The organism is Pseudomonas sp. PDM04 (assembly GCF_014851765.1).
In the GTDB taxonomy this organism is placed as follows: Bacteria; Pseudomonadota; Gammaproteobacteria; order Pseudomonadales; family Pseudomonadaceae; genus Aquipseudomonas.
Genome location: NZ_JACVAI010000002.1, coordinates 683,463 through 739,119 on the forward strand (window position 1 = coordinate 683,463; position 55,657 = coordinate 739,119).

56 protein-coding genes (1 of these 56 running past the window's edge) are annotated in these 55,657 nt (G+C 62.1%); 34 read left to right on the forward strand and 22 right to left on the reverse strand.

The genetic code is table 11. From position 1 onward, the window contains the following. Positions 1-20: 20 nt before the first annotated feature. Together IB249_RS10020 and IB249_RS10025 are read right to left on the reverse strand one after the other, a co-directional pair. Positions 21-2,921, reverse strand: coding sequence for an EAL domain-containing protein (locus IB249_RS10020; RefSeq protein WP_192304088.1), 2,901 nt, complete (start codon positions 2,919-2,921; stop codon positions 21-23). Positions 2,922-3,112: 191 nt separating this feature from the next. Continuing rightward, on the reverse strand, positions 3,113-3,592 hold the full coding sequence (locus IB249_RS10025; protein WP_192304090.1) for a VOC family protein: 480 nt from the start codon (positions 3,590-3,592) through the stop codon (positions 3,113-3,115). A 216-nt stretch (positions 3,593-3,808) separates the two neighbouring features. Between IB249_RS10025 and IB249_RS10030 the strand changes: the two genes are divergently transcribed. After that, positions 3,809-4,984 carry a GGDEF domain-containing protein gene (locus IB249_RS10030; protein WP_192304092.1) on the forward strand — a complete coding sequence of 392 codons (1,176 nt, stop codon included), beginning with the start codon at positions 3,809-3,811 and terminating at the stop codon, positions 4,982-4,984. 9 nt (positions 4,985-4,993) lie between these two features. Here the strand turns inward: IB249_RS10030 and IB249_RS10035 are convergent, their stop codons facing one another. After that, positions 4,994-5,383 carry a GFA family protein gene (locus IB249_RS10035; RefSeq protein WP_192304094.1) on the reverse strand — a complete coding sequence of 130 codons (390 nt, stop codon included), beginning with the start codon at positions 5,381-5,383 and terminating at the stop codon, positions 4,994-4,996. Positions 5,384-5,506: 123 nt separating this feature from the next. Between IB249_RS10035 and IB249_RS10040 the strand changes: the two genes are divergently transcribed. The 3 genes from IB249_RS10040 (at position 5,507) to IB249_RS10050 (ending at position 7,142) form a co-directional block, all read left to right on the forward strand. Further along, the gene (locus IB249_RS10040) at positions 5,507-5,911 is read left to right on the forward strand and encodes an antitoxin Xre-like helix-turn-helix domain-containing protein (RefSeq protein WP_192304096.1); all 405 of its coding nucleotides are present in this window, start codon (positions 5,507-5,509) and stop codon (positions 5,909-5,911) included. Beyond that, entirely contained in the window at positions 5,905-6,597 is a 693-nt protein-coding gene (locus tag IB249_RS10045; RefSeq protein WP_192304097.1) for an RES family NAD+ phosphorylase, read from the forward strand. The genes IB249_RS10040 and IB249_RS10045 overlap by 7 nt, the downstream gene beginning before the upstream one ends. A 143-nt stretch (positions 6,598-6,740) precedes the next feature. After that, positions 6,741-7,142: a phage infection protein gene (locus IB249_RS10050; RefSeq protein ID WP_192304099.1), complete on the forward strand. Its 402-nt coding sequence runs from the start codon at positions 6,741-6,743 to the stop codon at positions 7,140-7,142. A gap of 138 nt (positions 7,143-7,280) precedes the next feature. On the opposite strand, the gene IB249_RS10055 is transcribed toward IB249_RS10050, so the two are convergent. Next, on the reverse strand, positions 7,281-8,951 hold the full coding sequence (locus IB249_RS10055) for an MFS transporter (RefSeq protein ID WP_192304101.1): 1,671 nt from the start codon (positions 8,949-8,951) through the stop codon (positions 7,281-7,283). 401 nt (positions 8,952-9,352) lie between these two features. Here IB249_RS10055 and IB249_RS10060 point away from each other — a divergent pair, with 401 nt between their 5' ends. Then, positions 9,353-9,922: a chorismate mutase gene (locus IB249_RS10060; RefSeq protein WP_192304103.1), complete on the forward strand. Its 570-nt coding sequence runs from the start codon at positions 9,353-9,355 to the stop codon at positions 9,920-9,922. Positions 9,923-9,937: 15 nt separating this feature from the next. On the opposite strand, the gene IB249_RS10065 is transcribed toward IB249_RS10060, so the two are convergent. Further along, positions 9,938-10,327: a c-type cytochrome gene (locus IB249_RS10065; RefSeq protein WP_192304865.1), complete on the reverse strand. Its 390-nt coding sequence runs from the start codon at positions 10,325-10,327 to the stop codon at positions 9,938-9,940. 265 nt (positions 10,328-10,592) lie between these two features. Between IB249_RS10065 and IB249_RS10070 the strand changes: the two genes are divergently transcribed. From IB249_RS10070 to IB249_RS10085, 4 genes are all read left to right on the forward strand, one after another. Continuing rightward, positions 10,593-11,966, forward strand: coding sequence for a glutamine synthetase family protein (locus tag IB249_RS10070; RefSeq protein ID WP_192304105.1), 1,374 nt, complete (start codon positions 10,593-10,595; stop codon positions 11,964-11,966). A 7-nt stretch (positions 11,967-11,973) separates the two neighbouring features. Then, positions 11,974-13,365 (forward strand): aldehyde dehydrogenase family protein, encoded by a 1,392-nt coding sequence (locus IB249_RS10075; protein WP_192304107.1) that lies wholly within the window; start codon positions 11,974-11,976, stop codon positions 13,363-13,365. Positions 13,366-13,368: 3 nt separating this feature from the next. Next, complete coding sequence (locus tag IB249_RS10080) at positions 13,369-14,529, forward strand: iron-containing alcohol dehydrogenase (RefSeq protein ID WP_192304109.1); 1,161 nt, start codon at positions 13,369-13,371, stop codon at positions 14,527-14,529. 105 nt (positions 14,530-14,634) lie between these two features. Continuing rightward, on the forward strand, positions 14,635-16,191 hold the full coding sequence (locus IB249_RS10085; RefSeq protein ID WP_192304111.1) for an amino acid permease: 1,557 nt from the start codon (positions 14,635-14,637) through the stop codon (positions 16,189-16,191). 157 nt (positions 16,192-16,348) lie between these two features. On the opposite strand, the gene IB249_RS10090 is transcribed toward IB249_RS10085, so the two are convergent. Next, positions 16,349-16,684 carry a hypothetical protein gene (locus IB249_RS10090; protein WP_192304113.1) on the reverse strand — a complete coding sequence of 112 codons (336 nt, stop codon included), beginning with the start codon at positions 16,682-16,684 and terminating at the stop codon, positions 16,349-16,351. 173 nt (positions 16,685-16,857) lie between these two features. On the opposite strand from IB249_RS10090, the gene IB249_RS10095 reads away from it, so the two are divergent. The 4 genes from IB249_RS10095 to IB249_RS10110 all read left to right on the forward strand — a co-directional run bounded on the left by IB249_RS10095 (position 16,858) and on the right by IB249_RS10110 (position 20,747). Next, positions 16,858-18,558, forward strand: coding sequence for an amidase (locus tag IB249_RS10095; protein WP_192304115.1), 1,701 nt, complete (start codon positions 16,858-16,860; stop codon positions 18,556-18,558). 70 nt (positions 18,559-18,628) lie between these two features. After that, the gene (locus tag IB249_RS10100; RefSeq protein ID WP_192304117.1) at positions 18,629-18,862 is read left to right on the forward strand and encodes a hypothetical protein; all 234 of its coding nucleotides are present in this window, start codon (positions 18,629-18,631) and stop codon (positions 18,860-18,862) included. Positions 18,863-18,942: 80 nt separating this feature from the next. Next, entirely contained in the window at positions 18,943-19,266 is a 324-nt protein-coding gene (locus IB249_RS10105) for an NIPSNAP family protein (protein ID WP_192304119.1), read from the forward strand. 41 nt (positions 19,267-19,307) lie between these two features. Then, positions 19,308-20,747 carry a M15 family metallopeptidase gene (locus IB249_RS10110; RefSeq protein ID WP_192304121.1) on the forward strand — a complete coding sequence of 480 codons (1,440 nt, stop codon included), beginning with the start codon at positions 19,308-19,310 and terminating at the stop codon, positions 20,745-20,747. A gap of 4 nt (positions 20,748-20,751) precedes the next feature. On the opposite strand, the gene IB249_RS10115 is transcribed toward IB249_RS10110, so the two are convergent. The 4 genes from IB249_RS10115 to ggt all read right to left on the reverse strand — a co-directional run bounded on the left by IB249_RS10115 (position 20,752) and on the right by ggt (position 24,706). After that, a complete protein-coding gene (locus tag IB249_RS10115; RefSeq protein ID WP_192304123.1) occupies positions 20,752-21,210 on the reverse strand; it encodes a GNAT family N-acetyltransferase in 459 nt (152 codons plus the stop codon). Then, positions 21,111-22,217: a sterol desaturase family protein gene (locus IB249_RS10120; RefSeq protein ID WP_192304125.1), complete on the reverse strand. Its 1,107-nt coding sequence runs from the start codon at positions 22,215-22,217 to the stop codon at positions 21,111-21,113. Before IB249_RS10120 ends, IB249_RS10115 begins: the two co-directional genes overlap by 100 nt. Before the next feature lie 158 nt (positions 22,218-22,375). Further along, positions 22,376-22,909: a cysteine hydrolase family protein gene (locus IB249_RS10125; RefSeq protein WP_192304127.1), complete on the reverse strand. Its 534-nt coding sequence runs from the start codon at positions 22,907-22,909 to the stop codon at positions 22,376-22,378. 69 nt (positions 22,910-22,978) lie between these two features. Next, positions 22,979-24,706, reverse strand: coding sequence for a gamma-glutamyltransferase (gene ggt / locus IB249_RS10130; RefSeq protein ID WP_192304129.1), 1,728 nt, complete (start codon positions 24,704-24,706; stop codon positions 22,979-22,981). Positions 24,707-24,856: 150 nt separating this feature from the next. On the opposite strand from ggt, the gene IB249_RS10135 reads away from it, so the two are divergent. Beyond that, complete coding sequence (locus IB249_RS10135; RefSeq protein WP_192304131.1) at positions 24,857-25,369, forward strand: methylated-DNA--[protein]-cysteine S-methyltransferase; 513 nt, start codon at positions 24,857-24,859, stop codon at positions 25,367-25,369. A gap of 24 nt (positions 25,370-25,393) precedes the next feature. Here the strand turns inward: IB249_RS10135 and IB249_RS10140 are convergent, their stop codons facing one another. Further along, on the reverse strand, positions 25,394-25,981 hold the full coding sequence (locus tag IB249_RS10140; protein ID WP_192304133.1) for an NUDIX domain-containing protein: 588 nt from the start codon (positions 25,979-25,981) through the stop codon (positions 25,394-25,396). A gap of 56 nt (positions 25,982-26,037) precedes the next feature. Next, positions 26,038-26,475, reverse strand: a complete 438-nt coding sequence (locus IB249_RS10145; RefSeq protein WP_192304135.1) for a hemerythrin domain-containing protein — start codon at positions 26,473-26,475, stop codon at positions 26,038-26,040. 139 nt (positions 26,476-26,614) lie between these two features. Between IB249_RS10145 and IB249_RS10150 the strand changes: the two genes are divergently transcribed. Beyond that, positions 26,615-27,040 carry a GNAT family N-acetyltransferase gene (locus IB249_RS10150; RefSeq protein ID WP_192304137.1) on the forward strand — a complete coding sequence of 142 codons (426 nt, stop codon included), beginning with the start codon at positions 26,615-26,617 and terminating at the stop codon, positions 27,038-27,040. Positions 27,041-27,096: 56 nt separating this feature from the next. Here IB249_RS10150 and IB249_RS10155 read toward each other — a convergent pair whose 3' ends face one another. Next, positions 27,097-27,447 (reverse strand): hypothetical protein, encoded by a 351-nt coding sequence (locus IB249_RS10155; protein ID WP_192304139.1) that lies wholly within the window; start codon positions 27,445-27,447, stop codon positions 27,097-27,099. A gap of 104 nt (positions 27,448-27,551) precedes the next feature. On the opposite strand from IB249_RS10155, the gene IB249_RS10160 reads away from it, so the two are divergent. The 8 genes from IB249_RS10160 to IB249_RS10195 all read left to right on the forward strand — a co-directional run bounded on the left by IB249_RS10160 (position 27,552) and on the right by IB249_RS10195 (position 32,280). Continuing rightward, entirely contained in the window at positions 27,552-27,881 is a 330-nt protein-coding gene (locus tag IB249_RS10160) for a DUF6388 family protein (protein ID WP_192304141.1), read from the forward strand. A 28-nt stretch (positions 27,882-27,909) separates the two neighbouring features. Next, positions 27,910-28,614, forward strand: coding sequence for a YoaK family protein (locus IB249_RS10165; RefSeq protein ID WP_192304143.1), 705 nt, complete (start codon positions 27,910-27,912; stop codon positions 28,612-28,614). A gap of 195 nt (positions 28,615-28,809) precedes the next feature. Further along, the gene (gene tusD / locus IB249_RS10170; RefSeq protein ID WP_192304867.1) at positions 28,810-29,202 is read left to right on the forward strand and encodes a sulfurtransferase complex subunit TusD; all 393 of its coding nucleotides are present in this window, start codon (positions 28,810-28,812) and stop codon (positions 29,200-29,202) included. Between the two features lies 1 nt (position 29,203). Beyond that, the gene (gene tusC, locus IB249_RS10175) at positions 29,204-29,566 is read left to right on the forward strand and encodes a sulfurtransferase complex subunit TusC (protein WP_192304145.1); all 363 of its coding nucleotides are present in this window, start codon (positions 29,204-29,206) and stop codon (positions 29,564-29,566) included. Continuing rightward, the gene (gene tusB, locus IB249_RS10180) at positions 29,566-29,859 is read left to right on the forward strand and encodes a sulfurtransferase complex subunit TusB (RefSeq protein ID WP_192304147.1); all 294 of its coding nucleotides are present in this window, start codon (positions 29,566-29,568) and stop codon (positions 29,857-29,859) included. Before tusC ends, tusB begins: the two co-directional genes overlap by 1 nt. After that, positions 29,856-30,191 (forward strand): TusE/DsrC/DsvC family sulfur relay protein, encoded by a 336-nt coding sequence (locus IB249_RS10185; protein WP_192304149.1) that lies wholly within the window; start codon positions 29,856-29,858, stop codon positions 30,189-30,191. The genes tusB and IB249_RS10185 overlap by 4 nt, the downstream gene beginning before the upstream one ends. Beyond that, positions 30,188-31,189: a glycosyl transferase family protein gene (locus tag IB249_RS10190; protein WP_192304151.1), complete on the forward strand. Its 1,002-nt coding sequence runs from the start codon at positions 30,188-30,190 to the stop codon at positions 31,187-31,189. Before IB249_RS10185 ends, IB249_RS10190 begins: the two co-directional genes overlap by 4 nt. An 89-nt stretch (positions 31,190-31,278) precedes the next feature. Beyond that, positions 31,279-32,280, forward strand: coding sequence for a glutathione S-transferase family protein (locus IB249_RS10195; RefSeq protein ID WP_192304153.1), 1,002 nt, complete (start codon positions 31,279-31,281; stop codon positions 32,278-32,280). Between the two features lie 101 nt (positions 32,281-32,381). Here the strand turns inward: IB249_RS10195 and cysG are convergent, their stop codons facing one another. The 6 genes from cysG to IB249_RS10225 all read right to left on the reverse strand — a co-directional run bounded on the left by cysG (position 32,382) and on the right by IB249_RS10225 (position 40,035). Next, complete coding sequence (gene cysG / locus IB249_RS10200) at positions 32,382-33,776, reverse strand: siroheme synthase CysG (protein WP_192304156.1); 1,395 nt, start codon at positions 33,774-33,776, stop codon at positions 32,382-32,384. After that, positions 33,777-35,057, reverse strand: a complete 1,281-nt coding sequence (gene serS / locus IB249_RS10205) for a serine--tRNA ligase (RefSeq protein WP_192304158.1) — start codon at positions 35,055-35,057, stop codon at positions 33,777-33,779. It abuts the gene before it with no gap. 15 nt (positions 35,058-35,072) lie between these two features. After that, positions 35,073-35,447 (reverse strand): fluoride efflux transporter CrcB, encoded by a 375-nt coding sequence (crcB, locus tag IB249_RS10210; RefSeq protein ID WP_192304160.1) that lies wholly within the window; start codon positions 35,445-35,447, stop codon positions 35,073-35,075. Next, the gene (locus tag IB249_RS10215; protein WP_192304162.1) at positions 35,447-36,769 is read right to left on the reverse strand and encodes a replication-associated recombination protein A; all 1,323 of its coding nucleotides are present in this window, start codon (positions 36,767-36,769) and stop codon (positions 35,447-35,449) included. Before IB249_RS10215 ends, crcB begins: the two co-directional genes overlap by 1 nt. Positions 36,770-36,931: 162 nt before the next feature. Beyond that, positions 36,932-37,555: an outer membrane lipoprotein chaperone LolA gene (gene lolA / locus IB249_RS10220; protein WP_192304164.1), complete on the reverse strand. Its 624-nt coding sequence runs from the start codon at positions 37,553-37,555 to the stop codon at positions 36,932-36,934. A 68-nt stretch (positions 37,556-37,623) separates the two neighbouring features. Beyond that, positions 37,624-40,035: a DNA translocase FtsK gene (locus IB249_RS10225; RefSeq protein WP_192304166.1), complete on the reverse strand. Its 2,412-nt coding sequence runs from the start codon at positions 40,033-40,035 to the stop codon at positions 37,624-37,626. A 319-nt stretch (positions 40,036-40,354) separates the two neighbouring features. Between IB249_RS10225 and trxB the strand changes: the two genes are divergently transcribed. The 4 genes from trxB to infA all read left to right on the forward strand — a co-directional run bounded on the left by trxB (position 40,355) and on the right by infA (position 43,140). Next, entirely contained in the window at positions 40,355-41,314 is a 960-nt protein-coding gene (trxB, locus tag IB249_RS10230; protein ID WP_192304168.1) for a thioredoxin-disulfide reductase, read from the forward strand. A gap of 62 nt (positions 41,315-41,376) precedes the next feature. Continuing rightward, positions 41,377-42,057, forward strand: a complete 681-nt coding sequence (gene aat / locus IB249_RS10235; RefSeq protein WP_192304170.1) for a leucyl/phenylalanyl-tRNA--protein transferase — start codon at positions 41,377-41,379, stop codon at positions 42,055-42,057. 56 nt (positions 42,058-42,113) lie between these two features. Beyond that, positions 42,114-42,821 (forward strand): arginyltransferase, encoded by a 708-nt coding sequence (locus IB249_RS10240; RefSeq protein WP_192304173.1) that lies wholly within the window; start codon positions 42,114-42,116, stop codon positions 42,819-42,821. Positions 42,822-42,921: 100 nt separating this feature from the next. Further along, positions 42,922-43,140, forward strand: coding sequence for a translation initiation factor IF-1 (infA, locus tag IB249_RS10245; RefSeq protein WP_002553999.1), 219 nt, complete (start codon positions 42,922-42,924; stop codon positions 43,138-43,140). Positions 43,141-43,288: 148 nt separating this feature from the next. Here the strand turns inward: infA and clpA are convergent, their stop codons facing one another. Next, the gene (gene clpA, locus IB249_RS10250; RefSeq protein WP_192304175.1) at positions 43,289-45,559 is read right to left on the reverse strand and encodes an ATP-dependent Clp protease ATP-binding subunit ClpA; all 2,271 of its coding nucleotides are present in this window, start codon (positions 45,557-45,559) and stop codon (positions 43,289-43,291) included. A 30-nt stretch (positions 45,560-45,589) separates the two neighbouring features. Further along, entirely contained in the window at positions 45,590-45,973 is a 384-nt protein-coding gene (gene clpS, locus IB249_RS10255) for an ATP-dependent Clp protease adapter ClpS (RefSeq protein WP_192304177.1), read from the reverse strand. A 225-nt stretch (positions 45,974-46,198) separates the two neighbouring features. Here clpS and IB249_RS10260 point away from each other — a divergent pair, with 225 nt between their 5' ends. Continuing rightward, a complete protein-coding gene (locus IB249_RS10260) occupies positions 46,199-46,480 on the forward strand; it encodes a cold shock domain-containing protein (protein WP_192304179.1) in 282 nt (93 codons plus the stop codon). Between the two features lie 63 nt (positions 46,481-46,543). Here the strand turns inward: IB249_RS10260 and icd are convergent, their stop codons facing one another. Continuing rightward, positions 46,544-47,800 carry an NADP-dependent isocitrate dehydrogenase gene (icd, locus tag IB249_RS10265; protein ID WP_192304181.1) on the reverse strand — a complete coding sequence of 419 codons (1,257 nt, stop codon included), beginning with the start codon at positions 47,798-47,800 and terminating at the stop codon, positions 46,544-46,546. 507 nt (positions 47,801-48,307) lie between these two features. Here icd and IB249_RS10270 point away from each other — a divergent pair. The 6 genes from IB249_RS10270 to IB249_RS10295 form a co-directional block, all read left to right on the forward strand. Then, positions 48,308-50,533, forward strand: a complete 2,226-nt coding sequence (locus IB249_RS10270) for an NADP-dependent isocitrate dehydrogenase (protein ID WP_192304183.1) — start codon at positions 48,308-48,310, stop codon at positions 50,531-50,533. A 147-nt stretch (positions 50,534-50,680) separates the two neighbouring features. Beyond that, positions 50,681-51,127 carry an NUDIX hydrolase gene (locus IB249_RS10275; protein WP_192304185.1) on the forward strand — a complete coding sequence of 149 codons (447 nt, stop codon included), beginning with the start codon at positions 50,681-50,683 and terminating at the stop codon, positions 51,125-51,127. Positions 51,128-51,186: 59 nt separating this feature from the next. Beyond that, positions 51,187-52,320, forward strand: a complete 1,134-nt coding sequence (gene mnmA / locus IB249_RS10280) for a tRNA 2-thiouridine(34) synthase MnmA (RefSeq protein WP_192304187.1) — start codon at positions 51,187-51,189, stop codon at positions 52,318-52,320. Continuing rightward, on the forward strand, positions 52,317-52,940 hold the full coding sequence (gene hflD / locus IB249_RS10285) for a high frequency lysogenization protein HflD (protein WP_192304869.1): 624 nt from the start codon (positions 52,317-52,319) through the stop codon (positions 52,938-52,940). The genes mnmA and hflD overlap by 4 nt, the downstream gene beginning before the upstream one ends. A gap of 126 nt (positions 52,941-53,066) precedes the next feature. Beyond that, positions 53,067-54,437, forward strand: coding sequence for an adenylosuccinate lyase (gene purB, locus IB249_RS10290; protein WP_192304189.1), 1,371 nt, complete (start codon positions 53,067-53,069; stop codon positions 54,435-54,437). Between the two features lie 86 nt (positions 54,438-54,523). Continuing rightward, positions 54,524-55,657: the 5' portion of a cupin domain-containing protein gene (locus IB249_RS10295; RefSeq protein ID WP_192304191.1), read on the forward strand. It continues 36 nt past the right edge of the window; only the first 1,134 of its 1,170 coding nucleotides appear in the window; its start codon is at positions 54,524-54,526; its stop codon lies beyond the right edge, outside the window.

Here is a 55,657-nt window from a genome sequence, read left to right on the forward strand (position 1 = left end):
GCCCCCACGGCGAACACTGATCAACAGCGCCCCTTCAACAGCGAGGTCGCCATCAGCGCCTCCAGCCCCATCGGCTTGGAGAAGTAATAACCCTGGGCCTGTCCGGCGCCCATTTCGCGCAGCAGGACCAGGGTTTCTTCATCTTCGACACCTTCGGCTACCACGCTCAGGTCCAGGGATTCGGCCATGCGCACAATCGCCCGGACGATGGCGCGGCTGCGGGCGCTGGTGGTCAGTTCGAAGATGAACGACTTGTCGATCTTCAAGCCGCTGAAGCGGTATTGATGCACGTAGCTCAGAGACGAGAACCCGGCGCCGAAATCATCGAGCACCACCGACATGCCGTTATCGGCCAACTGCTGCATGGTCAGTCGGGCAATGGCCGGCTCGGCCACCAGCGCACCTTCGGTCAATTCCAGGCAGATCCGCGATGGCTCGACCCCGTGCTGGGCCAGCAGGGCCAGCACATCCCGGGCGAAATCCGGGCGCGTCATGCTGTAGCTGGAGCAGTTGACGTGCACCGGCGGCCAATGGGCATGCTCGGGCTGGGCAAGGATCAGCGCAATGCTGGTGAGCATGTACAGGTCCAGGCGCCCGATCAGGCGCAGCCCCTCGACATCCGGCAGGAACTCGCCAGGCGCGATCACCCGGCCGCCCGGCTGATGCCAGCGGATCAGCGCCTCGAGCGCCAGCAGTTCACCCGTGTCGACGCTGACGATCGGCTGGAAATACGGCAGCAGTTCATCGGTACGCTTGAGCGCGTTGCGCAGGGCCCCTTCCCGCTCCACCAGGTCGGAGACCTCACGGCGCACTTCCTGGTTGAACACCGCGTAGCTGTCGCGCCCGGCACTCTTGACCCGGTACATCGCCGCGTCGGCATCGCGCAACAGGTCGGCGGGTTCGAGATGGAACTGACTGTCGGCACTGACAATGCCGATACTGCAGGACGAAAACACCTCATGACCGTTGATGAAGAACGGCAGGTCGAACGCCAACAGGATCCGCTCGGCGATTTCGATCACCACCTCCAGCGGCGCCTCGGGCGCGAGCACCGAGAACTCGTCGCCGCCCAGGCGGGCGAGCATGTCAGCCTCGCGCAGGCAGCTGCGCAGCCGGTGGGCGGCCTGCATCAGCAGCAGGTCGCCGAAATGGTGCCCCAGGCTGTCGTTGACCATCTTGAAGCGGTCGAGGTCAATGAACATCACGGCCAGGTGCCCGCCGTCCCGATCGAACCGTGACCAGGCCTGGTTCAGGCGCTGTTGCAAGTAAGTGCGATTGGGCAGCCCGGTCAACGCATCGTGGGAGTTTTCGTGTTGCAGTTTGGCGTTGGCGTGATCGAGTTCGCGGGTGCGGTTCTGCACCCGGGCTTCCAATTTGAGGTTGGCGGCGTGGATGGCTTCGGCGGCGGTACGACGCGACAACGCCGTGTCGATGTGCCGCGAGACGAACGTCAGCAATTCCTGGTCGCGCTGGGTGTACCGCACCTTTGGCGTGTAGCTCTGCACCGCCAGCACGCCACGCACCACATCGCCATCGAACAGCGGAATGCCCAGCCACGAGCAAGACCGGACCGACTCGTCGATTTCGATTTCACCCTCTGCGGACAATCGGTCGGCATCGTCGGAGTCGATCAGGCACGGACGGCGCTGGCGGATCACATATTCCGTCAAGCCCCGGCGCCCGCGCCGTGGCAGCGGGCAGGTCTTCTGCCGCTCATCGACGTAGTACGGAAAGGTCACTTCCGTGGTCGCGTCATCGAACAGTGCGATGTAGAAGTTCTGGGCAAACAGCAGATCCCCGACGATGCCATGCAGGGTCTGGAAAAACTCGGCCATGTCGCCGGGCTGACTCGACAGCTCGGCAATCTGGAACAGCGCGCTCTGCAGATGTTCGGCGCGCTCGCGGTCCGCTACCTCCTGGCGCAAGGCATCGTTGACCGCCGAAAGCTCCAGGGTCCGGCGCATCACCGTCTGCTCCAGGTCCTCGCGGTGCAGGAGCCGGTCCAGCGCCATCGCCACATGCCGCGCGACCACCAGGAACAGGGCGCGGTCCTCGGCGCTGTAGGTCCGGGAAACGTCGTAGACCTGCATGGCGAGCATGCCGAACACGTCGTCGGAGGCATTTTTCAAGGGGGCGCCCATCCAGAATTCGGGACGGTCACCCACGCAGAAGAAACGCCCTTCGGCCTGGGCCGCAAGAATCCCCGCGGCATCGATCAGCAGTGGCTGGCCGGACGTCAACACCTGGCCGGTCAACGACAGGTGCGAAGGGTCGAGGTACTCGTAGTTCTCGGACTCCAGGGCGTCGACGTCGATGATGTCGACGTAGTACGGGTAGTCGATTTTATGGGTGTGCGGGTCGTACAGCGCGAGGTAGAAGTTCTCGGCGTCGATCAGGCTGGCGAGCAGTTGGTGAACCCCGACCAGAAACACCGAGCGGTCGCGGGTCGAACTGGCCAGGTAGGTGATTTCGTACAGCACCCGCTGAGTATTCTGCGCACGGGCCAGGGTGTCGGTCTGCAACTGCATGCCCAGGCGCTGGGCAAACTCGGCGAGCACCGGCGCTGCGACGTCATCGCGGGGCGCGAGCAGCCAACCCAGCTCGCTTTCGCCCCTGCCGGTCGGCCAGCGTTGCAGGCGCCAGTCCTGGCAAAAGGCTTCGAAGTCTTCATTGGCCACGCTGGACGGCCATTGCACCCGAGGGTCGCCCTGACCGACCAGGTGCATTTGTTCACCGGCACGGTAAACCACCCACGCGGTGGTGTGGCCCCAATGGCGCGCAGTCTCCAGCAAATGCCCGATCGTGTCCTGGTTGCCAGCGCCGGCCTTGCCGGCGCTACCCGAATTCCCTTCCAACGCCGAGGCTGCCACGCCGTCGTCATCGGATTGCAGAGGGGAGCCGGTCAATGGACGAAAACTCATCTGCCCTCCCTGAGCCAAAAACTGGCGATACTCACTTACCGGATGCTAGCAAAGTGCCGGTGAGCTTCTCGTTTAAAGGTTCTCGACGGTTTTTTCAATGGTTTTATTCGCTTTGCCCTCCACCAAGGGACGGACGTTAATCAATTTGTGAAATATCGCGCGAATCAGCAACTTCCAGGCCATTGCAAACGTCAACCCTTCACCGCCGCTTCAATTTTCGCGATGTCGATCCTGACCATGGTCATCATGGCCTCGAAGGCTCGTCTGGCCGCTGCAGGATCGGGGTTGATGATCGCCGCCGAGAGCACGCGCGGGGTGATCTGCCACGACAAACCCCATTTGTCCCGGCACCATCCGCAGGCGATGGCCTCACCCCCGTTGTCGACGATGGCATCCCACAGACGGTCGGTCTCCTGCTGATCGTCGGTCGCCACCTGGAACGAAAACGCACCGTTGTGCGGGGTGCCGGGCCCGCCGTTCAACCCCAGACACGGCAGCCCCATCACCGTGAACTCGACCGTCAGGACATCGCCCTGCTTGCCCGCCGGGTAGTCGCCGGGGGCGTGGTGGACGGCCTCCACCGAGCTGTCCGCAAAGGTCTTTGCGTAAAAGGTCGCGGCGTCCAGTGCGTCGCCGTCGTACCACAGGCAAATCGTGTTTTTGCTGAGCATGTCGATTCTCCAGCAATGATCTGAACCGTTCAGTCTAGCCAATCCGTGATCCAGGCAAGCGCCGGGGGACCCGACTGGCTATCGTTACCTCATACCTGGTCGAACGGGACGCGGCTCGATCGACAGGGCAACACCCGATGACCAGCGCTGCGAAAAAGGCTGCCGAACGCTTACAATCCCCCCTTTTTCAGGCAACCCAGGTAAACCAGTCAGTCTATGGCGCTCGACCCTATTACGATGTTGACCATCAGCGTCGCTCTTGCAGCGGCTGCCGCCCTGTACCTGGCGGTGGAATGGCGCAGCATCCGCGAACCCTCTCTGCTGTTCTGGAGCGCAGGGTTTGCAACGATTTGCGTGGGCTCGACCCTCGCTTTGCTGCGGGTCAGCGGGATGCTGCTGATCGGTATCTGGTTCGCCAACGGCTTGCTGGTGACGGCTCACTTCCTGTTCCTGCTGGGCGTCGCACGGTTCACCGAAGTGCGCCTGTCCCGTGGCTGGTACCTGATTTTCGCCGCCTGGCTGGCCCTGCTGTTGCTGCCGGAAGAACCGTCGTGGTCGAAGATCATGCTGGTGGCCAATTCGCTGCTGGTGGCCTTGCCGACCCTCAGGGCCAGCTTTCTCCTGCGGCCCCATGGCCGGTCATTGAGCGTGGGTGCGGTGCAGCTGCGGTTTGTGCTGTTGACCCACGGACTGTTCTACACGGCCAAGGCCATCTCGGTGGTCATTCCGGGCACGCTGATCGATCTGGCAGCCCTGCGTGGCGAGATCATCCAGATCTCGCTGGTCGAGGGCGCAATGGCGATCATGCTGATCGCCCTGTCGATGACCGGAACCGAGCGCTACCGGCGGGAAAAACGCATCGCACGACTGGCCGCGCGCGATCCGCTGACCGCCCTGTACAACCGACGCGCGCTCGAGGTGCGGGCACCGCGCCTGCTGGAGGAAGTTTCCAGCGTGCGACCCGGGGCGCTGCTGCTGATCGATATCGACAACTTCAAACTGGTCAACGACCTGTACGGCCACACGGCCGGCGACCGCTTGCTGATTTCGCTGAGCGAGATGATCCGTTCGGTGCTGCCTGAAGGCGCGCTGGCGGCCCGCTTGGGCGGTGACGAGTTCGTCATCCTGCTCAATGACGCCTCGAGCGAACGCATCGTCGGGCTGGGCAACACGCTGCGTCATCGTTTTCACCAGACGGCCACGCAGACATTCGTCACGCCGCAACCGGTCACCCTGAGCATCGGTGCCAACCTGTTCAACCAACCGCCGACCAGCCTGGCGGCCCTGATCGAACAGGGCGACGCGGCACTCTATGAATCCAAGCGTGGCGGCCGCGACAGCCTGCGCCTGGTGGACCGGACCCTGGCCAGCGGCGAACTGCAGCGCCATTGATCGTCCACCCTACTCCTCGCGTCCCTTGCCCTCCCGGTCATGCTCGTAGCGACGGCTGAGCGCAAACGGCGGCAGCCAGGCTTCGCGGCGGCTGATCCAGCTTTCGTACGTCGGGATCAGTTGATCGGGGGCGTCCAGCGAACCCAGGTTCACTTCGATTTCGTCATCGCTGCGGGAAAACACCGAAGAGCCGCAACGTGGGCAAAAAAAACGCCCGGCGTAGTCACGGGTTTCACCCTCGATCGTCACCGCCCGCTCCGGGAAAATCGCCGACGCATGAAACAGCGCCCCGTGATGTTTGCGGCAATCGAGGCAGTGGCACACACCGACCCGATAGGGGCGCCCTGCCGCCTCGATGCGGACGCTGCCGCACAGGCAACCCCCGGTGAATCGTTCCATGGCGCACCTCCTGTTGAAGTTGTGTGGTTTATCCATAGTAGCCGCCATTGGTCGTGGCAGACTTGATCTATAGACGCATCATGCCTTAATTTGAATCTATGGAATCAATTTGAGGTGTCGAACATGGCCGTTGCCCTCCAGCCATCAGCGTTTACCAAGAACCAATGCGTCACGGGCCTGCGTGCAGCGGTCGGCATCCTTGAAAAATGGCGGGCGTCCAGTGAGCAGGCCTGCCGCATCCTGCGCATTTCCCGCAGCACCTACACCCGCGCCCGTCAGCAGGACCCCGATTGGGCCGTGGCGCTGGACGCGGACCAGATGCAGCGCATCAGTTTCGTGCTCAACATCCACGCCGCCCTGCGCCTGGTGTTCGACAACCCCGAGAACGTCTACGGCTTTGTGTCGATGAACAACGACAACGAATTCTTCAATGGTCGCTCGCCACTCGAGATCATGGCGCAGGGCGACATGATCTCCCTGTATGAAACCTTCCGCCGCATCGACGTCCTGCGGGGTGCGCAATGGTGAGGCTGGACGAGCTGCCGGCCCTCCCCGACCAGCCATTGCAGGCTTACCGGCTGGTCAATTCGAAATTCCCGCCGGTGGCGTTGTTCGACGACGTGGCGGATGCCGATGCGTTCGACGTGCTGTATCAGATCCAGGAACTCACCAACCCCAGGCTGAAAAACGAGGTGGGTCGACTGGAACTGATCCGGCGCAGTGAAATTCCCTTCGGCATTCCCGGCTGCTCCTACGCGACTGCGCCCTTCACCCACGTCAACCCGGCGGGTTCGCGCTTCAGCGATGGCAGTTTTGGCGTGCTGTACCTGGCGGACACCCTGGAAACCGCACTGGCTGAAGTGAAGCATCACCAGAGCCTGTACTGGTCGAAGGTCCCACTTCTGAACTATGAGCGGTTCGTCTTTCGTGGCCTGTCCTGCTCGTTCATCCAGGCCGGGATGAAAGACGCGACCGGCATTGCCCTGACCGATCCGGTTTACGATCCCGACGACTACACCGCTGCCCGGCGTCTGGGGAAAAAGGTCAGGGAAGCCAAGTGTCCCGGGCTCCGTTACCACTCGGTGCGCAACGTCGGCAGTCATTGCTGGGCGCTGATGACACCGCGGCCGGTGGTGTCAGTGATTCAGGCGGCGCATTACGAGATGATCTGGAATGGGCAGATGACCAGCGTCAGCCAGATCAGTGAGGCTTGATGCCCCTCCCACCTCGACCGATGGGAGTCCAACCACTCATTAGCGCCATCGATAGTCACCATCAGTTCAATGAAGTTCTCTTAAAAATTCCGGGGCGTAACATCACACCCATACCAACCCATAACACCCCGGAGCACACCACCATGAAACGCCAAATCATCCTCAGCATCGTTCTCTCGGTACTCGCCGCTAACGCCTTCGCCGCCAAACCACCGCGCACCATGATCGCCGAAGGCGGCTCTGATCGCCTGATCGAACGCCGTGTAGCCGAAGGTGGTTCGGATCGTCTGATCGAACGCCGCGTCGCCGAAGGTGGTTCGGATCGTCTGATCGAACGCCGCGTCGCCGAAGGTGGTTCGGATCGTCTGATCGAACGTCGTGTTGCCGAAGGTGGTTCGGACCGTCTGATCGAACGTCGCGTTGCCGAAGGTGGTTCGGATCGTCTGATCGAACGCCGTGTAGCCGAAGGTGGTTCGGATCGTCTGATCGAACGTCGCGTGGCCGAAGGTGGTTCCGACCGTCTGATCGAAAGCCGCGCCGTATGAAGCCTCGTTCCAGCGCAATACTCAACAAAAAGCCCGGCCTGATCAGCCGGGCTTTTTCGTGTGCAAGGGGTTACCTGTGGGAGCGAGCAGGCTACGGGCGTCCATCGACGGCAAGCCGGTCACGCTTCCACGGGCCTATCAGTGATGAATATCCCGATCCTTGGTTTCCGGCATGAAGAAAATGCCGAGAACGGCCGTCATCACTGCGATGACAATCGGATACCACAGCCCGTAATAGATATCCCCCGTGGCCGCAACCATGGCGAATGCCACGGTCGGCAGGAAGCCGCCGAACCAGCCATTGCCGATGTGATACGGCAGCGACATCGAGGTGTAACGGATGCGCGCCGGGAACAGTTCCACCAGCCACGCGGCGATCGGACCGTAGACCATGGTCACGTAGATCACCAGGATGGTCAGCAGCAACAACACCATCGGGTAGTTGGTCTTGGCCGGGTCGGCCTTCTCCGGATAACCGGCATCCTTCAGGGCCGTGCCGAGGGTGGCGGTAAAGGCGTCGTTGCGGGTCTTGAACTCGGCGGCCGGCATGCCGGTGCCTTCGAAGCTCTCGACCACCTGGTTGCCGATCCGGATCTGCGTCACGGTGCCCGGCGCGGCCTTCTCATTGGTGTAGGGAATGGCCCGCTTGGCCAGCACGGTCTTGGCCAGGTCGCAAGACGTGGTGAATTTGGCCTTGCCCACCGGGTCGAACTGGAACGCGCACTGGTCAGGATCGGCGACCACCGTCACCGGGTTCTTCGCCTGAGCGGTGAACACATCGGGGTTACCGTACTGGGTCAACGCGTGGAAGATCGGAAAGTAGGTCACGGCGGCCAGAATGCACCCGGCCATGATGATGCCCTTGCGCCCGATACGGTCGGAGAGGCTGCCGAAGATCACGAAAAACGGCGTACCGATCAACAGCGAGCCGGCAATCAGCAGGTTGGCCGTCTGCGGATCGATCTTGAGCGTTTGCAGCAGGAAGAACAGTGCATAGAACTGCCCGGTGTACCAGACGACCGCTTGGCCGGCCGTGCCGCCGAGCAGCGCCATGATCACGATCTTCAGGTTTTCCCAGCGCGCGAAGGACTCCGTCAATGGCGCCTTGGACGCCTTGCCCTCGGCCTTCATTTTCAGGAACACCGGCGACTCGCTGAGTTGCAGGCGGATGTACACCGAGATGATCAGCAGCAGAATCGACAGCAGGAACGGAATCCGCCAGCCCCAGGCTTCGAAGGCTTCGGTGCCCAGGATCGTCCGGCAGGCGAGGATCACCAGCAGCGACAGGAACAGGCCGAGGGTCGCGGTGGTTTGAATCCATGAAGTGAAAAAGCCGCGGCGATTTTTCGGCGCATGTTCGGCCACGTAGGTCGCCGCCCCGCCGTATTCACCGCCCAGTGCCAGGCCCTGCAACAGGCGCAGGGTAATCAGGATGATCGGCGCTGCGACACCGATGGTCGCGTAGCCGGGCAGAAACCCGACGATGGCGGTGGAAATGCCCATGATGACGATAGTGATGAGGAAGGTGTGCTTGCGCCCGATCATGTCACCCAGGCGACCGAACACAATGGCGCCGAAAGGCCGCACGGCAAACCCCGCCGCGAACGCGAGCAAGGCGAAGATGAAGGCCGTGGTTTCGTTGACGCCGGCGAAGAAGTGCTTGGCGATGATCGCGGCGAGGGAACCGTAAAGGTAGAAGTCGTACCATTCGAACACAGTGCCCAGGGACGAGGCGAAAATCACCTTGCGCTCTTCCCTGGTGATCCCGTGGTTGGGCGAGTTGCCCGTGGTGGTGTCGATTGCGGCCATGAGTCTTCTCCGTGTTTTTCTTGTGTCAGGCCGGAGCACCTTCATTACCGCTGTCGCACCCGGGCCCTGGGGCTGAAGTCATTGGATTACGGAACACGCAAAGCAGGGGTACAGCCTCGCCTCACATCACGGCGAGGTTTCCTGAAGCATAATCAGCTTCGCGCAGATATCCACTCGCCATCATGGATATTGATACATCGCCCTGCTCATTGCCGGAGCGAGTTTGCTCCGGGCGGCGTTCCGACGAAGAACGAACCGGCACCGCAGTGCGTCAGGCAACCAGCGTCACCGTTGACAACCCTCGCGAACAAGCCCGCTCCTGCAGTTGAATCATCCAGCCCTTAATCCCGGCACTGAACATGTGATACATAGCAGCTTGTCCTGCACCCCGAGGCTTGCTCATGTACACAACCCTTCGCCTGCCGCACCTGCTGCTCTGCGCCCTTTCGTGCCTCATCGCCAGCGGCGCCCAGGCCGATGCCTCCGCGCCGCCGCCCGCCAGTTTGCAGCCGCTGCTGGCGACCATGAACGAACGCCTGTACATGGGCGACCAGGTGGCGCTGAGCAAATGGGACAGCCGCAGACCGATCCAGGACAGTGCCCGGGAAGCGCAGGTCATCGCCAACGCGAGAAAGCAGGCGCTGAGCCGTCAACTCAATCCGGACGAAGTCGCCGAGTTGATCGCCGCGCAGATCGAGGCCAGCAAACTGGTGCAGTATGGGTTGCTTGCGCAGTGGCAGGCGGCGGGCAAGGCGCCCGACTTGCCGCGCCCCGACCTCGAAAAGGAAGTGCGGCCGCATCTGGATGAGCTGCAAAAGCGCCTGTTGCAGGCGTTCGCCGAGTTTGCGCCCTATCGCACCGACCCCAATTGCGCCCAGTGGCTGGCCAAGGGGCGGTCCGCCCTGATCAAGGATGGTCTGCATGGCCAGGGGTTGATCCGCGCCACCGGGGACTTGTGCGTCGTCAACTGACCCAGGCAGACCGGTCTATGGCGCCTGGAACGTCTGCAGGTACGCCAGCACATCCTCGATTTTCTGCGGATCGCTGAGCCCCCAGAAAATCATCCGGGTGCCCGGCACGACTTTCTTCGGCGCCTCGAGGTACGCGGTGAGCGTTTCACGGGTCCAGACCAGCCCCGCGGATTTCATCGCGTCGGAATACTGGTAATCCGTGGTGCCTGCCGAAGGGCGGCCGAAAAGGTTGTTGAGCTGCGGACCAAAAGACGCCCGCGCCGACTCCCCGACCTGATGGCAGCCACCGCAAATCCGCGGGAACAGTTTCGCCCCGGCTTCGGCATCGCCGGCCGCGTGGGCCAGTGGCGCGAGCAAACCGGCGTTGAGCGCCAGGATCAAGGTGAGGACGGCGGTTTTCATCAGGCAGGGTTCCAGCGTAGAAAGTTTGAACGTCACGGATCACGAAGGCGCGTCAGTTTGCGCCAGAACGACACCGTCGTCGAATGGGTTGGCGGTCCCGCGACTGGAGCCACTTTCGCTCATCAAAACTTGCGTCATGCAAAATCAGGCTAAGCTGTGAGCAGCTTATTGCTCACGATGCTCGCTTCTGCAGGGTTGTGGTTTTTCTGGAGAGCGTCTGCAACAGCTACCTCAGACAGGCCCAACTTGTTCACGCAGGAATGACGTGATGACCGAGCCCCTCCTCAGTTTTGACGCGCTCAAGCGCGCTGCCGCCGCTGGTGAAATCGATACCGTTCTGGTCTGCATGGTCGACATGCAGGGACGCCTGGTGGGCAAGCGCTTCCAGGTCGAATTTTTCATCGACAGCGGCTACCAGGAAACCCACTGCTGCAACTACTTGCTGGCCGACGACATCGACATGGAGCCGGTGCCCGGATACGCCGCCGCGAGCTGGAGCAAGGGCTATGGCGATTTCGTGCTCAAGCCGGACATGGCCACCCTGCGCCGGGTGCCGTGGCTGGAATGCACGGCGCTGGTGCTGTGCGACGTGCTCGATCACCACCATCGCAAGGACCTGCCACACAGCCCGCGGGCGATCCTCAAACGCCAGGTCGAACGCCTGCGCGAACGGGGTTACACCGGCATGTTCGCCTCGGAACTGGAGTTCTACCTGTTTGACGAGAGTTACGAACAGATCCACCAGCGCAACTATCGGCAACCGAAAACCGCCGGCCATTACATCGAGGATTACAACATCCTGCAGACCACCCGCGAAGAGCCCGTGCTGCGGGCAATCCGCAAGCACCTGCAGGCCTCGGGCATCCCGGTGGAAAATTCCAAGGGCGAATGGGGCCCGGGCCAGGAAGAGATCAACATCCGCTACGCCGATGCGATGACCATGGCCGACCACCACGTCATCATCAAGCACGCGTGCAAGGAGATCGCCGATCTACAGGGCAAGGCGATCACGTTCATGGCCAAGTGGCGTTATGACGCCGCCGGTTCCAGCAGCCATATCCATAATTCGCTATGGGACAAGAACGGCAAGAAGCCGCTGTTCTACGACGCCAAGGCCGAGTTCGGCATGTCGAAACTGATGCGTTCGTGGGTCGCCGGACAGCTCAAGTACGCCAACGACATCACCTGTTTTCTCGCGCCCTACATCAACTCCTACAAGCGCTTTCAGGCAGGCACCTTCGCGCCGACGCGGGCGGTGTGGAGCCGCGACAATCGCACCGCCGGCTTTCGCCTGTGTGCCGAAGAAAGCAAATCCATCCGCATCGAGTGCCGCATCGGCGGCGCCGACCTCAACCCCTACCTGGCTTTCGCCGCGCTGATCGCCGCGGGCCTGGCCGGGGTCGACGAAAAGCTCGAACTCGCGGCGCCGTTCGAAGGGGACGCCTACGCCGATGAGCGTTCGCCGGAAGTCTCGAAAACCTTGCGCGAGGCCTGCTCCGCGCTCAAGGGCTCGAGCATGTTGCGCGAGGCGTTCGGCGATGACGTGGTGGAGCACTACGTGCACACCGCCGAATGGGAGCAGAAAGAGTACGACCGGCGTGTCACCGACTGGGAACTGCAGCGCGGCTTCGAGCGCTATTGAGATCACCATGACTGCGAAGATTGAGCTCATTTCCCCGGTGGATGGCCGGGTCTATGTCGAGCGCGAGTGTGCCGATGCATCACAGGTCGAGCAGGCGCTCGCCGCCGCACAAACCGCCCAGGCGGCCTGGCAGCGCCGCCCCTTGAGCGAACGCGCAACGCTGTGCAGCGCCGCTGTCGACAGGCTGCTGTCGATGCAGGCGCAGATAGTCCCTGAACTGGCCTGGCAGATGGGCCGCCCGGTGCGTTATGGCCCCGGCGAGCTGCGTGGCTTTGCCGAGCGGGCACGGCACATGATCGCGATTGCGCCGCAAGCGCTGGCAGCGGTGGAGCCCGAGCCCGTGGCCGGCTTTCGTCGTTACATCAAACGCGAGCCGCTGGGCACTGTACTGGTAGTCGCCCCGTGGAATTACCCCTACCTGACGGCGGTCAATACCATCATCCCGGCGCTGATGGCCGGCAACAGCGTGATCCTCAAACATGCCTCGCAAACCCTGCTGGTGGGCGAGCGCTTTGCCGAGGCCTTTCGCCAGGCGAACCTGCCTGAAGGGCTGTTCCACAACCTGCTGCTCAGCCATGCGCAAACCGCCGGGATCATCGCCTCGGGCCGTGTGCAGCAGGTGAATTTCACCGGTTCGGTGCAGGCCGGACAAGCCATGGAGGCCGCCGCCACGGGGCGCTTTATCGGCATGGGCCTGGAGCTTGGCGGCAAGGACCCGGCCTACGTGCGTGCCGACGCCAACCTTGAGCACGCGGTGGAGAACCTGGTCGATGGCAGCTTTTTCAATTCCGGACAAAGCTGCTGCGCCATCGAACGCATTTACGTCGACCAGCGCCTTTACCCGGCGTTCGTCGAGCACTTCGTGGCCCTGACCCGCCAATACGTATTGGGCAATCCGCTGGAGGAAGCCACCACGCTGGGCCCGCTGGTGTCGCCCGGCGCCGCCGATTTTGTCCGTGGGCAGATCGCCGCCGCGCTGGCCCAGGGCGCCAGGGCGTTGATCGACGCCAGGGATTTTCCTGCCGATGTGCCGGGCAGCGCCTACCTGGCGCCGCAGGTGCTGGTGGACGTGGATCACCGGATGTCGGTGATGCGCGACGAAAGCTTCGGCCCGGTGATCGGCATCATGCCGGTGGCCGGTGACGACGAAGCCATTGGCTTGATGAACGACAGCGAGTTCGGCCTCAGCGCATCGATCTGGACCCAGGATCTGGCCACCGCCGAACGCCTCGGTGACGAGGTCGCCACCGGCACCCTGTTCATGAACCGCTGCGACTACCTGGACCCGGCGCTGGCCTGGACCGGGGTCAAACACAGCGGGCGCGGCGCCACCCTGTCGCGCCTGGGCTACGAGCACCTGACCCGGGCCAAATCCTTTCATCTGCGTCACGAGGTGTAGGCCATGAACCTGACTGGAAACTGGAACTATCCCACCAGCGTACGCTTCGGTGCTGGGCGTATCGCCGAGCTGGCTGACGCCTGTCGCAGCCAGGGCATCCAGCGCCCGCTGCTGGTGACCGACAAAGGGCTGGCCCAGGCGCCGATCACCACCGCCGCGCTGCAGTCCATGCTCGCCGCCGGCCTGGGTGCGGCGCTGTTTAGCGACCTCAAGCCCAACCCGGTGCAAGCCAACCTGGCCGGCGGGCTCGATGCCTGGAACAGCGGCCAGCACGATGGCGTTGTCGCGTTTGGCGGGGGCAGCGGGCTGGACATGGGCAAGCTCATCGCCTTCATGAGCGGTCAGACCCGACCGGTGTGGGATTTCGAAGACATCGGCGACTACTGGACCCGCGCCGACGCCGACCGCATCGCCCCGGTCATTGCGGTGCCGACCACCGCAGGCACCGGCTCCGAAGTCGGCCGCGCGGCGGTGATCATCGATGAAAGCAGCCACACCAAACGCATCATCTTCCACCCGAAAATGATGCCACGGGTGGTGATCAGCGACCCTGAGCTCACCGTCGGCATGCCGGCGAAAATCACCGCCGGCACCGGTATGGACGCACTCTCCCACTGCCTGGAAGCGTACTGCGCCCCCGGTTTTCATCCGCTGGCCGACGGCATTGCCGTGGAAGGCATGCGCCTGGTCGCCAGTGCCCTGCAACGCGCCGTGCACACGCCCACGGACCTCGAGGCCCGGGCGCAAATGCTCGCCGCCGCCGCGATGGGCGCCACCGCGTTCCAGAAAGGCCTGGGCGGCATGCACGCGTTATCGCACCCGGTGGGGGCGCTGTACGACACCCACCATGGCATGACCAATGCCACGTTCATGCCCTATGTCCTGCAATTCAATCGCGCGGCCATCGAAGAGCGCATCACCCGCCTCGCCGCCTATCTGGGCCTGCCCTCTCCCGGCTTCGACAGTTTCCTGGATTTCGTCCTCAATCTGCGCGAAGACATCGGCGTTCCCCATACGCTGCAGGCGCTGGGCGTGGATGACCGCCAGGTGGACCTGATCGCGGACATGGCGATTGTCGACCCCTCGGCGGGCGGCAATCCGCTGCCGCTGACCAAGGACGGCGCCACGCGCATTTTTGCCGCGGCTTATCACGGCCGCGTGTAGATCCAGAGCAGTAACGGTTGTAAAGGAGCAGTACGACAAGGTGTTGAAGGCCAGCCCATTGCGCAGACGCCAATGGATTGTTCAAAACCTGAAGGGGTACACCGCATGAACCCGACAAGCCAGCCTGGCGCCGAGACGCACGACGAGGACGTCAAGGCGCTGCACAGCATGGGCTACGCCCAGCAACTCTCGCGACGGATGGGGGTTTTCTCCAACTTCGCGATATCCTTTTCCATCATCTGCATTCTCTCCGGTGGCATCAACTCACTGGCCCAGGGCACCTCGGGTGCCGGGGGCGCATCGATTGGCATCGGCTGGCCCATCGGCTGCCTGATCTCCGGCGTGTTCGCCCTGGCGATGGCGCAGATTTCCTCGGCCTACCCCACTGCCGGCGGCCTTTATCACTGGGGTTCGATCCTGGGTAACCGCTTCACCGGCTGGCTGACGGCCTGGTTCAACCTGTTGGGGCTGGTCACCGTGCTCGGCGCCATCAACGTCGGCACCTACTACTTCTTCTTCGGCGCCTTCGGCCCGGCCCTGGGCATGGAGGACACGACCACGGTCAGGGTGATTTTCCTGGCGATCCTCACCGGCATCCAGGCCCTGTGCAACCATCTGGGGATCGGCCTCACCGCAAAGCTCACCGACTTCTCGGGCTACCTGATTTTCGCCACGGCGCTGGCACTGACCATCGTCTGCCTGATCTCGGCGCCCAGCTATGAATTCGTGCGGTTATGGACGTTCGGCAACTACTCTGGCGCAGCGGGCGGCAGCGTCTGGCCAGAGGTCTCCAACAGCTGGGTGTTCATGCTCGGCCTGCTGCTGCCGATCTACACCATCACCGGCTACGACGCCTCGGCCCACACCTCCGAGGAAACCCGCAATGCCGCGATGTCGGTGCCCCGAGGCATGGTCATGTCGGTGATCTGGTCGTTGCTGTTCGGCTGGGTGATGCTCAGCTCGTTCGTGCTGATGCTGCCAAGCATGGACGAAGCGGCCAAACAGGGCTGGAACGTGTTCTTCTGGGCGATGGACACCCAAGTCAATCCCACCGTCAAGTTCGCCCTGTACGTGGCCATTTTCGTTTCGCAATTTCTCTGCGGGCTGGCGACCGTGACGTCGGTGTCGCGCATGATTTTCGCGTTCTCCCGTGACGGCGGCCTGCCTTGCTCGAAAGCGCTGGCCTCAGTCTCCCCGACCTTTCGCAGCCCGGTGGCGGCGATCTGGACCGGCGCCACCCTGGCGGTGCTGTTCGACTGGGGCTCGTCGGTGATCTCCATCGGCGAGACACCGGTCTACACCATCGTGGTCTCGTGCACGGTGATCTTCCTGTTCTTCTCGTTCATCATTCCCATCGTGCTGGGCCTGTTCGCCTACGGCACCGCGAAGTGGCCGACCATGGGGCCGTGGAACATGGGACGCGGGCTGTACACGCTGTTTTCCCTGCTCTCGATCGTGTCGATGGTGGTGATCTTCGTCATCGGCATCCAGCCTCCCAACGACTGGGCGCTGTACATCACCATCGGTTTCCTGGTGCTGACGGCCATCGTCTGGTTCGGCTTCGAGGCACGGCGCTTCCAGGGGCCGCCGACGGGCGACCTGATCGTCAAGCGCCAAGCCGACATTGCAGCGGCCGAGGCGGCGCTGGACAAGCGCGGTTGACCCATCGTGGGAGCGCGCCTGCTCGCTCCCACGATCGACGCCACGAAAAAGGCCCCGACGGTGCGAACCGGCGGGGCCTTTCGGTGGGGCGGGCAAACCGTCGAATCGATCCGCTACGGACCGGACCGACCGGATTGCGTACTCACCCAGCGTTCACTTACTGAACGTTTTTCAGCTTGATCACGTCACCGGACACCTTGGTGGTGTAGCCGTTGAGGACCCAGGCCCAGAACCAGCTTTCCTGGACCTGGGTGTTGATCAGTGCGTCGCCGCCCTTGGCCTTGATCGCCGCGTCCTGTGCACGGACGAAGCGGCTGTTCTGGCGGATCGGGATGAAGCCGAAGAGCATCAGGCCGGTGGCGCTGGCTTCGCTGTGGCCAACGACGGTGTATTGGCTGGCGTCGTATTGCTGAGTCTTCATCGCGGTGCCGGTGCAGCCGGCCAGAACCACGCCGAACAGGGAAACGGCAAGCACTTTGCTGAGGTAATTCACTGTGTCACTCCATAGGTAAACGCCCGGGATCCATCTCTCGAGCGGCGCACACCTTACCCCAACTGCTTGTCGATGAGTATCAGGCGAAACCCTTGCTCACGATCTGGCAGCACTCCTTCATTCGGCTTACCATGCGGCGCATCCCATTCATTATCGATAGACGGCGGTACAGCATGATCGAGGTCACCGAGGTTTCCATTGCCGAACTGCGCGCGGCGCTCGAATCCGGCCAGACCACGGCAGTGGAACTGGTCGAGGCCTATCTCGCCCGCGTGGACGCCTATGACGGCGCCGATACTCCGACGGCCCTCAACGCGGTCGTGGTGCGCAACCCCGAGGCGCTCGAGGAAGCGCGAGCCTCCGATGCCCGCCGGACACAGGGCCGGACACTGGGTCCGCTCGACGGCATTCCCTACACGGCCAAAGACAGTTACCTGGTCAAGGGCCTGACCGCCGCCTCCGGCAGCCCGGCCTTTGCCAACCTGATCGCCTACCGCGATGCCTTTACCATCGAGCGCCTGCGCGCGGCCGGGGCGATCTGCCTGGGCAAGACCAACATGCCACCGATGGCGAACGGCGGGATGCAGCGCGGCGTCTATGGTCGCGCGGAAAGTCCCTACAACGCCGATTACCTCACCGCCCCCTTCGCCTCCGGCTCCTCAAACGGTGCCGGCACCGCCACCGCCGCCAGTTTCGCAGCGTTCGGCCTGGCGGAGGAAACCTGGTCGAGCGGTCGCGGCCCGGCGTCCAACAATGGTCTGTGCGCCTATACGCCTTCCCGTGGTGTGATTTCGGTTCGCGGCAACTGGCCGCTGACACCGACCATGGACGTGGTCGTACCGTTCACCCGGACCATGGCCGACCTGCTGGAAGTGCTCGATGTGGTCGTCGCCGAAGACCCCGACACCCGTGGCGACCTGTGGCGCCTGCAACCCTGGGTGCCGATTCCGAGTGTCGCTTCGGTGCGCCCCGCCACCTACGCCGAACTGGCGGTCAAGGCCGATACCCTGGTCGGCAAACGCCTCGGTGTGCCGCGCATGTTCATCAACGCCGACCCCGAAGCCGGCACCAGCGAGACGCCGGGCATCGGCGGCCCGACCGGTCAACGCATCCACACCCGCCCCTCGGTGATCGCGCTCTGGGAAGCGGCGCGCAATGCCCTGGAGGCCGCCGGCGCCGAAGTGGTCGAAGTGGACTTCCCGCTGGTCTCCAATTGCGAGGGCGACCGTCCGGGTGCCCCGACCGTGTTCACCCGGGGCCTGGTCTCCAAGGAGTTCCTGCATCACGAGTTGTGGGACCTGACGGCCTGGGCGTTCGATGATTTCCTGCGGGCCAACGGTGACCCGAAGCTCAACCGCCTGGTGGACGTCGACGGCCCGCAGATTTTCCCCCACGATCCCGGCACCCTGCCCAACCGCGAAGGCGATCTGGTCGCCGGCATGGACGAATACGTGCGCATGGCCGAGCGTGGCATCACGCCATGGGACCAGATCAGCACCGTTGCCGATGGACTGCGCGGGCTCGAACAGACCCGCCGCATCGACCTCGAGGACTGGATGGACCGGCTGGGGCTTGACGCGGTGCTGTTCCCGACGGTGGCCGACGTGGCCCCGGCCAATGCCGATGTCGACCCGGCCAGCGCCGACATCGCCTGGAGCAACGGTGTCTGGGTCGCCAACGGTAACCTCGCCATCCGCCACCTCGGCGTGCCGACCGTCACGGTGCCGATGGGCGTCATGGCGGACATCGGCATGCCGGTCGGGCTGACGTTTGCCGGCCGTGCCTATGACGATTCGGCGTTGCTGCGCTTCGCCTCGGCCTTCGAAGCGACCGGCAGCAAACGGATGATTCCGCCACGCACCCCGCCGTTGTAAACCGGCAAAAAAACTCGAACTTGCCGTTGGCCGGGCGCATCCAATGGATAGGCCAACGGAGGACTGAGACATGAACGAGAAAGACCACACCCGTAACCCGCAGCCCGCTCCAAACGCGCCACCGACCGACTCGTCGGGCAAGCCGGTGAATGTGGTGGAAAGGGATCTGCGCGATCCGGACAGCGACACCGAAGGCGTGGACAAGGTCATCACGCCGTCCTCGACCCGCACCCAGGAACAGGACGCCGAAGAACTGAAACGCAAGACCGACGAGATCGAGCGCAAGGTGGCTGATGGCAACTGACCGAGCAGCACCGAACCCCCTGTAGGAGCAAGCTCGCTCCTACAGGGGGCAAACCCACTTCCATGGAGGTAAAAAAGAACATGATCACCTGCTACCTGAAATATGTGCTGGACCCTTATCAGATCGAAGCCTTCGAACATTATGGGAAGCTCTGGATTCCCTTGGTCGAAAAATTCGGCGGCCAGCACCACGGCTATTTCCTGCCGTCCGAAGGCGCCAGCAATATCGCCCTGGCCATGTTCAGCTTTCCCAGCCTTGCGGCTTACGAACAATATCGCCAGGACTCCATGAAAGATCCCGAGTGCATCGCCGCCTTCAAGTACGCTGAAGAAACCCGCTGCATCCTCAGCTACGAGCGCAGTTTTTTCAGGCCGGTGTTCGGTGATCAGGCACAGCCAGGCTGATCGTCCCGGTCGTGCACTGCCCTCAGCCAGGAGCGCCACGCATGCGTTTGTCATCCCGAACTGCCCGTCCCTGGCTGCGATCGCTGCTGCTGTGCTTTGCCGCCACGGCCAGTGCCGAGCCACCTCCCGAGCACATGGTCTATCTGCGCACGATTGACCCGACCATCGAGCAGGATATCCGCTATGCCAGCGCTCACAACTTCACTGGCCATCCACTCGACGGATACGCGGCCGCCGAGTGCCTGCTGACGCGGGAAGCGGCCAACGCCCTGGCCCGGGTCCAGGCCTCATTGCGCACGCAAGGCTACGGCCTGAAGGTGTTCGATTGTTATCGACCGGCGCGTGCCGTGGCGGACATGGGGCGCTTTGCCACACAGCCCGGTGATCCGCGCAAGGCCGAGTTCTACCCCCGCGTGGACAAGCAGGACTTCTGGCGCCTGGGCTATGTGGCGCGGGTGTCGAATCATTCCCGAGGCTCGACCGTGGACCTCACCCTGACCGGGCCAAAGGCGCTGCCCGCCGCCACCTGGAGCGCCGACGCCGGGCAAGTCGATTGCACGGCGCCCTACGCTCGACGCTGGCATGACGGCGCACTCGACATGGGCACCGGTTTCGACTGTTTCGACGAACGCACCCATACCGATAGCCCCTTGATCAACAGCACGGCCCGGGACCATCGCCGGCTTCTGAGCCAAGCGATGGAAAAACAGGGATTCACGGGGTATTCGAAGGAATGGTGGCACTTCACCTACAGCGCTGCCACCCAGGGGACTGGCACGCCAAACGACGTCATGGACTTCCCGATCACCTCGCCGGACACCGGCACCGCGCTCGCGGGCAGCCAGCAACTGATCGTGGTGACCAGCAAGGACTGGAACGACAGCCGAGGCACCGCTCAACGCTACACGCGGGAGGGCCAGCGCTTTCGCAAAGACGGCGAGGCCTTTGCCGTGATACTCGGCAAAAACGGCATGGCCTGGGGCAAGGGCCTGAACAGTGTCGAGCCGGGCGACGACCCGGTGAAACGTGAAGGCGATGGAAAAGCCCCGGCCGGCGTGTTCAAACTCGGAACGGCGTTTGGCTACGATGCGACGGCGGCCACCCCGCTGCCCTACCTCGCCCTGACACCGAGCACCGAATGCGTCGACGACAGTCGCTCCGCACGCTACAACGAACTGGTCGACGGCGCGAAGACTGCCAAGGACTGGACCAGCTCCGAACAGATGCGCAACGAGCCCGGCTATCGCCAGGGCATTGTCATCGAACACAACACCCCGGCAACCCCCGCTGCGGGATCGTGCATCTTCTTTCATATCTGGCGCAGTCCGACCTCGCCCACGGCCGGTTGCACGGCCATGGATCAGGCGAACATCGCCCGCTTGCTCGAATGGCTTGACCCACGCCGAGCGCCGCTGCTGGTACAAATGCCCGAGGCGCAATACGCGCAGTGGCGTGAACGCTGGAACCTGCCGCCACGCTAACCGGTCAGCCCTGCTTCAAGTCCAGGCAATAGGTGTAATAACCGCTATCGCGCACGTAGCCCAGGGACTCGTACAAACGTTGTGCGACGTGATTATCGGTGGCGGTTTCCAGTGTCAGGCCCTTGGCCCCGCTCAGTAAGGCAAAGGCTCGCGCGGTGTTCATCAACTGCTTTCCAACCCCGCGACCACGGGCAGCGGGTGCGCTGAAAAGGTCGCCCAGCAACCAGGTGCGGTGCGCCTCGATGGAGGAAAACGTCGGGAACAACTGGACGAAACCCAGCGCCTGGCCCGCCGCGCCCTCGGCAAAAAAGATCACCGACTCATCCCGGGCGATACGCTCGGCGATGAAGTCGCGGGATTGCTTCAGGTTCGAGGGCTGGCCGTAGAAACCTCGATAGGCGTCGAACAGGCTGGCAACACCGTCGAGGTGGGTGGCGTCGGCGCGATGTATCTGGACATCCATGAGCGTGGTCTCCACAAGGCAGTCGGGGTGAGTCGGGCAATGTCGATAAACGGTGTGACGATCAGGCTGCAAATCGTCCGGTACCGCTGCTGGTCCTGCTCGCCGGTCCCGAAGCGCAGGACTTCAGGCCGGGGCGTGGTGACGTAGAGCGTACCGAACAGCCAGTCCCACAGCGAGAGGTTGATGCCGAAGTTGCGGTTGCGGTGTAGCAGCGCGTCGCTGTGGTGAATCTGGTGCTGGGCCGGGCTGTTCAGTACGTGCTCGAGCGTCGGCCCGAACGATAGCCAGACATGGCTGTGACGCAAATTGGCGGCCAGCGCATTGAAGATGAACACCAGGTAGGTCACGCCAAACAGTGAATAACGGCTGATTTCTGCGCCGCAGGCGTACCAGAAGATTCCGGCGTAAGCGCCGATGCCGATCAGCGTCGCCAGTTTCTCGACGATCTTTTCGACGAAATGAACCCGACTGGCGGTCGCCGGCACCAGCACCGACGCCGAATGATGTACCCGGTGAAAAGCCCATAGCCATCGCGTGTGAAAGGCGCGATGAAGCCAGTAGCTCATGAAGTCTTTCAACAGGAACACGCCCAGCCCGTAGAGCAGGGAAAGCAGCAGGTGCTGCTGCACCTGCACCCGCGCGCCCCACAGCTGGGTGAAGAAAGCGATGTAGTCAGCGGAGCGCAGGATGAGCGGGTCCACCAGACCGACCACCGGCAACACCAGCACGACCTTGAGGATCGCCCGTACAAAGTAGTATCGGTAATCGAGCAACGCCGAACGATGAAAGTGCACCTGGCTTGCGCCAATGAACTGCCAGAACGAACGCGCCTGGGTGTGGCCTGCATGTTTCCTGTATCGAAACAGGACGTAGGCCATGGTGTAGGAAGTGAACAGGAAGAGCAGGCCCATGCGCCCGTTCAGATCGAACAACCCGGCGAATTGGCGAGTAACGGGTTGAATCACCCATTCGATCAGGCCGTCATAAAGCAGCGCCAGAATATCCACGACGAGACTCACTCCACCAAAGCAAGGGCAGAACGGGTCATAAGTGTAGTTCCGGGAATGAATGTTTGGGTTCAGGTGTTTGCGAGCACGCCATCGCTGGCAGGCCAATTTCCCACTGGGTGAACTGGCCTGTCAGCGATGGCGCCAGTGCGATCAGCCTAGAAATCGATAGCCGCCGCCGGCTGCACATCGATCCGTGCCACCGAGCCCGTCAGATGGGCCAGGTCCTTGTTGTGTTCGGCGATGATGTCTTCGGCCGTGAGGTTGCCGTTGTCGACGGTGGAGTGAGCGTCCGCCGCCAGCACCACGTCGTACCCCAGCTTCAGTGCCTGGCGCACGGTAGCGTTGACGCAATAGTCGGTTTGCAGGCCGCAGATGACCAGGCGTTCGAAATCCTGGAGCGGCAGCAGCTTTTGCAGGGGGGTCTGGTAGAACGAATCACCCGTGGTCTTGCGTACGCGCCCATCCTGGGGCTGAACATCCAGCCCGGCAGCCAGTTGCCAACCCTCGGCGCCGTGGGCCAGCGGGCTGCCCGGTTCTTCGTGCTGGATCACCACCACCGGCACACCGGCCTTGCGCGCACGGGCGCTCAGGCCATTGATGGTGTCGATGACGCGCGCGATCTCGAAACACTCATACTCGCCCGCGCAGAGCGCCTGCTGGACATCGATGATTAACAATGCGCTGGTCATGGTTCCTTCCTTGTAATGTCGGTGAGCAAGGAGACAGAAAGTAAATCTGTCCCCTTGTTCTGACAAGCCCTAGTAACCGAGCGACAAACCGGTGTTGCGCCGCGGATCGTTAGCCCCGTAGAAACGGTTCTTGCCCACCGGCTTGCCTTCCAGCGAAGGCGCGCCGACCAGGATCGCCGCCACATGGTTGGCATCCTGCGGCCCGGCGAACTTGTGCCCCCAGCTTTCGAGGATCTTGACCGTGTCCGGGCTGGTGGTGAAGGTCTCCAGGTTGGTCTCCTCCGGCAGCCACTGCTGATGGAAACGCGGCGCATCCACCGCTTCCTGGATGTTCATGCCGTAGTCGATCACGTTGAGGATGGTCAGCAAGGTCGCGGTGATGATGCGGCTGCCGCCGGGCGTGCCGACCACCATCACCACTTTGCCGTCCTTGGTGACGATGGTCGGGCTCATCGACGACAGCGGTGCCTTGCCGGGGGCGATGGCGTTGGCCTCTCCCTGCACCAGGCCATACATGTTCGGCACGCCGATTTTCGAGGTGAAGTCATCCATTTCATCGTTGAGAATCACCCCGGTCTTGCTCGCCATGACCCCGGCGCCAAACCAGTCGTTCAGGGTGTAGGTCACCGAGACCGCGTTGCCCCACTTGTCGACGATCGAGTAGTGGGTGGTGTTGCTGCCTTCGTGCGGCGCAACGCCGGGCTTGAGTTCGCTGGACACTGCGGCCTTTTGCGGATTGATGGCCGCACGGATTTTCGCCGCGTAGTTTTTATCCAGCAGGTGGCTGATCGGGTTCTTCACGAAGTCCGGATCGCCGAGGTAGCTGTTGCGGTCCACGTACGCATGACGCATGGCTTCGATCTGATAGTGCATGCCCTGCGCCGAGTGGTAGCCCAGGTCCTTCATCGGGTAGCCGTCGAGGATGTTCATGATCTCGCAGATCACCACGCCGCCGGAGCTGGGCGGTGGCGCCGAGACCACATGGTAGCCACGGTAGTCGCACTCCACCGGGGCCAGTTCGCGGGTCTTGTATTTGTCCAGGTCAGCCTGGGTGATGATGCCCTTGCCGGCCTGGCTGGAGGTGACGATGGCGTCGGCCACCCAGCCCTTGTAGAAACCGTCGGCACCCTTCTCGGAGATTTCCCGCAGGGTCTTGCCCAGGTCCTTTTGCACCAGCTTTTGCCCGACCTGCATCGGCTCGCCGTTGCTGAGGAAGATCGCGCCGGAATCCTTGATGTCCTTCTTGAACACGTCGGTGGCGGTTTCCAGCAAATCGACATCGCCCTGCTCCAGCACAAAGCCGTCTTCGGCCAGCTTGATCGCCGGGGCAATCACTTCCTTGCGGGGCTTGGTGCCGTACTTGCTCAACGCCAGCTCCATGCCGGACACGGTACCCGGTACGCCGACCGCCAGGTGGCCGCGGGTGCTGAGTTCGGGAACGACATTGCCCGCCTTGTCCAGGTACATGTCGGCGGTTGCGGCCAACGGCGCTTTTTCGCGGAAATCGAGGAAAGTCTTGCGCCCGTCCGCCAGTTGAATGGTCATGAAACCGCCACCGCCCAGGTTACCGGCCGCGGGGTACACCACCGCCAGCGCATAGCCGACCGCGACGGCGGCATCGACGGCGTTGCCACCGTTCTTGAGCACGTCCACACCAACGTGACTGGCCAGGTGCTGGGCAGTGACGACCATGCCGTTTTCGGCGGCGACGGGGGCCACGGAGGCTGCGTAGGACGTAAGGCAGGAGAACGCCAGGGAGGTCGCAATGAGCGATTTGGCAAAAGATTCGAACTTCATGGGTCTGTCTCTTTTTGTTTTCAGGCTCTGCACCAAGCAGAGGACAACGCTTCAAGAGCAGAGGCAAGTATGGTCGGGATTGGGTTTTGCGCCTCCCCGATCAGGCAGTATGCTTGCCCTCTGTCCAGCCCTTCTAAGGAATCCGCCGGCATGACTTACACCTGTACCACCATGGCCTCTCCGGTGGGCGAATTGACCCTGGTCGCGAACGGCTCAAGACTGGCGGCCATCCTCTGGGAAAACGACAAACCCAACCGGATCCGGCTCGGTGTGATGAACGAAGCGGCGGACCACCCGATCCTCGTGAACGCCCGACAACAATTGACTGAATATTTTGCCGGCAGCCGCCATCGTTTCGACCTGGAACTGGAGTTCACCGGGACCGATTTTCAGAAAAAGGTGTGGCAGGCGTTGCTGACCATTCCGTTCGGCGAAACCCGCAGCTACAGCCAGATCGCCGAACAGATCGGCCACCCGAGCGCGGTGCGGGCAGTGGGGGCGGCCAATGGCAGGAACCCGATCTCGATCATTGCGCCGTGCCATCGGGTCATCGGCGCGTCGGGGAAACTCACCGGGTTTGCCGGCGGGCTCGAGGCGAAACAGTTGCTGCTGACGCTTGAAGGCGGGCAACGGGGCAGCACGGCCCGCCTCGAAGGTTTTTGATTGCTGTGAGAAGCGGCACAGCGATCAGTCGAAGAGGTTTTTCATCGCCGCATACTGCAGCAGCATGATGGTCTTCGCGTCGCAGATCTCACCGCGATGGAACGCTTGCAGCGCCTCGTCGAACGACCACTCGAGCACCTCCAGCTCCTCGGTCTCTTCCTCCAGGCCGCCGCCCTCGCCGACTTTCGAATCGGCATCGTATTCGGCGATGAAGAAATGCAGTTTTTCGGTCACCGACCCGGGACTCATGTAGGCCTCGAACACCTTTTGCACATGGTGCACGCGATAGCCGGTCTCTTCCTCCGCTTCCTCGCGAATGCGCGTCTCCGGCGTGGCGCCTTCGAGCAAGCCCGCCGCCACTTCGATCAGCAAACCGTCGTGACCGTTGACGAACACCGGCAGGCGGAACTGCCGCGTCAGCACCACGCTGCGCTTCCCGCGATTGAACAGCAGGATCGCCGCCCCATTGCCACGGTCATAGACCTCGCGGGTCTGGCGCTGCCAGTCGCCCTGGTTGCGCTGGTAATCGAAGGTGACTTTCTTCAGCAGATACCAATCGTGGGACAGCACCCGGGACTCGATGATCCTGACCCGCTCAGCGGTGTTCGACATGACTGTGCATCCTTGTCAGCGGCGGAAAAACGCTCATCCTAGACGGCAAGAGCGCTTCAGGAAAGCTGCGCCTTGTACTCCTTCTCGTATTGCCCGGCCAGCGTCTCTTTCTGCTTGTCGTCGAGGAGTTTGCCGGCCATCTGGAAGAATTTCTGCTCTTCTTCCTTCAGGTGGTGATGGACTTTTTCACTGAGCTTCTTCGCAGTGGCCAGCCAGGCCGGGCTGGACATCTCGGTCTCGTCGAGTTCTTCCATCATTTCGTCCATCTCATGATGCTCGGCAATCGCGTGGCGACTGAGGTCGACGCCATTGTCGAACGCCATCAACGGGATGTAGAAATGCCGCTCTTCAGCGGTTTCATGTGCCTGCAGCTCGGACTTCAACTGCTTGTACGCCTCGACCCGTTCCGGGGTGTCGCCACTGGTCTCGACCAGTGCCTTGGCGTAGGTGCGCTGGCGCTCGTGGCTTTCGCGCAGGGCTTCAAAAATATTCATGGGCAATCCTCATTGGCCGCGCTCTGAAATGACGCTCTTGAGGCTAGACAGCTGCGCACTGACAACGGTTCCTCCTGGGGATGGAACAATCGCCGAGACCCGGATACCCTCCTGCCTCACCGCCATAAGGAAGTCGCCGATGACACTGACAATCGAACGGTCGCAAAACCCGACCCCGGAAGACCGCGAAGCAATACTCGCACCGTTGCGGGCCTACAACGTGGCACAAGCGGGTGACGGCAAGGCCGAACTGCTGGCCCTGCTGGTGCGCGACGACCAGGGCGAGATCCTCGGCGGCTTGTACGGGCGTTTTTTCTACCGGTGGTTGTTCATCGAATTGCTCTCGGTGCCGGAACAGGCCCGTGGCGACGGCATGGGGTCGCAACTGATGCGCATGGCCGAAGACCTGGCACGGGAAAAGGAATGCGTGGGGATCTGGCTGGACACCTTCAGCTTTCAGGCGCCGGCGTTCTACCAGAAAATGGGGTACAGCGAACTGGGCCAGATCGTCGACTACCCGCCGGGGCATCGGCGGCACTTTTTCCAGAAGCGCCTGATCGATTGATCAGGCAATAAAAACCGGTGGGAGCGAGCCTGCTCGCTCCCACCGTGATCAGAAGGTCACAGGCAAGTGGCCAACGCTGCCAGCCGGCGCTTGGCGACAAAATCGTCGTGCTGCGCGTAGTAATTCAACGCCGTTCCGGACGCGTCCTCGCTGATGTCGACAAAGGACTCCGCCGAACGCGTGTAGACGGTCGACCCGCCCTTCTTGCCCGGCTGCAGGTACGCCCCCGCATCGACGCCGAACACCGCTTCATCCTGCCACGCGAACTGCACGCACTGGGCAACGACTTTTTCCGGTTTGTCCGAGGTCAGGACTTTGTTCGGGGTGCCGGTACGGGCATCGTCCATGACCGAACCGGCGCAGCCCGCCAGCAAGGTTACCGCCAAGGCCACCATCAGTATTCGCATTGCGTGTGCTCATCAGGAAAAAGCCGACTGTATCACCGTGGGCCGGTGTATCGTTCTGCTTTACTGCAAAAGTCCCCTCCGTCATCCACGCCCAAGGAGCCTCCATGGCGACACCCGAACAGCAACACGAGCAGGCGCTGAAGCGGTTTCTCGATGAGCGCCCCGAGTTGCGCGTCGAACTGGACAACCTCAACCCGCTGCTGGCCCAGGCCAAAGGCGAAACCGCAGCGCAGTTTCGCGAGGAACGTTTGCATGAGGCGTTCGAGGCCGAGGCCGAGCGCCTGGGCTTGTTTGCCTGGGAGCTGACCCTGCAACTGACCGCCGCAACAGCCCAGGACTACGAGTCCCAGCGCCTGGAGGTGCACCGCGAAGTGGCCGAGATGGCGGGGATGGACTGGCGGGAGTATTGCGAGTTATATGGATTGAATCCTTAACCTTCGCCGCCCAAGGAGCCCGTCGACGATGCTGCCTTCGTCCACCACTGCCCACGCCAGTCCGGGGCACCTGCATACACAGAAATGGCGGGGGCGTGTCGGCCTGACCCTGGTGGCCGCGCTCTCGGTGCTCGCCGGCATGACCGATGCCATTGGCTTCATGGCCAGCGGCGACTTCGTTTCCTTCATGAGTGGCAACACCACCCGCCTCGCCGTGGCGATCAGCGACGGCGACCTCGGCCTGACCCTGCGCCTGCTGCTGGTGGTGGCCACGTTCGTCGTCGGCAATGCGCTGGGCATTGTCATCAGCCGAATCGGCGGACGCCGCGCACTGCCGTTGCTGCTGTGCATCGCCATGCTGCTGTGCGCGGCGGCAGCCTGGCCCTATGACGAACAACTGCCGGCACTGCTGGCAGCGATCATCGCCATGGGCATGCTCAATGCCGCCGTCGAAGAAGTGAACGGTTTGCCGGTGGGCCTGACCTACGTCACGGGCGCCCTGTCGCGTTTCGGCCGGGGGCTGGGGCGCTGGATGCTGGGCGAACGGCGCAATGGCTGGCGGGTGCAATTGATCCCCTGGACCGGGATGTTCGCCGGGGCGGTGCTGGGGGCCGTGCTGGAACATCACCTCGGGCTCCAGGCGCTGTTTGTCAGCGGGTTGCTGGCCGGGATTCTGGGGGTGGTGTCGCTGAAGATTCCGCGGCGCTGGCAGTTGGGGTATATGCCGCGCTGAGCCCTGCGTTGACATGACTGGCCTCATCGCGAGCAGGCTCGCTCCCACCGGGATCGTGGCGTTCCCGGAACCTGTCGGAGCGGGCTTGCTCCGGGCGGCGTTCCGACGATGGCCGCGACAAGGTCTCAAGCGAACACTTAGCCGCCCCACCGATAAAGCTTTATCATGGCCGCAGTTTCGCTGATCGAGTCCACCATGAAGTTCGCCATCGCGCTGTTTTCCGCCGCTCACGCGCCCTCCTCGCGCCGCGCCCTGCTGTTCGCCCGGGCCGCGCTGGCCGGCGGGCACGAGATTGTCCGGCTGTTTTTCTATCAGGATGGCGTCTACAACGCGTCCGGCAGCGTGGTCACGCCCCAGGATGAAGAGGATTTGCCCCGGCAATGGCGCAGCTTCATCACCGAGCATCGACTCGATGGCGTGGTCTGCATCGCCGCCGCCCTGCGCCGTGGCGTACTGAACGCCGAAGAAGCCGCTCGCTATCAGCGTGAAGCCGTGGCGGTGGACGCGCCATGGGAACTGTCCGGCCTCGGCCAGTTACATGACGCGGTGCAGGACGCCGACCGCTTGATCTGTTTCGGAGGCGCATGACATGCCCACATCCTTGCTGGTGATCAGCCGCCAGGCGCCATGGTCCGGGCCGAGCGCACGCGAAGCGCTGGACATCGTGCTGGCCGGCGGCGCATTCGACCTGCCCATCGGCCTGTTGTTTCTCGATGACGGGGTGTTTCAGCTCGCCGCGAAACAGGACGCCAGGGCCCTGCAACAGAAAGACCTGAGCGCCAATCTGCAGGCCCTGCCAATGTTCGGGGTCGATGACCTGTTCGTCTGCGCCGACAGCGCCGCCGAACGCGGCCTGGACCCGACCGGGCTGGCACTTGAGGAAGCGCGGGTCTTGAGCGCCGAGGAAATCACCGCCCTTATTGACCGTTACGACCAGGTGATCACCCTCTGATGTCGACTTTGCATGTGTTGTCTCATTCCCCGTTCGGCGACGATCGCCTGAACAGTTGCCTGCGCCTGATCGGCGCGAACGATGCGCTGCTGCTGACCGGCGACGCGGTGTATGCGTTGCAGCCCGGCACCGCACCGTTCAATGCCCTGAACGCGCGTGCGCCGAGGCTGTTCGTGCTCACCGAGGACGCCCAGGCCCGCGCCCTGGACATTCCCGGTACGGCCAAGGGCATCGACTACCCGGCCTTCGTCGAGTTGTCGCTGCACTACGACAAGGTCAACAGTTGGCTATGAACCCATTGACGGTCGGCGCCCGCGCCATCGATTTGGACAAGGACGGCTTCCTGGTCGAGCTGAGCGACTGGTCCGCCGAGGTCGCCAGTGCCCTGGCGGCCGCCGAAGGCATCGAGCTGAGCCCCGAACACTGGGAAGTCCTCGAACTGTTGCGCGCATTCTATGCCGAATTCCAACTGTCACCGGCCACGCGCCCGTTGATCAAATACACCGCGTTGAAACTCGGTCCGGAAAAAGGCAACAGCCTGCACCTGAACCGACTGTTCAAAGGCACCCCTGCCAAACTCGCCGCAAAACTGGCGGGCCTGCCCAAACCGACGAATTGCCTATGACCGACTACCCTGCGTTGACCCTAGAGACGCCCGCCGAGCACCCGTTCGCCCAGTTCGTGCGCATCCTTGGCAAAGGCAAGCGTGGTGCCCGCGACCTGACCCGGGCCGAAGCCCGTGAGGCCATGGGCATGGTGCTCGACGAGCAGGTCGAGGAGACCCAGCTCGGCGCCTTCCTGATGCTGTTGCGGCACAAGGAAGAAAGCGCCGAGGAAATGGCCGGGTTCACCGAAGCCTTGCGCGAACGCTTGCAGGCACCGGCATTGCAGGTGGATCTGGACTGGCCAACCTATGCGGGCAAGAAACGCCACCTGCCGTGGTACCTGCTGGCGGCCAAGTGCCTGGCGCAAAATGGCCTGCGCGTGTTCATGCACGGCGGCGGCGCGCACACCGCCGGGCGGCTGTACAGCGAGCAACTGCTGGACGCCCTGAAGATTCCGTTGTGCCGCAACTGGCAACAAGTTGGCGACGCTCTGGACAACGGCGGCCTGGCGTTCATGCCCCTGGTGGACTGGGCGCCGCAGCTGCAACGCATGATCGACCTGCGCAACACCCTGGGCCTGCGCTCCCCCATCCATTCCCTGGCGCGCATCCTCAACCCGCTGGGCGCGCGCTGTGGCCTGCAAAGCATTTTCCACCCTGGGTATCAGGCCGTGCACCGCGATGCCAGCGGCTTGCTCGGCGACACCGCCATCGTGGTCAAGGGCGACGGTGGCGAGATCGAAATCAACCCGGATGCCGACAGCCACCTGTACGGCACCACGGGCGGCCAAAGCTGGGACGAGGAATGGCCGCAGTTATCCGCGCAGCGCCACGTCAAGCCGGCCGCGCTCGATCCGGAACATCTGAAAGCCGTGTGGCGCGGCGACGTGGTCGACAGCTACCCGCAAATGGCCTTGATCGCCACCATGGCCCTGGCGTTGCGCGGCCTTGGCCAGCCACGCGAGCAGGCTTTCGAAACCGCCCAACAGTATTGGGATGCGCGAGACAAATCGATTTAATCGATAATAGCTGTTTAATCTTTGCGCTTTTTTATCGAACCTATCGGAATAGACTCCTCTCCAATCGTTAAAGGTTGAGGAGTCTGAACATGGGTTTGCTCGTCGAAGGTCGTTGGCAGGACACGTGGTACGAAAGCAGCAAGGATGGCGCATTCCAGCGTGAACAGGCGCAGCGGCGCCATTGGGTCACGGCGGACGGCCAGCCCGGCCCGAGCGGGGTCGGTGGCTTTGCCGCCGAGGCCGGTCGCTACCACCTCTACGTGTCGCTGGCCTGTCCGTGGGCGCACCGCACGCTGATCCTGCGCAAACTCAAGGGCCTGGAACACCTGATCGACGTCTCGGTGGTCAGTTGGCTGATGCTGGAAAACGGATGGACCTTCGACCAACAGCTGGGCTCGACCGGCGACCGGCTCGATCACTTCGAGTTCATGCACCAACGCTACACCGCCGACACGGCCGACTACACGGGGCGCGTCACGGTGCCGGTGCTGTGGGACAAGCAACAGAAGCGCATCGTCAGCAACGAATCGGCGGAAATCATCCGCATGTTCAACAGCGCCTTCGACGACCTGACCGGCAATGACCTGGACTTCTACCCCGCCCCGTTGCGCGGCGAAATCGATGCGCTGAACGAACGGATTTATCCCGCCGTGAACAACGGCGTGTACCGCGCCGGATTTGCTACGTCGCAGCAGGCCTATGAAGAAGCCTTCGATGACGTGTTTGCGCAACTGGATCATCTGGAAGGGTTGCTCGACGCCAATCGCTATCTGGCCGGCGAATACCTGACCGAAGCCGATATTCGTCTGTTCACCACGCTGATTCGCTTTGATGCGGTGTACCACGGGCACTTCAAATGCAACCTGCGGCGCATTGCCGATTACCCGAACCTGTCAAACTGGCTGCGGGAACTCTATCAGTGGCCGGGGATTGCCGAGACGGTGGACTTCACCCACATCAAGCATCACTACTACGGCAGCCACAAGACCATCAACCCGACGGGTGTCGTGCCCAAGGGGCCGGAACAGGACTTCACCCTGGCCCATGATCGGGCGCGGTTGAGTGGCAAGGGGGTTTGGCGCAGGGTTTGACAGCTTGAAAGCACCGCGAGCAGGCTCGCTCCCACAGGGATTTGTGTATGACACAAGTCAATGTGGCAGCGAGCCTGCTCGCGATGGGGGCGATGCGGACTTCAGACCTGCGCCTGAGCCCCCTCGAACCACGCCAGTTTCTCGCGCAGTTGCACCACTTCCCCGACGATCACCAGTGTCGGCGCATGCACCTCGTGCTCAGCCACCAGTTCCGAGAGGTTCGCCAGGGTGCCGGTGAACACGCGCTGATTGGCCGTCGTACCCTGCTGAATCAACGCCGCCGGCGTGTCAGCAGCTCGACCATGCTGGATCAACTGCTCGCAGATGATCGGCAAGCCCACCAACCCCATGTAAAACACCAGGGTTTGCGCCGGGGACACCAGGTCGGCCCAGGGCAGGTCGGTGGAGCCGTCTTTCAAATGACCGGTGACAAACCGTACCGACTGCGCGTAATCGCGGTGGGTCAACGGAATCCCGGCATACGCCGCACAACCGCTGGCGGCAGTAATGCCCGGCACGACCTGGAACGGGATGCCCTGGGCGGCCAGCTCTTCGATCTCTTCGCCACCACGGCCGAAGATGAACGGGTCACCGCCCTTCAACCGCACCACGCGCTTGCCCTGCCGGGCCAGTTCCACCAATTGCTGGTTGATCTGATCCTGGGGCACGGCGTGATCGGCGCGACGCTTGCCGACATAGACCCGCTCGGCATCACGACGGCACAGGTCAAGAATCGCCGGCGCCACCAGACGGTCGTAGAGCACCACGTCGGCTTGCTGCATCAGGCGCAATGCGCGGAAGGTCAGCAGGTCGGGATCGCCCGGCCCGGCGCCCACCAGATACACCTCGCCCGTGGCCACAGGCGCCTGGCCAGCAATTTTCGCTTGCAGCAGGCGCTCGGCTTCGGCGCCCTGCCCGGCCAGTTGGCGGTCGGCAATCGGCCCCTGGAACACATCCTCCCAGAAGGCCCGGCGCTGCTGGACATCCGGGAACAGGCCCTTGACCTGATTACGGAAGCGCGCTGCCAGACCGGCCAGTTGGCCGTAGGTGGAAGGAATCCAGGTTTCCAGCTTGGCCCTGATCAACCGCGCCAGCACCGGTGCATCCCCGCCGCTGGACACGGCGATGATCAATGGCGAACGGTCGACGATCGCCGGAAAAATCACACTGCACAGCGCAGGCGCATCCACCACGTTGACGGGCACGCAGCGCCGGTGGGCGTCAGCGGACACCTGCGCGTTGAGCGGTTCGTCGTCAGTGGCGGCAATGATCAGCGCGCACCCGTCCAGGTCCGATTCGAGGTAGCCCCGCAACAGGCACTCACCCGCGCTGGCGACCACCAGTTCACGCAGTTGTTGTTCGATGTCGGGTGCAACCACCCGCAGCTGCGCACCGGCATCGGCCAGCAGGCGGGATTTGCGCAAGGCAATCTCCCCCCCACCGACGACCAACACACGACTGCCGCGCAGGTTGTGAAACAGCGGCAGATAGTCCATTTAGCCGATGACCTCAAGGCCACCCATGTACGGCTTCAGCACGTCCGGCACGCGGATCGAACCGTCGGCCTGCTGGTAGTTTTCCAGCACCGCCACCAGGGTACGACCGACCGCCAGGCCGGAGCCGTTCAGGGTGTGCACCAGTTCCGGCTTGCCGGTTTCCGGGTTGCGGAAACGCGCCTGCATGCGTCGGGCCTGGAAGTCGCCGCAGTTGGAGCACGACGAGATCTCACGGTATTTGTCCTGGCTCGGGATCCACACTTCCAGGTCGTAGGTCTTGACCGCACTGAAGCCCATGTCGCCGGTGCACAGCGCCAGGGTGCGGTAAGGCAGCTCCAGCAATTGCAGGACTTTCTCGGCGTTGGCGGTCAGGCCTTCCAGCGCTTCCATCGATTTCGACGGTTCGACGATCTGCACCATCTCGACCTTGTCGAACTGGTGCTGGCGGATCATGCCGCGGGTATCTCGACCCGACGCACCGGCTTCACTGCGGAAGCACGGGGTGTGGGCGACGAACTTGATCGGCAGCAGTTTCGCATCGACGATTTCGCCGGCGACAATGTTGGTCAGCGACACTTCGGCGGTCGGGATCAGGTACAGGTCGGCTTCGCCTTCGCGCCCGATCTTGAACAGGTCCTCTTCGAACTTCGGCAGCTGACCGGTGCCTTGCAGCGCCGGCGCCTGGACCAGATAAGGCGTGTAGGCCTCCTCGTAGCCATGCTCGGTGACGTGCAGGTTGATCATGAACTGCGCCAGGGCGCGATGCAGGCGTGCAATCGGGCCACGCAACAGGGCAAACCGCGCGCCGGACAGCTTGGCGGCGGTTTCGAAGTCGAGCCAGCCGAATTTCTCGCCCAGCGCCACGTGGTCCTGGACCGGGAAATCGAATGCAGTCGGCGTGCCCCAGCGGCGCACTTCGACGTTACCTTCTTCGTCGGCACCGACCGGCACGGATTCGTGCGGCAGGTTGGGAATGCCCAGCAGGATCGCATCCAGCTCGGTCTGGATCGCGTCCAGCTCGACCTTGCCGGCGCTCAATTCGTTCGCCATGCGCTCGACATCCGCCATCAGCGGCGCGATGTCTTCGCCGCGCTGCTTGGCCTGACCGATGGATTTGGAGCGCGCATTACGTTCAGCCTGCAGTGCTTCGGTGCGGGTCTGGACAGTCTTGCGCTGTTCTTCCAGCGCTTCGATGCGCGCAACATCCAGCGTGTAGCCACGGGATGTCAGACGGTCCGCTACGTTCTGAAGATCGCTACGTAACAGTTTGGAATCGAGCATGTCGGTCTCTCGTTATCAAAGTTTGGTCAAGGACAGGCCGGCCCAGGTGGCGAGCAGCCCGCCGAATACGCTGATGGCAGCATAGCCCAGGGCCAGCGGCACTTGCCCGCTTTCCAGCAGGCGCACCGTATCCAGTGAAAAGGATGAAAAAGTCGTCAGCCCCCCGAGGAAGCCGACCATCAACCCGGCACGCACCTCGATCGGTACTTCCGGGCGTATCAAAAACAGACCGTATAGAACGCCGATCAGCAAACAGCCGACGATATTAACGGCGAGCGTCGCGGTATAGAAGTGCCGTGGCCAATTCGCGTTGACCCAGTTGCCGGTAGCAAAGCGCAATAGCGTGCCGGCAATCCCGCCGACGGAAACTGCAACGATCAATGCAAGCACTATTTTCTCCGCTGCCTTGGGCTCAGGCGGTCCAGTTGGGCGAGGTGGTTGAGCTTCTCGCCGATCTTCAACTCCAGGCCACGGGGCACCGGCTGGTAGAACGGTTGAGGCGCAAGCTCCTCAGGGAAGTAATCTTCGCCCGCCGCGTAGGCATCCGGCTCATCGTGGGCGTAACGGTATTCGTCGCCATAGCCCAATTGCTTCATCAGCTTGGTGGGCGCATTGCGCAGGTGCAACGGCACTTCCAGCGAACCGTGCTCGGCGGCACTGCGCATCGCGGCCTTGAAGCCCATGTACACCGCGTTGCTCTTCGGTGCGCAGGCCAGATACGTAATGGCCTGGGCCACCGCCAGCTCGCCTTCGGGGCTGCCCAGGCGCTCCTGCACGTCCCACGCCGCCAGACACAGGCTCAGCGCGCGGGGATCGGCGTTGCCGATGTCTTCACTGGCCATGCGCACCACGCGCCGGGCCAGGTACAGCGGATCGCAACCGCCGTCGATCATCCGTGCAAACCAGTACAGGGCGCCATCGGGATTGGAGCCGCGGACCGACTTGTGCAGTGCGGAAATCTGGTCGTAGAACGCCTCGCCGCCCTTGTCGAAGCGCCGGCGGGTATCGCCGAGCAGGCTCTGCAACAGGTCGACACCGATTTCGCTGTGGTCTTCCGCAAGGTCCGAGGCATTTTCCAGCAGGTTGAGCAGACGCCGGCCATCGCCGTCGGCGGCGGACAACAGCATCTGGAAGCCTTCATCGCTGAGGGTCAGGCCGCGCTTGCCCAGGCCGCGCTCTTCGGTCAACGCACGCTGCACCAGTTTGCGCAGCGCCGCCTCGTCGAGGCTCTTGAGCACATAGACCCGCGCCCGGGACAGCAAGGCGTTATTGAGTTCGAACGAGGGGTTTTCGGTGGTGGCACCGATGAAAATCAGCGTGCCGTCTTCAACGTAGGGGAGAAACGCATCCTGCTGGGATTTGTTGAAGCGGTGCACTTCATCGACGAACAGGATGGTGCGCTTGCCGTACTGCCCGGCCTGCTGCTTGGCGATTTCCACCGCCTGGCGAATCTCCTTGACCCCGGCCAGGACCGCCGAGACCGTTTCGAAGTGCGCATCGGAGACTTCGGCGAGCAAGCGCGCCAACGTGGTCTTGCCCACGCCCGGCGGCCCCCAGAAAATCATCGAGTGCAGCGCCCCCTGCTCCAGCGCCTCGCGCAAGGGCTTGCCACGAGCGAGCACGTGTTCCTGGCCGACGTACTCGTCCAGATTGGTCGCACGCAAGCGCGCGGCCAAGGGCTGAGCTATCGGGGCGCTGCGAAACAGGTCCATCACTACCTCTGAAACCTTATTGGAGTCCTGATGCCGACAGGTGTAACACCTTTCCCCTCGGTGGGCGCGGGCTTGCTCGCGAAGACGTCGGCACATTCAACAGGGATGCAACCTGACACACCGCGCTCGCGAGCAAACCCGTTTCCACAGGGATCTGGCGGTTTACTCCTGAATCACGTCTGCACCTTTCGGCACATCGAACCTGAACCTGGAGGCCGGGATCGGCTCGTTGGCCTTCACGCCGGTGAACAGGATGTTGGTGCGCTGACCGACGCTGTCGATCAGCTGCATGTCATTGACCAGGCCATTGCGGAACGACAGGCGCAGGCTGTCGAACAGGGTGTCCCGGGTTTTCGGCTTCAGGGTGAAGTCGATCACGCCACCGGCTTCCTTGGCACTGATGTCGAAGCTCTGGCTGATCTTGGACACATCGCCGGACAACAGCAATGCCGGGGTCTGGCTGAGACGCAGGTCGAGCGTCTTGATGGTGGCCTGCTCCAGGTCCGGGTCCCACAGGGTCACCTTCTTGCCGTCGGAGACCACGACCTGCTCGGCCGGCGCATCGGTGTGCCAGTAGAACAGGCCCGGGCGTTGCACCGACATCTCACCGGCGGTTTCCTGCAACTGGGTGCCGCTGCCATCGAGGGTCAGCTGGGAAAAACGCGCGGTCAGGGTCTGGGATTTTTCCAGCAGTTGGGTCAGGCGTGCCACGTCCTTGTCGTCGGCGTGGGCCGAAAGCGTGGTCAAGGCCAGTACCGGCAGCAATAGCATGCGAATCAGACGCATGGGAGTCCTCATAACAGTCGTGGGAATGTGGGTGGCGCCCAAGGGGGCACCGCCCTTTCAATATCCGGTCAGTCGCGTACCGGGCCAGGGGCCAGGACTTCACGCGAGCCGTTGGTATTCATGGCCGTCACGACCCCGGCCATTTCCATGGCCTCGATCATGCGCGCGGCGCGGTTGTAGCCGATTTTCAGTTTGCGCTGAACTGCGGAAATGGAAGCCCGGCGGCTTTCCAGTACGAATTGCACCGCTTCGTCGTACAGCGCGTCAGCTTCGGGATCGTCGCCGTCGCCACCGCCACTGCTGCCTTCAAAGCCACTGCCCGCCTCTTCGACACCGTTGAGGATGTCGTCGTTATACTCCGGCGCGCCGCGCAGTTTCCACGCCTCAACGACCCGATGCACCTCGTCGTCGGACACGAATGCGCCGTGAACACGAATCGGCAGGCTGGTCCCGGGCGGCATGTAGAGCATGTCACCGTGGCCCAGCAGTTGCTCGGCACCGCCCTGGTCGATGATGGTCCGCGAGTCGATCTTGCTCGACACCTGGAACGCCATACGGGTCGGGATGTTGGCCTTGATCAGGCCGGTGATCACGTCCACCGACGGACGCTGGGTCGCGAGAATCAGGTGGATGCCTGCCGCCCGCGCCTTCTGGGCGATACGGGCGATCAGCTCTTCAACTTTCTTGCCGACGATCATCATCATGTCGGCGAACTCGTCGACGACCACGACGATGGTCGGCAGCTTCTGCAACAGCGGTGCCTCGTCGTGAATGCTTTCGCGCTTGTACAGCGGATCGCTCAGCGGCGTGCCGGCGTCCTGGGCTTCCTTGACCTTGGCGTTGAAGCCGGACAGGTTGCGCACGCCCATCTTCGCCATCAGCTTGTAACGGCGCTCCATCTCCGCCACGCTCCAGCGCAGGGCGTTGGCGGCGTCCTTCATGTCGGTCACGACCGGGCACAGCAGGTGCGGAATGCCTTCGTAGATCGACAGCTCGAGCATTTTCGGGTCGATCATGATCAGCTTGGCGTCGTCCGGACCTGACTTGAACAGGATCGACAGGATCATCGCGTTCACGCCGACCGACTTACCGGAACCGGTCGTACCCGCTACCAGCAGGTGCGGCATCTTCGCCAGGTCGGTAATGACCGGCTTGCCACCGATGTCGTGGCCCAGGGCCAGGGTGACCGGGGATTTGAAATTGTCGTATTCCGGGGTCGACAGCACTTCGGAGAAGCGCACGATCTGCCGGTCTTCGTTGGGAATCTCGATACCGACGGTGGTCTTGCCTGGAATCACTTCCACCACCCGCACGCTGGTCACGGCCAGCGAACGCGCGAGGTCTTTTGCCAGGTTGGCGATGCGGCTGACCTTGACCCCGGCAGCCGGCTGGATTTCGTAACGGGTGATCACCGGGCCCGGATGGATCGAGTCCACCGCCACTTCGACACCGAATTCCTTGAGCTTGATCTCCAGTAAATGGCCGACCGCTGCCAGGGATTCAGGCGAGTAATTGAGTTGTTTCTTCTCGGCCGGATCGAGAATCGAGATCGGTGGCAAGGTGCCTTCGACGGCGCTGTCGACGAACAACGGCACCTGCTTTTCCTTTTCCACGCGTTTGCTCGGCGCGGCGGGTTTCATCGGCGCCGGGGCGATGACCGGCGGCACCTGCTTCTCGCGCTCCGACATGTGCTTGCTCAGGGCTTGCTCGCGCTCGATCAGGCGTTCCTTGACCTTGGCCTGTTCACGCTTGTCGGTCACGGTGGGGGCCACCACGTCATGCACGCGATCGTCGACTTCACGCAACTGCGCAATCAGCTGCTTGCGCTCCACGCGCGACGCCCACCAGCGATTGGCCGCGCCCTGGACCAGCTCGAACAGGTCGAGGGTGATCTTGCCGGTGACGTCCATCACCTTGAACCACGACAGATCGGTGAACACGGTCAGGCCAAACAGGAACAGGGCGATGAACAGCAAGGTGCTGCCCTGGATGTTCAACGCGTTGCGGGCCAGGTCGCCCAGGCTCTCGCCCAGTGCGCCGCCCGCGCCCGCCGGCAGGCCGGTCGGGGTATGGAAATGGATGTGCGCCAGCGCCGCGCCCGACAGCACCAGGAACACCAGGCCGATCAGGCGCCAGGAGAAAAGCCAGCCACTCCACTGCCACGGTTCGTGACGCTGGCGGAAAATCTGATACGCCTTGATCGCCAGCAGCAGCGGGAAGATGTAGGCGAAATAACCCAGCACCATGAACAGGATGTCAGCGCTGTAGGAGCCGGCCGGACCGCCAAAGTTCTGCACGTCATCGATCTTGCTGTTGTGGCTCCAGCCCGGATCGTCCTTGCCATAGGTCAGCAAGGCCATCATCAGGAACAGGCACAAGGCACCGATGGCGATCAATGCACCTTCCTTGAGTCGGTAGTGCAAGTGCTGGCGCCAGAGCGGAACGACGGCTGGTTTGGGTGCTGCGGTGGATTTCTTCAAAACGCTTCTTTTCCTGCGCCTACGGCGCGTCCATCTGTTGAATGACTATAAAAACTGCCCAATCCAGGCAGGTAGAAAAGTTAACGTGCGCAACCGGACTACGCTTAACACTGCACTTTTAACATTGCACCGTGGTTTTTATAAACACGGTGCGCACGGCTTATTTTGTTACAAACACTGTGACAACCGGCATTGTACGGGTTTGTTCGGCCGATGCCATGTTTGAGATGCTTGCATCCAGCATAGCCAACCGTGCACTTCATGCGATTCAATTTGAGCACGCATTCTCTTTTGTGACAAAGGCTTATGAGGTGTTTTTATGAGCGAGTCCAAGCATTGCCGCCTGATCATTCTGGGTTCCGGCCCTGCCGGTTACAGTGCGGCGGTGTATGCCGCTCGCGCCAACCTCAAACCCGTGGTCATTACCGGCATACAGGCAGGTGGCCAGCTCACCACCACGGTCGAAGTCGACAACTGGCCCGGCGACGTGGAAGGCCTGACCGGACCGGCCCTGATGGAACGCATGCAAAAACACGCCGAACGCTTTGACACAGAGATTGTTTACGACCACATCCATACGGCCAAGTTGCAACAGCGGCCGCTCGAACTTACCGGCGATAGCGGGACTTATACCTGCGATGCGCTGATTATTGCCACGGGCGCGTCGGCGCAGTACCTGGGCCTGCCCTCGGAAGAGACGTTCGCCGGCAAAGGTGTTTCGGCCTGCGCCACCTGCGACGGGTTCTTTTATCGCAACCAGGTGGTGGCCGTGGTGGGCGGCGGCAATACCGCCGTCGAAGAAGCGCTGTACTTGTCGAACATTGCCAGGGAAGTGCACCTGATTCATCGTCGCGATAAATTGCGCGCGGAAAAAATCCTCCAGGACAAACTTTTCGAAAAGGCCGCCAACGGCAATATCCGCCTGCACTGGAACCAGCAGCTCGAGGAAGTCCTCGGCGACGCCAGCGGCGTGACCGGTGCCCGCCTGCGCGACAGCCACACCGGCGACACCCGTGAGCTGCCGCTGGCCGGCGTGTTCATCGCCATCGGCCACAAGCCCAACACCGACCTGTTCATCGGCCAACTGGCCATGCACGACGGCTACCTGAAGGTCCGGGGCGGCAGCGAGGGCGATGCCACTGCCACCGCGATTGCCGGCGTGTTCGCTGCCGGTGACGTCGCTGACCACGTCTATCGCCAGGCCGTGACCTCTGCCGGCGCCGGTTGCATGGCCGCCCTGGACGCTGAAAAATACCTCGACGACATTCCGACCGTTTGACGGCAAACTCCACGGTGGGCCCTCGCCCACCCTTGCCCTCCCCTTCTGTAAGCCCGGACGCCATGCTGACTTGGTTACAACGCAACTCCCTGACATTTCCGCCGCTGGAAAAAGCCATGCGCGAACCCAACGGGCTGCTGGCGGCAGGCGGCGACCTGTCCGCCGATCGCCTGGTCCAGGCCTACCGCCATGGCTGCTTCCCCTGGTTTTCCGAAGGCCAACCGATCCTGTGGTGGTCGCCAGACCCTCGCACCGTGCTATTTCCCGACGAACTGCATGTCTCGCGCAGCCTGAACAAGTTGCTGCGCCAGCAACGCTACCAGGTGACCTTCGATCAGGATTTTCCGGCGGTCATCCGCGCGTGCGCCGCACCACGGCAGTACGCGGATGGCACCTGGATCACCGAAGCCATGCAGAACGCCTACCTCGAACTGCACCGGCGCGGCTACGCCCATTCGGTGGAAGTCTGGGACGATGGCCTGCTGGTCGGCGGCCTCTACGGCCTGGCCATGGGTCAACTGTTTTTCGGCGAGTCCATGTTCAGCCGCGCCGACAACGCCTCCAAATTCGGCTTTGCCAAGCTGGTCGAACATCTGAAAGACTCGGGTTTCGTGCTGATCGACTGTCAGATGCCCACCGATCATTTACACAGTCTGGGCGCCCGTGCCATCCCTCGCCGCGAGTTTGCCGGCTACCTGGCGCAGTATCTCGATCAGCACAATCGCGCGACCTGGGTTTGCTGAGCGACTTTGGCGCGCTTGGCTTACACTTATTCAAAAGCTCATCCCGAGGGTTGATCATGACCGAGTTGGCGCGTTTGAAGTTTTATGCCACTCAGCCCCACTCTTGCAGTTATCTGCCCGAGGAGCAGGCCACGACGCTGTTCCTCGACCCCAGTCAGCCCATGGATGTGCATGTCTACGCAGACCTGTCGGAAATGGGTTTTCGTCGCAGCGGCGATCATCTCTACCGGCCTCATTGCCAGAATTGCAATGCGTGCGTCCCGGCACGCATTCCCGTGGCGCAATTTGCGCCCAACCGCCAGCAGAAACGCATCCTCAAGCGCAACGCCGACCTGCAGGTACGCCCCGTCAAGCCCAAGTTCAGCGAAGAATACTTCGAGTTGTACCAGCGCTACATCGAACAGCGGCATGCCGATGGCGACATGTACCCGCCCAGTCGCGATCAGTTCTCGACCTTCCTGGTACGCGACCTGCCGTTTTCACGCTTCTACGAATTTCGCCTCAACGGCCAGCTTCTGGCAGTTGCCGTGACCGACTTGCTGCCCAACGGCCTGTCGGCGGTCTACACCTTCTACGAACCCGCCGAAGAGCGTCGCAGCCTGGGGCGCTTCGCCATTCTCTGGCAAATCGCCGAAACCCAGCGGTTGCAGCTGGAGGCGGTTTACCTGGGCTACTGGATCAAAAACTGCAAAAAGATGAGCTACAAGACCCAATATCGCCCTATCGAACTGCTGATTAATCAGCGCTGGGTCATCCTGAACTAGAACCCCTTGGCGTAAACCCCATTTTTCGGGCACAATGCACGCCGCTTTTGCCTGGCGCAGTTGCACCGGGCCATTCATTGGACACCGAGGGCTTTACTGCATGTCGAAAGAAGACAGCTTCGAAATGGAAGGCACTGTCGTCGACACCCTGCCCAACACCATGTTTCGCGTGGAGTTGGAAAATGGGCACGTCGTAACCGCGCACATCTCCGGCAAGATGCGCAAGAACTACATTCGTATTCTTACCGGCGACAAAGTGCGCGTCGAGCTGACGCCCTATGACTTGAGCAAAGGGCGTATCACTTACCGCGCTCGCTAATCAGGTCAATACAGGACGCCCGGCATTGCCGGGCGTTTTTGTTTGCCTGTGATTTACCGGGTGCACCCGCTCCCACAATGGGTCTGCGGTATCATCCCGACAGCAAAAAGGCGCCTTTCGGCGCCTTTTTGCTGTGTCGCGGTAAACGTCAGGCCATTTCGGCAGTGGTTTCGAAGTCGAAGGTCAGCTCGCCGTCCTTGATGTCGATGTGCACCACACCGCCATGGTCGGCCAGTTCGCCAAACAGGATCTCCTCCGCCAGCGGACGCTTGATCTTGTCCTGGATCAAACGCGCCATCGGCCGCGCGCCCATTGCCGTGTCGTAACCACCCGCGGCCAGCCAGCTGCGTGCCGCATCGGTCACTTCCAGCTGCACACGCTTGTCTTCCAGCTGCGCCTGAAGCTCGGTAAGGAACTTGTCCACCACGCTCTTGATGACCTCATGGCTGAGGCGACCAAACTGGATAATGGTGTCCAGGCGGTTGCGGAACTCCGGCGTGAAGCTCTTCTTGATCACTTCCATCGCATCGGACGAATGGTCCTGATGGGTGAAACCGATCGAAGCGCGCGCAGCCGTCTCGGCACCGGCGTTGGTGGTCATGATGACGATCACGTTGCGGAAATCCGCCTTGCGCCCGTTGTTGTCGGTCAGCGTACCGTGGTCCATGACCTGCAACAGCAGGTTGAAGACTTCCGGATGCGCCTTTTCGATCTCATCGAGCAACAGCACGCAGTGCGGCTGCTTGGTGATGGCCTCGGTCAGCAGACCACCCTGGTCGAACCCGACATAGCCAGGAGGCGCACCGATCAGACGCGATACGGTGTGGCGCTCCATGTACTCGGACATGTCGAAGCGAACCAGCTCGATGCCCAATGCCTTGGCCAACTGGCGCGCAGCCTCGGTCTTACCGACACCGGTCGGCCCGGCGAAGAGGAACGAACCGACGGGCTTGTCAGGCGATTTGAGGCCGGCACGGGACAGTTTGATGGCGGTCGACAGCGAATCGATCGCGGCATCCTGGCCAAACACCGTCAGCTTCAGGTCCCGCTCGAGGTTACGCAGCAGTTCCTTGTCGGAGCTGGTGACGTGTTTCGGCGGAATCCGCGCGATTTTCGCAACGATGTCCTCGACCTGAGGCACTTCGATGCGTTTCACGCGCTTGTCGGCCGGCTGCAGGCGCTGATACGCGCCCGCTTCGTCGATGACGTCGATCGCCTTGTCCGGCATGTGCCGGTCATTGATGTAGCGCGAAGCCAGTTCGGCTGCGGCGCGCAGGGCCTCGTCACTGTATTCGATGTTGTGATGAAGCTCGAAACGCCCTTTCAGGCCGCGCAGAATGCCCACGGTGTCTTCCACCGAAGGCTCCGAAACATCGACCTTCTGGAAGCGTCGTGCCAGCGCACGGTCCTTCTCGAAGATCCCGCGGAATTCCTGGAAGGTGGTCGAGCCGATGCACCGGATATCACCGGACGACAGCAGCGGCTTGAGCAGGTTCGAGGCATCCATCACGCCACCGGACGCTGCGCCCGCACCAATGATGGTGTGGATTTCGTCGATGAACAGGATCGCCTGCGGACGTTTTTTCAGCTCGCCGAGCAACGCCTTGAAGCGCTTCTCGAAATCGCCGCGGTATTTGGTCCCGGCCAGCAAGGCCCCCAGGTCAAGGGAGTAGACCACGCTGTTGGCCAGCAGGTCCGGAACCTGATTGTCGACGATGCGCTTGGCCAGGCCTTCGGCGATCGCGGTTTTACCCACGCCCGCCTCGCCCACCAGCAACGGGTTGTTCTTGCGACGACGCGCCAGGATCTGCGCAACGCGCTCGACTTCGAGCTCGCGCCCCACCAGTGGATCGATACGACCCTGGCGCGCGAGCTCGTTGAGGTTGCTGGCATAAGCATCCAGAGGATTGCCTGAAGAAGAAGACTCACCGCCCTCATCGTCCTGCATATCTTGCTCACCTTCAGAGTGATCGCCATGCCCCGGCACCTTGGAAATGCCATGGGCGATGTAGTTGACGACATCGATACGGGCAACGCTCTGCTGTTTCAGCAGGAACACTGCCTGACTTTCCTGTTCACTGAAGATCGCGACCAGCACGTTGGCGCCGGTCACTTCACGCTTGCCCGAGCTCTGCACATGAAAGACAGCACGCTGCAGAACACGCTGGAAGCCCAGGGTTGGCTGGGTCTCGCGGTCCTCGTCATGAACGGGGATCAATGGCGTGGTGGAGTCGATGAACTCCTGCAGGTCATGCTTGAGTTTGTCGAGGTTTGCGCCGCAGGCACGCAAAACGGTGGCGGCAGCCTCATTATCCAATAGGGCCAGCAGGAGATGCTCGACGGTCATGAATTCATGACGCTTCGAACGGGCCTCCTTGAAGGCTAGATTGAGGGTGACTTCGAGCTCGCGGTTTAACATAGCTTCACCTCATACCCAAGTGGTCGGCGATTAACCGTCCTTCTCGATTTCACAGAGTAGCGGATGCTGGCTTTCCCTGGCGTACTGGTTGACCTGCATGGCCTTCGTCTCGGCAATGTCGCGGGTAAACACTCCACATACTGCCCGTCCTTCTGTATGGACGGCCAGCATGACCTTGGTCGCCAGCTCGCGATTCAGGTTAAAAAACACCTCGAGCACTTCGACGACGAAATCCATCGGTGTGTAGTCATCATTGAACAAAACCACCTTGTACATCGGCGGCGCCTGTAAAGCAGGCTTGGCCTCCTGAACAGCAATGCCTGCGGAATCGTCGTCGTGTTCCTCCGGGCGATCATTCTGGAGAGTCGGGCGATCCTGATTGAATGTTAGTCGAATCTGGCTGATTGCATGCATGGAAAGAAAGGTTCGTCAGTTGTGCAAATACAGTATTGGGGGCGGTTTTTGATGATTTCAACACCGGCTGCCGGGTCACCTTGACTATCGGCAAAACGGTGTTACAACCAATAGAGCCCACAGTGGGTAAAAAAGGTCCGCCGAGTCAATCACATTTAAAGGATTTGGGTGCGGATGTACTGGATGATACTCCAGTGATGGAGTGCGTTGCAGAGGGATATGAGTATGGCAGTCGGCAAGGTGAAGTGGTTCAACAATGCAAAGGGATTCGGCTTCATCAACACCGACTCCCCAGTGGGTCGTGACGAGAAAGGCAAGTCCATCGACTTTTTTGTCCACTACTCGCACATCAACATGGACGGGTACAAGACCCTCAAGGCCGGGCAAACCGTGAGCTTCGAGATCGTCCAGGGCCCCAAGGGGCTGCATGCAATCGACATCAAGGCGGCACCGGGGGAAAACCAGCCGGCTGTCGCCGCGCCTCAGGCAAGCACCGTATCGAGTTGACACCACCGGTCATCGCGTCATGAAAAAAACCGCCCGAAGGCGGTTTTTTTCATGCCTGAGCGTTTACATGTGCTTGATCAGCGCATCCCCGAAACCGGAGGACGAAACCAGCGTGGCGCCGTCCATCAGGCGCTCGAAGTCATAGGTCACGGTCTTGGCCTTGATCGCACCATTGGTGCCCTTGATGATCAGGTCTGCCGCCTCGGTCCAGCCCAGGTGGCGCAGCATCATCTCGGCCGACAGGATCACCGACCCCGGGTTGACCTGGTCCTTGCCGGCATACTTCGGCGCGGTGCCATGGGTGGCCTCGAACATGGCCACGGTGTCGGACAGGTTGGCGCCCGGCGCGATACCGATGCCACCCACTTCCGCCGCCAGGGCATCGGAGAGGTAGTCACCGTTGAGGTTCAGGGTGGCGATCACGTCGTATTCGGCCGGGCGCAACAGGATCTGCTGGAGCATGGCGTCGGCGATGGCATCCTTGACGATGACCTCGCGACCGGTTTTCGGGTTCTTGAACTTCATCCATGGGCCGCCATCGAGCAGCTCGGCGCCGAATTCGTTCTTCGCCACCTCGTAGCCCCAGTCCTTGAAGGCACCTTCGGTGAATTTCATGATGTTGCCCTTGTGCACGATGGTCAGCGACTTGCGGTCGTTGTCCACCACGTACTGCAGCGCCTTGCGCACCAGGCGCTGGGTCCCTTCCTTCGAGACCGGCTTGATGCCGATGCCGCAGTCCTGGTCGAAACGGATCTTGGTAACGCCCATTTCCTCCTTGAGGAACTTGATGACCTTGTTGGCCTCGGGCGAGCCGGCCTTCCACTCGATGCCGGCATAGATGTCTTCGGAGTTCTCGCGGAAAATCACCATGTCGACGTCGCCTGGCTTTTTCACCGGGCTCGGCACGCCTTCGAACCACACCACCGGCCGCAGGCAGACGTACAGGTCCAGTTGCTGGCGCAGGGCGACGTTGAGCGAACGGATACCACCGCCCACTGGCGTGGTCAGCGGCCCCTTGATGGAGACGACGTAATCTTTCACGGCATCCAGGGTTTCCTGGGGCAGCCAGGTGTCCTGGTCATAGACCTGGGTGGCTTTCTCGCCGGCGTAGACTTCCATCCAGGAAATCTTGCGCTTGCCCCCATAGGCCTTTTCCACAGCAGCATCAACCACTTTGATCATTACGGGGCTGACATCGACGCCAATACCGTCGCCTTCGATGAACGGAATGATCGGATTGTCAGGAACATTGAGAGAATGGTCTGCATTGACGGTGATTTTGGCACCGACGGCTGGAACCTGAATCTTCTTGTAACCCATGCTGAACTCCATTGTTTGGATTGAACATCTGGCTTGGTTCGAGCGTAACCCAGTTGAATCGGCGCGCAAACCCTATGTTCCGCCCATCTGCCGCAAAGCCGCGCAGTTCCTGCTCTACAAGCCTGAAAACCAAGGGAAAACCGCCAAATTCAAGCACTCCCGACGACTCTACCCTCCAGGGGCGCCTGCGACCTTTAGACCAATGGACGACAATCGTTGCTTATGAACCATCGGCAGATTGCCAGCTACCTATGTATAATGCCGCCCGCTGACCACAGAGTCACGACGGCCGACCTCTCCTGCACTGTATAAGCAGCCGGGATATCACGCCTGAAAAAGCAGGACCGTTATCGCAGTCCACCCGCTTACCGCTCGACTGATGCACCCAACATCACCGCGCACAAATCTCGACATTCGGCTCATGGATGACTTTGAACGAACGCGCTTACCCGGCGCCCCTCGAGTTTCTGCGCACGCTTTAGCATAGAAGAGAGAGTTAATCCGAATATGCCCACCCGCTCGAAGATCATCTATACCTTCACCGACGAAGCTCCAGCCCTCGCCACCTATTCACTGTTGCCTATCGTAGAGGCGTTTACCGCCTCGGCTGATATCGCCGTGGAAACCCGCGATATCTCTCTTGCAGGGCGCATCCTGGCCAGCTTCCCCGAGCAATTGGGTGACAAAGCCGTAGCCGACCACCTCGCCGAACTGGGCGCCCTGGCCGTTACGCCTGAAGCCAACATCATCAAGCTGCCGAACATCAGCGCTTCGGTTCCGCAACTGCAAGCCGCGATCAAGGAACTGCAAGCCCAGGGCTACGCACTGCCGGACTACCCGGAAACCGTGACCAACGATGCCGAAAAAGAAGCCAAGGCTCGTTACGATAAGGTCAAGGGCAGCGCCGTGAACCCGGTTCTGCGCGAAGGCAACTCCGATCGTCGCGCTCCGCTGTCGGTCAAGAACTATGCGCGCAAGCACCCGCACAAGATGGGCGCCTGGGCCAAGGACTCCAAGTCCCACGTCGCGCACATGAGCACCGGCGATTTCTACGGCAGCGAAAAAGCTGCCCTGATCGACGCCGCTGGCGCGGTTAAAATCGAACTGATCGCTCAAGACGGCACCGCCACCGTCCTGAAGGAAAAGACCACCGTTCAAGCCGGTGAGATCCTCGATTGCGCCGTCATGAGCAAGAATGCCCTGCGCAGCTTCATCGCCGCCGAAATCGAAAGCGCCAAGCAACAGGGCGTGCTGCTGTCGGTTCACCTCAAAGCCACCATGATGAAGGTCTCCGACCCGATCATGTTCGGCCAGATCGTTGCCGAGTTCTACAAGGACGCCCTGGCCAAGCACGCTGACGTGCTGGCACAGATCGGCTTCAACCTGAACAACGGCATCGGCGACCTGTACGCTCGCATCAAGGCCCTGCCTGCCGAGCAGCAAGCGGCGATCGAAGCCGACATCCAGGCGGTCTACGCCGCTCGTCCGTCGCTGGCCATGGTCAACTCCGACAAGGGCATCACCAACCTGCACGTGCCGAGCGACGTCATCGTCGACGCCTCGATGCCGGCCATGATCCGTGACTCCGGCAAGATGTGGGGCACCGACGGCCAGCTGCACGACACCAAGGCCGTGATCCCGGACCGTTGCTACGCCACCATCTACCAGGCCGTCATCGAAGACTGCAAGGCAAACGGCGCCTTCGATCCGACCACCATGGGCAGCGTGCCAAACGTTGGCCTGATGGCGAAAAAAGCCGAAGAGTACGGCTCGCACGACAAGACCTTCCAGATCAAGAGCAACGGCGTTGTCCGCGTGACGGACAGCAACGGCACCCTGCTGCTGGAACAACCGGTTGAAGCCGGCGACATCTTCCGCATGTGCCAGACCAAGGACGCACCGATCCAGGACTGGGTCAAGCTGGCCGTCAACCGTGCTCGCGCCAGCAGCACCCCGGCGATCTTCTGGCTGGACCCGATGCGCGCCCATGACGGCGTGGTGATCGAGAAAGTCCAGACCTACCTGAAGGACCACGACACCGCCGGCCTGGACATCCAGATCATGGCGCCTGTCGACGCCATGAAATACACCCTGCAACGCACCCGCGACGGCAAGGACACCATCTCGGTGACCGGCAACGTACTGCGCGACTACCTGACCGACCTGTTCCCGATCATGGAACTGGGCACCAGCGCCAAGATGCTGTCGATCGTGCCGCTGATGAACGGTGGCGGCCTGTTCGAAACCGGCGCCGGCGGTTCGGCTCCCAAGCACGTCCAGCAACTGCTGGAAGAGAACTTCCTGCGTTGGGATTCCCTGGGCGAGTTCCTGGCCCTGGCCGCGTCCCTCGAGCACCTGGGCGTCAACTACAACAACCCCAAGGCGCTGGTTCTGGCCAAGACCCTGGACCAGGCCACCGGCCAGTTCCTGGACAACAACAAGTCGCCATCGCGCAAAGTCGGCAACATCGACAACCGCGGCAGCCACTTCTACCTGGCGCTGTACTGGGCTCAGGCCCTGGCTGCCCAGACCGAAGACACTGCACTGCAAGCGCAGTTCGCGACCCTGGCCAAGACCCTGACCGAGAACGAGGCAACCATCGTTGCCGAGCTCAATGCCGTTCAGGGCAAGCCAGTGGACATCGGCGGTTACTACCACGCCAATGCCGAGCTGATCAGCAAGGCCATGCGCCCGAGCGCCACGCTCAACGCGGCGATTGCCGCGCTGGTGTAAGGTTGTAGGGAAGCAAGGAAGCCCCGGCCCAGTGCCGGGGTTTCTGTTTGTGGGTATCGCAGAAATTATCGGTAGATGCCCAACCCACTGTGGGAGCGAGCTGCTCGCTCACACAGTAATTTACCCATTTCATCATCGAGGAACCCCATGGACTGGCAACCCCACATCACCGTCGCCACGATAGTCGAGGACAAAGGCCGCTTCCTGATGGTCGAAGAGTCCAAGGGCGGCCGTCACGTGCTCAACCAGCCCGCCGGCCACCTGGACCCGAACGAGACACTGATCGAAGCCGCCGTACGCGAAACCCTCGAGGAAACCGGCTGGGACGTCGAGCCGACCGGCGTGCTGGGCATTTACCTGTACACCGCCCCCAGTAACGGCGTGACCTATCAACGGGTGTGCTTCATCGCCAAAGCGCTCAGACACCACCCCGATTATCAACTGGATGACGGCATCGTCGGCGCCAAGTGGTTGACCCGCGAGGAATTGATCGCGCAGCGCGAGCACTGGCGCAGCGAGCTGATCATGCGCTGCATCGACGATTATCTGGACGGCAAACACTACAGCCTCGAACTGATCCGCCCTTCTCTTTAGCCTTGTGGGCCGCAGCCTGCTAGAATCGCGTCCTTTTTCAAGACACTCATTGAATCCCTATGCGTGATCCAGCCCCTTCTGACACACAAAAGAAGCGCGTCATTGTCGGCATGTCCGGCGGCGTGGACTCTTCCGTTTCCGCCCTCCTGCTGATCGAGCAGGGTTATGAGGTGGAAGGCCTGTTCATGAAGAACTGGGAAGAAGACGATGGAACGGAATACTGCACCGCCATGGATGACCTGGCGGACGCCCAGGCCGTGTGCGACAAGATTGGCATCAAGCTGCACACCGCCAACTTCGCCGTCGAGTACTGGGACAACGTGTTCGAGCACTTCCTGGCCGAATACAAGGCCGGCCGTACGCCGAACCCGGACATCCTGTGCAACCGCGAGATCAAGTTCAAGGCGTTCCTCGACTACGCCATGATGCTCGGGGCCGACCTGATCGCCACCGGGCATTACGTACGCCGCCGCGACATCGACGGGCGCACCGAATTGCTCAAGGGCCTGGACCCGAACAAGGACCAGAGCTACTTCCTGCACGCGGTCGGCGGCGAACAGATCGCCAAGACCCTGTTCCCGGTCGGCGAACTGGAAAAACCGCAAGTGCGTGCCATTGCTGAAAAGTACGAGCTGGCCACCGCCAAGAAAAAGGATTCCACCGGGATCTGCTTCATCGGCGAGCGCCGCTTCAGCGACTTCCTCAAGCAATACCTGCCCGCGCAACCGGGCGAGATCAAGACCACCGAAGGCGAAGTCATCGGCCGCCATCACGGCCTGATGTACCACACCATCGGCCAGCGCCAGGGCCTGGGCATCGGCGGCCTGAAAGACGCCGGCGACGAGCCGTGGTACGTGCTGATCAAGGACCTGGAGCACAACGAACTGATCGTGGGACAGGGCAATGACCACCCGTACCTGTTCTCCCGCGCCCTGCTCGCCTCGGACATCTACTGGGTCAACCCGATCGACCTGAGCCAGCCGCGCAAGCTGACCGCCAAGGTCCGTTATCGCCAGGGCGACCAGTCGTGCACGCTGGAAAAGACGGCCAGCGGCTACCGCGCAACGTTCGATGATCCGCAACGCGCGGTGACCCCGGGCCAATCGGTGGTGTTCTACGACGGTGAAATCTGCCTGGGCGGTGGCGTCATCGAAGTGGCCGAACCATGGACCAGCAAGAGCAACGCCTCATGACCCCGATGCAGGAGCAGTTGACAGCGCTGGGCGGCGTGTTTCTCGCCGCCGTGCTGGTGGACAGGATTGCCAAGACCGGCCAGACCAGCGAGGCCGGCCTGACGTGCATGCTCGGCAGCTTGTTGATCCGCGATCCCAAGGACACGCTGGAAGTCTACGGCGGCGACGACCTCAACCTGCACGAAGGGTATCGCGCCCTGATTGGTGCCCTGGAACGCGACCCGAGTTCGTTGCAGCGCGAACCGCTGCGTTACGCCTTGGCGATGCTCGGGCTGGAGCGGCAACTGGCCAAGCGCGACGACATGCTGGAGGTGATCGGCAAGCGCCTGCCGCAGATCCAGTCTCAGGTCGAGCATTTCGGACCGGCTCACGAAAACGTGATCGCGGCATGCGGCGCCCTGTACCAGGACACCCTGAGCACCCTGCGCCAACGAATTCAGGTCCACGGCGACATGCGCAACCTGCAGCAGCCGAGCAATGCCTCGAAGATCCGCGCCCTGCTGTTGGCGGGGATTCGTTCGGCGCGCCTGTGGCGACAACTGGGCGGGCACCGCTGGCAGTTGGTGATCAGCCGCCGAAAGTTGCTCAAAGAGCTTTACCCGCTGATGCGCAGCCACTGAATCGCACCCGCAGGACCCTGTTTGATGTGAAACGCGTAAGACGCTGGTCAGTTGGCAACGGACCGACGGATTTTTTCATGTATGATACGCGCCCCATTTCGTTGCCCGACTGTCCGAGAACACCCCATGCAGCTCTCTTCGCTCACTGCGGTTTCCCCTGTTGACGGCCGCTACGCCGGCAAAACCCAGGCCCTGCGCCCCATTTTCAGCGAGTACGGCCTGATCCGTGCCCGCGTTCTGGTTGAAGTGCGCTGGCTCCAGCGCCTGGCCGCTCACCCTGCCATCGGCGAAGTGCCGGCATTCTCCGCCGAAGCCAACGCCGTGCTGAATGCCCTGGCGGAAGATTTCTCCCTGGAACACGCCGAGCGTGTCAAAGAGATCGAGCGCACCACCAACCACGACGTCAAAGCCATCGAATACCTGCTCAAAGAGCAAGCGGCCAAGCTGCCGGAACTGGCGGCCGTCAGCGAATTCATCCACTTTGCCTGCACCAGCGAGGACATCAACAACCTGTCCCACGCCCTGATGCTGCGCGAAGGTCGTGATGATGTGATGCTGCCGCTGATGCGCCAGACCGCCGAAGCCATTCGCGAACTGGCCATCCGCTTCGCCGACGTGCCGATGCTGTCGCGCACCCACGGTCAGGCGGCCTCGCCGACCACCCTGGGCAAGGAACTGGCGAACGTGGTTTACCGCCTGGAGCGCCAGATCGCCCAGGTAGCGGCCGTTCCACTGCTCGGCAAGATCAACGGCGCTGTCGGCAACTACAACGCCCACCTGTCGGCCTACCCGGAGATCGACTGGGAAGCCAACGCCCGCGCCTTCATCGAAGACGAGCTGGGCCTGGGCTTCAACCCGTACACCACGCAGATCGAACCGCACGACTACATCGCCGAGCTGTTCGACGCGATCGCGCGCTTCAACACCATCCTGATCGACTTCGACCGCGACATCTGGGGCTACATCTCCCTGGGTTATTTCAAACAGCGCACCATCGCTGGCGAAATCGGCTCTTCGACCATGCCGCACAAGGTCAACCCGATCGACTTCGAAAACTCCGAAGGCAACCTGGGCATCGCCAACGCTCTGTTCCAGCACCTGGCGAGCAAACTGCCGATTTCCCGCTGGCAGCGCGACCTGACTGACTCCACTGTGCTGCGCAACCTCGGTGTCGGCTTCGCCCACAGCGTGATCGCGTACGAAGCCAGCCTCAAGGGCATCAGCAAACTCGAGCTCAACGCGCAGAAAATCGCCGCCGACCTCGACGCGTGCTGGGAAGTCCTGGCCGAGCCGATCCAGACGGTCATGCGTCGCTACAACATCGAAAACCCTTACGAGAAGCTGAAAGAGTTGACCCGTGGCAAGGGCATCAGCCCTGAAGCGCTGCAAACTTTCATCGACGCACTGGATATGCCTGCCGCCGCCAAGGCCGAGCTGAAACTGCTCACCCCGGCGAACTACATCGGCAATGCCGTGGCACAAGCCAAACGTATCTGATCGACCGCTGTCCCCGTTTGAGACGCCCGGCAGCGCCGGGCGTTTTTATTCCTGCCTGAAAAGTGCTTTTTTTCAATAGGTTACACATGAACTCTGACACTCCTCTTCAACTTCTGGGCGGCATTACGGCACGCGAATTCCTGCGCGACTACTGGCAGAAAAAACCGCTGCTGATCCGTCAGGCGATTCCTGACTTCGAAAGCCCGATCGACGCCGACGAACTGGCCGGCCTGGCGCTGGAAGAAGAAGTTGAATCGCGCCTGGTGATCGAGCACGGCGAAACCCCATGGGAAATGCGCCGCGGCCCGTTTGCCGAGGACGAATTCAGCAAACTGCCGGAGCGCGAGTGGACCCTGCTGGTCCAGGCCGTCGACCAGTTCGTGCCGGAAGTCGCCGAGTTGCTGGAACACTTCCGCTTCCTGCCGAGCTGGCGCATCGACGACGTGATGATGAGCTTCGCCGCGCCGGGTGGCAGCGTCGGCCCGCACTTCGATAACTACGATGTGTTCCTGCTGCAGGGCCACGGCAAGCGCAACTGGAAAATCGGCCAGATGTGCAACACCGACAGCCCCCTGATGCCGCACACCGACCTGCGCATCCTCGCCGACTTCGAAGGCACCGACGAGTGGGTCCTGGAGCCGGGCGACATGCTGTACCTGCCGCCGCGCCTGGCCCACTGGGGCGTGGCCGTCGACAACTGCCTGACCTACTCCGTGGGCTTCCGCGCCCCGAGCGCCGCTGAGGTGCTGACCCACTTCACCGACTTCCTCAGCCAGTTCCTGTCGGACGAAGAGCGCTACACCGACGCCGACGCCCAGCCGGCGGCCGACCCGCACCAGATTCAGCACGACGCCCTGGATCGCCTGAAGAGCCTGCTGGCCGAGCACATGGGCGACGAGCGCCTGCTGCTGACCTGGTTCGGCCAGTTCATGACCGAGCCGCGCTACCCGGAACTGGTCACAGGCCTGGAAGAAATCGAGGAAGACGACGTGCTCGCCAGCCTCCAGGACGGTGCCGTGCTGATTCGCAACCCGAGTGCGCGCCTGGCCTGGTCCGAAGTCGATGACGACCTGCTGCTGTTCGCCAGCGGCCAGAGCCGTTACCTGCCAGGCAAGCTGCGCGAACTGCTGAAAATGATTTGCGCCGCCGATGCACTGCACGTCGATAACCTCGGCAAGTGGCTGAACGACGAAGACGGTCGCGGCCTGCTGTGCGAACTG

What these genes read in the sequence shown, in the direction of transcription:
- IB249_RS10020 (WP_192304088.1), bottom strand. Translation starts at nt 2,921, where the DNA reads ATGAGTTTTCGTCCATTGACCGGCTCCCCTCTGCAATCCGATGACGAC.
- IB249_RS10025 (WP_192304090.1), bottom strand. Translation starts at nt 3,592, where the DNA reads ATGCTCAGCAAAAACACGATTTGCCTGTGGTACGACGGCGACGCACTG.
- IB249_RS10030 (WP_192304092.1), top strand. Translation starts at nt 3,809, where the DNA reads ATGGCGCTCGACCCTATTACGATGTTGACCATCAGCGTCGCTCTTGCA.
- IB249_RS10035 (WP_192304094.1), bottom strand. Translation starts at nt 5,383, where the DNA reads ATGGAACGATTCACCGGGGGTTGCCTGTGCGGCAGCGTCCGCATCGAG.
- IB249_RS10040 (WP_192304096.1), top strand. Translation starts at nt 5,507, where the DNA reads ATGGCCGTTGCCCTCCAGCCATCAGCGTTTACCAAGAACCAATGCGTC.
- IB249_RS10045 (WP_192304097.1), top strand. Translation starts at nt 5,905, where the DNA reads ATGGTGAGGCTGGACGAGCTGCCGGCCCTCCCCGACCAGCCATTGCAG.
- IB249_RS10050 (WP_192304099.1), top strand. Translation starts at nt 6,741, where the DNA reads ATGAAACGCCAAATCATCCTCAGCATCGTTCTCTCGGTACTCGCCGCT.
- IB249_RS10055 (WP_192304101.1), bottom strand. Translation starts at nt 8,951, where the DNA reads ATGGCCGCAATCGACACCACCACGGGCAACTCGCCCAACCACGGGATC.
- IB249_RS10060 (WP_192304103.1), top strand. Translation starts at nt 9,353, where the DNA reads ATGTACACAACCCTTCGCCTGCCGCACCTGCTGCTCTGCGCCCTTTCG.
- IB249_RS10070 (WP_192304105.1), top strand. Translation starts at nt 10,593, where the DNA reads ATGACCGAGCCCCTCCTCAGTTTTGACGCGCTCAAGCGCGCTGCCGCC.
- IB249_RS10075 (WP_192304107.1), top strand. Translation starts at nt 11,974, where the DNA reads ATGACTGCGAAGATTGAGCTCATTTCCCCGGTGGATGGCCGGGTCTAT.
- IB249_RS10080 (WP_192304109.1), top strand. Translation starts at nt 13,369, where the DNA reads ATGAACCTGACTGGAAACTGGAACTATCCCACCAGCGTACGCTTCGGT.
- IB249_RS10085 (WP_192304111.1), top strand. Translation starts at nt 14,635, where the DNA reads ATGAACCCGACAAGCCAGCCTGGCGCCGAGACGCACGACGAGGACGTC.
- IB249_RS10095 (WP_192304115.1), top strand. Translation starts at nt 16,858, where the DNA reads ATGATCGAGGTCACCGAGGTTTCCATTGCCGAACTGCGCGCGGCGCTC.
- IB249_RS10100 (WP_192304117.1), top strand. Translation starts at nt 18,629, where the DNA reads ATGAACGAGAAAGACCACACCCGTAACCCGCAGCCCGCTCCAAACGCG.
- IB249_RS10105 (WP_192304119.1), top strand. Translation starts at nt 18,943, where the DNA reads ATGATCACCTGCTACCTGAAATATGTGCTGGACCCTTATCAGATCGAA.
- IB249_RS10110 (WP_192304121.1), top strand. Translation starts at nt 19,308, where the DNA reads ATGCGTTTGTCATCCCGAACTGCCCGTCCCTGGCTGCGATCGCTGCTG.
- IB249_RS10115 (WP_192304123.1), bottom strand. Translation starts at nt 21,210, where the DNA reads ATGGATGTCCAGATACATCGCGCCGACGCCACCCACCTCGACGGTGTT.
- IB249_RS10125 (WP_192304127.1), bottom strand. Translation starts at nt 22,909, where the DNA reads ATGACCAGCGCATTGTTAATCATCGATGTCCAGCAGGCGCTCTGCGCG.
- ggt (WP_192304129.1), bottom strand. Translation starts at nt 24,706, where the DNA reads ATGAAGTTCGAATCTTTTGCCAAATCGCTCATTGCGACCTCCCTGGCG.
- IB249_RS10135 (WP_192304131.1), top strand. Translation starts at nt 24,857, where the DNA reads ATGACTTACACCTGTACCACCATGGCCTCTCCGGTGGGCGAATTGACC.
- IB249_RS10140 (WP_192304133.1), bottom strand. Translation starts at nt 25,981, where the DNA reads ATGTCGAACACCGCTGAGCGGGTCAGGATCATCGAGTCCCGGGTGCTG.
- IB249_RS10145 (WP_192304135.1), bottom strand. Translation starts at nt 26,475, where the DNA reads ATGAATATTTTTGAAGCCCTGCGCGAAAGCCACGAGCGCCAGCGCACC.
- IB249_RS10150 (WP_192304137.1), top strand. Translation starts at nt 26,615, where the DNA reads ATGACACTGACAATCGAACGGTCGCAAAACCCGACCCCGGAAGACCGC.
- IB249_RS10155 (WP_192304139.1), bottom strand. Translation starts at nt 27,447, where the DNA reads ATGCGAATACTGATGGTGGCCTTGGCGGTAACCTTGCTGGCGGGCTGC.
- IB249_RS10160 (WP_192304141.1), top strand. Translation starts at nt 27,552, where the DNA reads ATGGCGACACCCGAACAGCAACACGAGCAGGCGCTGAAGCGGTTTCTC.
- IB249_RS10165 (WP_192304143.1), top strand. Translation starts at nt 27,910, where the DNA reads ATGCTGCCTTCGTCCACCACTGCCCACGCCAGTCCGGGGCACCTGCAT.
- tusD (WP_192304867.1), top strand. Translation starts at nt 28,810, where the DNA reads ATGAAGTTCGCCATCGCGCTGTTTTCCGCCGCTCACGCGCCCTCCTCG.
- tusC (WP_192304145.1), top strand. Translation starts at nt 29,204, where the DNA reads ATGCCCACATCCTTGCTGGTGATCAGCCGCCAGGCGCCATGGTCCGGG.
- tusB (WP_192304147.1), top strand. Translation starts at nt 29,566, where the DNA reads ATGTCGACTTTGCATGTGTTGTCTCATTCCCCGTTCGGCGACGATCGC.
- IB249_RS10185 (WP_192304149.1), top strand. Translation starts at nt 29,856, where the DNA reads ATGAACCCATTGACGGTCGGCGCCCGCGCCATCGATTTGGACAAGGAC.
- IB249_RS10190 (WP_192304151.1), top strand. Translation starts at nt 30,188, where the DNA reads ATGACCGACTACCCTGCGTTGACCCTAGAGACGCCCGCCGAGCACCCG.
- IB249_RS10195 (WP_192304153.1), top strand. Translation starts at nt 31,279, where the DNA reads ATGGGTTTGCTCGTCGAAGGTCGTTGGCAGGACACGTGGTACGAAAGC.
- cysG (WP_192304156.1), bottom strand. Translation starts at nt 33,776, where the DNA reads ATGGACTATCTGCCGCTGTTTCACAACCTGCGCGGCAGTCGTGTGTTG.
- serS (WP_192304158.1), bottom strand. Translation starts at nt 35,057, where the DNA reads ATGCTCGATTCCAAACTGTTACGTAGCGATCTTCAGAACGTAGCGGAC.
- IB249_RS10215 (WP_192304162.1), bottom strand. Translation starts at nt 36,769, where the DNA reads ATGGACCTGTTTCGCAGCGCCCCGATAGCTCAGCCCTTGGCCGCGCGC.
- lolA (WP_192304164.1), bottom strand. Translation starts at nt 37,555, where the DNA reads ATGCGTCTGATTCGCATGCTATTGCTGCCGGTACTGGCCTTGACCACG.
- trxB (WP_192304168.1), top strand. Translation starts at nt 40,355, where the DNA reads ATGAGCGAGTCCAAGCATTGCCGCCTGATCATTCTGGGTTCCGGCCCT.
- aat (WP_192304170.1), top strand. Translation starts at nt 41,377, where the DNA reads ATGCTGACTTGGTTACAACGCAACTCCCTGACATTTCCGCCGCTGGAA.
- IB249_RS10240 (WP_192304173.1), top strand. Translation starts at nt 42,114, where the DNA reads ATGACCGAGTTGGCGCGTTTGAAGTTTTATGCCACTCAGCCCCACTCT.
- infA (WP_002553999.1), top strand. Translation starts at nt 42,922, where the DNA reads ATGTCGAAAGAAGACAGCTTCGAAATGGAAGGCACTGTCGTCGACACC.
- clpA (WP_192304175.1), bottom strand. Translation starts at nt 45,559, where the DNA reads ATGTTAAACCGCGAGCTCGAAGTCACCCTCAATCTAGCCTTCAAGGAG.
- clpS (WP_192304177.1), bottom strand. Translation starts at nt 45,973, where the DNA reads ATGCATGCAATCAGCCAGATTCGACTAACATTCAATCAGGATCGCCCG.
- IB249_RS10260 (WP_192304179.1), top strand. Translation starts at nt 46,199, where the DNA reads ATGGCAGTCGGCAAGGTGAAGTGGTTCAACAATGCAAAGGGATTCGGC.
- icd (WP_192304181.1), bottom strand. Translation starts at nt 47,800, where the DNA reads ATGGGTTACAAGAAGATTCAGGTTCCAGCCGTCGGTGCCAAAATCACC.
- IB249_RS10270 (WP_192304183.1), top strand. Translation starts at nt 48,308, where the DNA reads ATGCCCACCCGCTCGAAGATCATCTATACCTTCACCGACGAAGCTCCA.
- IB249_RS10275 (WP_192304185.1), top strand. Translation starts at nt 50,681, where the DNA reads ATGGACTGGCAACCCCACATCACCGTCGCCACGATAGTCGAGGACAAA.
- mnmA (WP_192304187.1), top strand. Translation starts at nt 51,187, where the DNA reads ATGCGTGATCCAGCCCCTTCTGACACACAAAAGAAGCGCGTCATTGTC.
- hflD (WP_192304869.1), top strand. Translation starts at nt 52,317, where the DNA reads ATGACCCCGATGCAGGAGCAGTTGACAGCGCTGGGCGGCGTGTTTCTC.
- purB (WP_192304189.1), top strand. Translation starts at nt 53,067, where the DNA reads ATGCAGCTCTCTTCGCTCACTGCGGTTTCCCCTGTTGACGGCCGCTAC.